The organism is Gordonia aichiensis (assembly GCF_039946255.1).
GTDB classification, from domain to species: domain Bacteria; phylum Actinomycetota; class Actinomycetes; order Mycobacteriales; family Mycobacteriaceae; genus Gordonia; species Gordonia aichiensis_A.
Window position 1 is genome coordinate 314,160 of sequence record NZ_JBCDWL010000002.1, and the last position, 56,654, is coordinate 370,813.

Sequence of the window (56,654 nt, forward strand, 5' to 3'; positions counted from 1 at the left end):
CTTGGGGTGGGCGCTTTTCAGGGGTTGTCGACCAGCCTGGAAGGTGGCGTTTCAGGGTTGTCGACCAGCCTGGAAGGTGGCGTTTCAGGGTTGTCGAGTAGCCCGGGAACGAAGTGAGCGAGCGTATCGAGACGAGGGGGTCTCGATACGTACTCGGCCAGCCTAACGGGGGTCGATCGGCTTGGCGGCGGGTGGTGCGTCGGGGGCGTCGACCTCGCGCTCGAGGGGATTGTCGAACTCCACGGTCACCACCTCGAAGCCCTTGTTGCGCTGGGCCTGCGCCGCGCGGGCGTAGGCGATCTCGTCGCCGTCGGTCAGGCGGACGTTGTCGGTGAACTCGGTCAGCAGTGCGCGCGGATACATCCGGTCGACGCGCACGACGTTAATCTCCACGCAGAGCACCAGCATCACCGCGGCCAGGTACAGGAAGGCGACCAGACCGAGGACCACCGCGAAGACGCCGGTGACGTCGCGGCTGTGGATGATGACGCGCTCCACGTAGACGCGACCGAAATGCTGCAGCCCCTGCCAGCCGACGGCGGCGAGGACCGCGCCGGGGAGCACGTCGCGAACGCTCAGGGGCCTGGCCGTGCTGAATCGGAACGCGAAGGTGAAGACGCCGACCCCGAGCAGGATCACGCCGGCCTCGGTCACGTACGAGCCGGCCGCGCCGAGGTCGACCGAGGCGACGATGATGTTGATGGCCACCATCGCGATCATCGTCAGACCCACGGTGAACAGCAGCACCGCGCCCCGCAGCCGCACCTTGATCGGGTTGGGGCGGGAGTTGCGCGGCACCGTCCACGCCACGTTCATCGCATTCTGGACGGCGACGGCCACGCCGAGACCGCCGTAGACGGCGCCGATCAGCCCGATGATCACCGTCGTCGTGCTGCCGCTGAGCCCGGCGGGATCGGCCAGCTGGCTGCCGACCACGGGGATCTGATCGAGCGTGGAGGCGATGACCTGCTCTTTGAGCTCCTGGTGGTGCTCCAACACGATCCCGAGCACGGTCGTGAACACCACCAGCAGCGGAAACAGGGAGACGAATCCGTAGTAGGCGATCAACGCCGCGAGATAGCCGCCCTGGTCGTCGAAGTATTTGTAGGCCACCCCGAGCGGATAGCCGACGACGGGGTGGCGGCGCTGGAAGCCGTCGAGGGCCGAGACGAGCGACACGGCGGCCTCCTCAGCCCAGCCCGCGCAGGAACGCGAGCATCGCCTCGTTCACCTGCGGTGCCGCCTCCATCTGGACGAAGTGCCCGGCGCCGGGCACCACGAGGGTCGAGGCCAGACCGGGGACCATCGCCGCGGTGGATTCGAGTGCGGCGGCGCCCATCATCGACAGCACCGGGTCCTGCTCGCCGGCGACGAACAGCGTCGGCACCGTGATCGGCAGGTCGTGCGACTGCGCGGTCTGCTCCCACACCAGGTCCTGTGCGCGATACCAGTTGAGGCCGCCGGTGAAACCGGTCCGGGTGAACCCGTCGAGGTAGACGTCGAACTCGGCGGCGCTCAGCCACGGCCACGGCAGCGGCGGCGCCGCCGGCAGCACGTCCAGGTAACCGTTGCCCTCCGACGGATGACCCCAGCAGCTCAGATAGTCGCCGTCGCCGCCGAGCGCATGGAAGATCTTCGCCAGGAACTCCCGCGGGCGTGCCCCCAGCTCGGCGTCGGCGACGCCGAGCTGCTGGAAGTAATGGAAGTGGACGAAGTGGCGCTGCGCCATCCGCGCGAAGGCCGCGCTCGGCGCGATCGGCTGCCGAGGCGTGCGGGGCACACTGAACTGGATCAGGGCGCGCACACGGTCGGGAGCCCAGGACGGCAGATCCCAGGTGAGGTGGGCGCCGAAGTCGTGTCCGGCGAACACCGCGTCGTCCAGGCCGAGGGCGTCGAGCAGCCCGGTCAGGTCGGCGACGGTGTGCGCCCGGTCGTAGGCGGCCACGTCGGTCGGCGCATCGGTGCGGCCGTACCCGCGCATGTCGGGCGCGATCGCGCGGTACCCGGCGTCGGCCAGCGCCGCCATCTGGTGCCGCCAGGAGTACCACAGCCCGGGGAAGCCGTGGCACAGCACCACCGGCTCTCCCTCGCCCTGCTCGGCGACGTGCATGTCGATCTCACCGACACGGACGATCCGGTGAACGATGGGCGCGGTCATCACTGGGCTCCTCTGGTCCGCCAGACACTTGACTCGCCGGACCTTACCAACGCGAATCCGGGGTTGTCTGCGCCGGAACGCCGTTCGCTCAGTCCGCGGTGGTCGAGGACGGTGCCGCGAACATGGTTCCGGGGTTCATGATGCCTGCCGGGTCGAGGGCGTTCTTGATCCGCTCGTTCAGTCTCATCGCCTCGGGGCCTAGATACTCCGGCAGCCACGAGCGCTTGAGTCGCCCGACCCCGTGCTCGCCGGAGATGGTGCCTCCCAACGAGATCGCCAGAGCCATGATGTCGTCGAAGGCGGCCTGGGCGCGGGCGTGCATGTCGGCGTCGCGCGGGTCGTAGACGACCATCGGGTGCGTGTTGCCGTCACCGGCGTGGGCGACGGTCGCGATCGTCACGTCGCGGTCGGCGGCGATCGCGTCGAAGCCCGCGATCAGGTCCGGAAGCGCGGTCAGCGGTACGCCGACGTCCTCGAGAAGCAGGCTGCCCTGTCGTTCCAGTGCGGGGAACGCGGTGCGGCGCGCGGCGGCGAAGGCCTCGCCCTCCTCGGGGTCGTCGGTGTGGAAGACCTCGGTGGCACCGTTCTGCGTGCAGATGGCGGCCATCGACTCGATCTCGCGGGCCGCCTGACTGCCCGGTGCGTCCGACCGTGCGATCAGCATCGCGGCCGCCTCCGGATCGAGCCCCATGCGCAGCCGGCTCTCCGCGGCGGCGATGGCATTGCGGTCCATGAACTCGAGCATGGACGGCCGCATGCCGGCAGTGATCGCGAGGACCGCATCCGCGGCGGCACGGGTGGTGGGGAACAACGCCACCATCGTCGAATGCGGTTCCGGTGCGGGGATCAGTCGCAGCGTCACCTCGGTGACGACGCCGAGCGTGCCCTCGCTGCCGACGAACAGTTTCGTCAGCGACAGGCCCGCCGAGTCCTTCAGCCGGGGACCGCCGAGCCGGACCACCTCGCCGTCGGGTAGCACGACCTCCAGCCCCAGGACGTAGTCGGCGGTGACACCGTATTTGACGCAGCACAGGCCGCCCGCATTGGTCGCGACGTTGCCGCCGATGGAGCAGATCTCGAACGACGACGGGTCCGGCGGATACCACAGACCGTGCTCGGCGGCGGCGGCCTTGACCGCGACGTTCAGCACGCCGGGCTGTGCCACGGCCGTCCGGGTGGCGGGATCGACGTGGAGCTCGCGCATCGCCTCGACGCTCAGCACGACGGCGCCGTCGACGGCGATGCTCCCGCCCGACAGGCCCGTTCCCGCACCGCGCGGCACTACCGGGACCCGGTGCCGACCGGCCCACCGCAGCGTGGCCTGGACGTCAGCGGTGCTGCGCGCGCGGACCACGGCCAGCGGCTCGGCGGTGCTGGGCGCGTGGGCACCGTCCTCCCGGTAGGCGGCGACGACCGCGGGGTCGGTCACGACGGTCTTCGGTGCGAGCTCGTCGATCAGCTCGGCCAGCGGTGCTCGGGCCGGCGACCGGAGCTCGTGTGCGGGCACGGCGGTGGCCATGGTTCGTTGCCTTTCTGGGGAGGTCCCGATCGGGATGCGGCGGGGGCGGGTGGAGTCACGGCAGGGTGACGGTCGGATCCTGCTGGTCGTCGGCGGCCGGTGCGACGGTCCGGGGCGGGCCGGTCACGGTCTGCGGGTTCGCGCGGGTGTTGACGTACAGCTGGAAGATGTCCGGTCGAGAATAGTGGCCCACGACGTCCAGGTCGTATTTGGCGCGGACGATCTCATCGAGGTCGATCTCGGCGGTCAGCAGTGCCTCCTCGCCGTACACGGGACCGGCGAGGACCTCGCCGAGCGGCGAGATGATGCACGAGCCGCCGTTCATCAGCACGGTGTCCGGCTCGTTCCCGAGCACGCAGTCGTAGTCGTCGGGGCAGTCCGCCCGCTCGATGTACTGGCAGGCCGAGAGCACGAACACGCGGCCCTCGTACGCGATGTGGCGCATGCTCGTGGCCCACAGCTCACGGTCGTCGAGCGTGGGGGCGCACCAGATCTGCACGCCCTGCTCGTACATGTGGTGCCGCAGCAGCGGCAGGTGGTTCTCCCAGCAGATCACCGTGCCCATCACGCCGTGCGGGGTCTCGACGACGGGCATCGTCGAGCCGTCGCCCATGCCCCAGAGCAGACGCTCGTGACCGGTGGGCATCAGCTTCCGGTGGTAGGCGATCATGCCCTGCTCGGGAGCAACGGTGGCGACCGCGCAGTACCGCGTGCCGTGCTCGCGTTCGATGATCCCGATGACGATCGTGATGCCGAACTCGGTGGCGAGGTCGGCCACCTCGGCCATCTCCGGTCCGTCGATCCGCACCGACGAGTTCCAGTACCGGAGGAAGTCGTCGCGCCCGGCCGGGGTGCGGCCGCCGACGAACGAGCCCATGTCCAGGCCCTTCGGGTACCCGCCGATGAACCCCTCGGGGAACACGACGATCTGCGCGCCGGTCTCGGCGGCACGCCCGACCCACTCGCGGACCTTCGCCATCGTGGCGGGCGTGTCGAACAGCACCGTCGCGGCCTGAACCACTGCGACCTTGGTCATCTACTCTCCATCTCTCACTGAATCGGGTTCCGGTGGCGTCACGGCGGGCGCACGCCCGCCGGTCACATCAATTCTGCGTCCGCTGCGCGGCGCCGGTCGACGATCGCGCGACGGCGTCGGCCTGATCGAACAGTTGGGCCAGATGCACGCTGGGCACGTCGCCGAGCTGGGCGAGCTGCGTCTTGCAGGAGAAGCCGTCGGCCAGCACCACCGCTTCGGGATGATCCCGGACGACGCGCAGGACGCCGTCCTCGGCGATCTTCACCGATAGTTCGTAGTGGCCCTTCTCCATCCCGAAGTTGCCGGCCAACCCGCAGCAGCCTTCGACGACGATCAGCTCGGCGCCCGCCGCGGTCAGCACTCGCCGGTCGGCGCCGTAACCGATGACGGCGTGATGGTGGCAGTGCGGCTGGGCGACCACCTGGACGCCGTCGAGCCGCGGTGGCCGCCACCCGGCACGCACCGCATCGTCGAGGACCTCGCCGATGGTTCGGGTGGCCGCCGACAGCGCGGCCGCGTCCGGGTCGTCGGGAAGCAGCTCCACCAGGTCCGAGCGCAGCGTCGCGGTGCACGAGGGTTCGATGCCGACGATCGTCTTGCCCTGGGCGACGTGCGGCGTCAGGTGCCGCGTGGTCTGCGCGAGGCGTCGTTTCGCGGCGTCGAGCTGACCGGTGGAGATCAGGGTCAGTCCGCAGCAGGCTCCGGGGGCGGCGATCTCCACCGTGTAGCCGGCGGATTCGAGCAGCCGGATGGTCGCCAGTCCCGCCTCCGGCCGGAAGTACTCGGTGAACGAGTCGGCCCACAGGACGATCGAGCCGAGGTCGCCGGCGGTGCCTTCGACGACGGTCGGGGCGAGCTTCGAGAACCGCTTGCGGGCGAAATCGGTCATGCTGCGCCGGGGATCCATTCCCGCGAGCGACATCAGGGGCCGCATCAGCGCTCGTTTGCGGGTGACTCGGTTGATCGCTCCGGCGAACGGGGAGGCCAGTCTGGCGAGAGTCGGCAGGCGCCCCAGGGAGTAGTGACTGGCCGGTCGGCGCTTGCCGCGATACTTGCGGTAGAGGGCCTCCGACTTGAGCATCGCCATGTCGATGCCGGTGGGGCATTCGCTCGCGCAGGCCTTGCAGGACAGACAGAGGTCCAGCGATTCGGCGACCTCCGGCGCGTCCCATCCCTGGACGAGACTGCCGTTCGCGAGCTCCTGCAGGACGCGGGCCCGCGCCCGGGTGGAGTCCTTCTCGTCCTTGGTCGCCTGGAAGGACGGGCACATGAAGCCGTCGTCGGCCCGGCACTTCCCGACGCCGACGCACCGGTGGACGGACTTGGACAGGTCGCCGCCGTCGTGCGCGAACGAGAAGCCGCCGATCGCCGGCAGGGGCTGTGCCGCGGGTCGTCGCAGGTTCTCATCGAACGGCTCGGGGTCGACGATGATGCCGGGGTTGCACACGTTGTACGGATCGAACAGCGCCTTGAAGCCGGCGAGTGCGGCGATCGCGTCCGGCGAGTACATGCCGGCCAGCAGCTCTCCGCGGGCGCGACCGTCACCGTGTTCGCCGGACGGCGAGCCCTCGTAGCGCTGGACGAGATCGGAAGCGGCGAGGATGAACGGACGCATCTCGTGCGGGCGCTCCTCCAGGGGCATGTTGATCCGGATGTGGACGCAGCCGTCGCCGAAGTGACCGTAGGCGAGGCCTTCCACCTCGTGCGCGGCCATCAGCGCCTCGAAGTCGCGCAGGTACTGCCCGAGGTGCTCGGGCGGCACCGCCGCGTCCTCCCAGCCCGGCCACGCCTGATCACCGGAGGGCGTCCGGCCGGCCAGACCGGCGCCGTCGGCGCGGATCTTCCACAGCGCGGTCGCCTCGGGGCCCGGCGGCAGGAGGACCGAGTCGAGGGCGGCGCTCGCGGCGATGAGCTCGCGACCGGCGGTGAGACCCTCCTCGACGGTCTCGCCGGGCATCTCGACGAACAGCCAGCCGTCGCCGGCGGGCAGCGGCGGGACGGCGTCGGGTCCGTTGGCGCGACGCACCACGTCGACCAGGCGCGAATCCATGCCCTCCATCGCCAGCGGCTGCAGGTGCAGCAGGTTGCGCACGTCGTCGCCGGCCTCGGCCATCGACCGGTAGCCGAGGACGGCCAGCGCCGGGGTGGCCGAGCGGGGGACCAGTCGGACCGTCGCTTCGAGCATCAACCCGCAGCTGCCCTCGGTGCCGACCAATGCCCGCGCCAGATGATGACCGTTCTCCGGGAGCAGGTGCTCGAGCGAGTAGCCGGAGACCTGGCGGGAGAAGCGGCCGAACTCGAGGCGGAGCGTTGCGAGGTTGGTGCGGGTGAAGGCGTCGAGGCCCGGGACGACGGTGAGGTCGTCCGCGACGGTGAAGCGGCGCCCGTCCCCGGCGAGCCAGTCCATCGAGACCACGTTGTCGGCCGCGCGACCGTACGCGAGCGCACGCGGGCCGCAGGCGTTGTTGCCGAGGGTGCCGCCGATCGTGCACCGGGTGTGCGTCGACGGATCGGGTCCGAAACGCAGCCCGTACCGGCCGGCCGCGGCGTTGAGGTCGGCGAGGATCACCCCCGGCTCGACGCGCGCGGTCCGCGCCTGCGGATCGATCTCGATGATGCGGTTCATGTGCCGACTGAAATCGATCACGACGCCCGTGCCGATCGCATTGCCCGCCACCGACGTGCCCGCACCGCGACCGATCAGCGGGACGCGATGGATCGCGCAGATCCGGCGCACGGCGACGACGTCGTCGCCGGAGCGGGGGAAGACCACGGCGGTGGGCACGACGCGGTAGTTGGAGGCATCGGTGGAGTACTCGGCGCGCCGACGGGCCGAGAAGTCGACCTCGCCGGTGACGGCCTCGCGCAGCTCGGCTTCGAACGTGTTGATGTCCATCGGTCAGATGTGCGCGACGGTCGGCGCCGGGGTCGGCGTCGTTCGGGGCAGACCGAGCGCGTCGGTCGCCGCATTCAGGCTGGTCTGGCTCTGCTGCCGGTAGAGCTCGTCCGGATCGGCGATGGGGCGCCCGATCAGCGTCGACAGGCGCGCCAGGTCGTAGCCGGCGCCGTCGTGCTCGCCGTTCTTCGCACCGGCCTCGACGAGGTTGGAGCTGAAGATCCCGGCGGCGGAGCGGGGCAGGAAGTCTTCGTAGACGATCGGCTCGGCGACCAGCCAGCCGCCCGACAGCAGCTCTTCGACGTCGGCGGCGGCGGGCGGCTCGGCGCCGGGGCGGTCGGCGGGGACGGCATAGGTGAAGTAGGCCAGACCGTCGCGGTGCAGACCCTGCTCGGAGTCCGGGAAGTACTCGCGCCAGACGGCGGCTGCGGCGTCGTTGCGCGCATCCATCGTCCCGTCGGTGCGGGCGGCCTCGATCCGGGCGATGGCCTCCTCGTAGCGTCGGCGGCCCTCGGGCGTGGGGGCGATGCCTCGCGCCTCGACCTCACCGAAGCGGACGCGCAGGGAGCCCTCGGAGATCTCGCCGTCGGCGTCGATGAAGCGGCGACGTTCCTCGAGCGCACGGAACGAGGTCTGACGGAGCAGGAGATCGGGGCCCTCCCAGCGCGGCGGGCCCTGGATCGCGTCGATCATCGTGATGCCGGAGGCCGACATGACGCGGTAGAGCTCGTCGATGTCGCGGACCCGGGGCGTCAGATGGTTGATGTGCGTGCTGGTGACGCCGCCGATGTCGGCTGCGACCGCCGAGATCTGCTCGAGTTCGCGGTACCACTCCTTCGGCACGGGTTCGCTCGAGATCTCGAAGGCGGCGACGGCCTCGGTGAGGAACTCCTCGGCTTCGCTCTCCGACAAGCCGGTGGCCTCGCACTTGTCGGCCAGCTCCAGCAGGCGGTCGCCGAAGATGCGGCGCGCGCCCAGGAACTCCTCCAGGCGAGCCTGCATGGAGGCGTCGAAGAATCGTCGGTCCTCGGGGACCAGCATGGAGCAGAAGACCCGGAAGGGGTTGCGATCCAGCTCGGCCGCGTCGATCGGGCGGCAGGCCGTCGACACCACGGGGATCGAGCTGTCGGCGGTGTCGCGCAGGTCGTAGAACCCGACCGGATGCATGCCGAAGGCGCCCAGGATGCGGGCGACCTGGTTGAGTTCCTCCGGGGTCCCGACGCGGATCGCACCGTGCCGTTCCGCGGTGACGCGGTCGACGGAGCCGAGTCGCTCGGCTTGGACTCCCTCGTTCATCATGACCTGGCGGTTGACCGCCGACGACGCCTCGACGAGGCGTGTGTAGGCGGGAACCTCCCGGCCGTACACCTCGGACAGCCGTTCTGCGAACTGTGCTCGTAGAACCGCGACTTCCACTGGCGACACGAATCGTCTCCTCTCTGTTGGACCGAACCGGCGTCAATGTTGGCAGGATCACGATCTTTAGGCCTAGCGAAGGATTATGAACAATTAAGTTTAAGAAACCTAAAACCTCGGTAAGGTGGGCCTCATGAATTGGACGACGCAGCAGCTCCGTGCGCTGGTCGCCGTGGCGGACTTCGGATCGATGACCGCGGCGGCGACCTTCCTGTCCTATACGACCGGGGCGATCTCGCAGCAGATCTCCGCTCTCGAGGCGGCCGTCGGCCAGGACCTGCTCATCCGTCTGGGGCGAGGGGTGCGGCTCACCGATGCCGGGCACGTGATGGTCGGCCATGCGCGCGAGATCATCGCCGCCAACGAGGCCGCCGCGAATGCGCTGCAACGCGCCGACGACGATCGGCCCGTCACCGTCAATCTCGGGATCTTCACCTCCGCCGCGGTCGCATACCTGCCCGAGCTGCTGGCGCTGCTCGCTCGGACCAGCCCGCAGATCACCGTCAATGCACACGAGATCTCGCTGACCACGGTGCACGAACGTCTGGCGCAGGGGCGTCTGGACGTGGCGCTGGGCGTGGACTACCCGAACTACCCGGTCATGGACTACCAGGCGTTGACGGTGGTGCGGATGCAGAGCGAGCCCTTCCACCTGCTCTCCTCGGATCCGGAGCCGCTGACGATCGCCCGGCTCAACGAGGTCGACTGGGTGATGCCGCCCTACGAGAGTCACTTCGGCGCGTCGATACGGCTGGCCCTGCACGCGGTCGGAGTGACGCCGCGGGTACGGCACGTGCTGTCGAACCACGTCGCGGCGATAGCATTGGCCGAAGCCGGGTTGGGCGTCACGCCGGCCACCGAGACCACCTCCCGGCTGCGGGCTCATCACTGCCACGAGCACCGCTTCCCCGGTGATCCCGAGCGGCTCCTGGTCGCGCTCGCGCAGCCGGCGAGTCTGGAGCGACGCAGTGTCCGCCAGGTGATCGACGGCTTGCGGTGTTGCCTGCCGCAGTGAACCTGCTATTGTTGCCTGCGACACATTTCATGCCGTGACCGAACCAGGCATCCGTGTCGTTCGCCCGAGCGCCGCATTCGCCGAATGCGATCCAGCGCTGTTCGCGTGCCTCGCTGCGATGACTCCTCCCGGGACGTATCGCACCACCTGAACTCTCCGGGCCCGCCGATCCCATTCGGATGCCGCCTCAGAACATTCGCCGCCCCGCTCCACCCGCGGGGCTCGGCTGCCGCGGCCGCGAAGGCCGCCCGGACCCTCCCCGCCCAGGGACGGCCTCCGGTCGCATCCGCTGTACCAAGAGGAGAATCGACATGTCCCGACTGCCTGCTGCCGCGCCGGGCGGCGTGAGTGCGCCGGACCCGACGAGCATGCGCAAGGTAGTCATCGGCACCTTCGTCGGCACCGCGCTCGAGTGGTACGACTACTACATCTACGGCACCGCCGCCGCACTGGTCTTCGGCTCGCTGTTCTTCAGCGGGTTGAGTCCGGTGGTGGCGACGATCGCGGCGTTCGGCACGTTCGCCGTCGGCTTCGTCGCCCGCCCGATCGGCGGAGTCATCTTCGGCTACGTCGGCGACCGGTACGGGCGGCGCATCGCGCTGATCTGGTCGCTGGTGATCATGGGCGCCATCACCGGCATGATCGGTCTGCTGCCGCCGACCGCGTCGATCGGCGTCATCGCGCCGATCGCCTTGACGACCTTCCGCTTCATCCAGGGGCTCGCGGTGGGCGGTGAGTGGTCCGGTGCCATGACAATGATCCTCGAGCACGCGCCCGAGAAGAAGCGCGGCTTCTACGGGGTCCTGCCCCAGATCGGTGCGCCGGTCGGCACCCTGATGTCCTCGGGCGCCTTCGCCCTGGTCACCGTGCTCAGCGGCGACGGTTTCGACAGCTGGGCTGGCGCATCCCGTTCCTGCTGGCCTTCCCGCTGCTCGCCATCGCGATGTACGTCCGGCAGAAGGTCGAGGAGTCTCCGGAGTTCCTCGCCATGGTCGCTGAGGCGGAGGCCGAGGCCGCAGACGGCGATCGGCCCGAGAAGAAGTCGTTCCCGCTGCTCGTCGTGCTGCGGGAGAACGGTGCCGAACTGCTCGCCGGGACCCTGGCGTCGTTCCTGGGCATCGGCCTGTTCTACGTCGTGACCACCTTCATGATCAGCTACGCCAAGAACCAGCTCGGGATGGCGGCGTCGACCGTGCTGGCCGCTTCCCTCACCGCCGCTGCGATTCAGATCGGCTGGCTGCTGCTGCTCAGCCGCGTGGCCGACCGGATCAGCGCGGCGCGGCTGACGATGATCGGCGGCGTGGCCACGGTGGCGCTGGCCCTCCCCCTGATGGGCGTGGCGTCGATGGCGACCTACTTCGGTCTGGTGGTCGGCATCTTCATCGGACTGGCCTGCCTCTCGCTCGCCTACGCGGTCAACGGCAAGCTGCTGCTGGAACTGTTCTCGGCGGAGACCCGCTACACGGCGATGGGACTGTGCTACAACCTCTCCGCGGTGCTCAGCGGCTTCATTCCGATGATCGCCTCCGCGCTGCTCCTGTGGTCCGACGGTGCGGGCTGGTCGGTGTCGCTGCTGGTGGTGGTGATCGGTGTGCTGGGCGGCCTCGGCGGATACCTCACGCAGACGATCCATCGGCGCCGGCTGCGTGAGACCGCCGTCGACCTCCCGGAGCCGCCGGTGGCGACTGCGCGTGATCGCGGTGTCACCGAGCCCGTCTGAACACGCTGACCGAACGGCACGATCGGGTGCCGACCGGCCGCCCCGCTCCACCGGGTCCGTGTGGGGCGGGGCGGCCCCGTTCCGTCACCGTCCGGTCTCGTCGTTGCTCTGCCACGGAAGATTGGCGCGACGGCTCGCATGCACGGGGCAGTAGTGGATCGGGTTGTCGCGCTCGGCGCCCGAGGGCAGGTTGCGGGCCGGGCTCTCCAGCAGCGGCGCGTCGGGAGCGACGCGGCCGGTGAGACGGTCGTCGGCGTCGCGGGCCCGGGGATGGCGGCGGTAGCGTCGCGGCAACAGTCGCATCCCGGTGTCGACGGCCTTGCCGAACAACTCGAAACGGCGTTGGTCGGCGTCGGTCCACCTCAGCCCCATCATCTCGCGGACGGGTTCGTCGTACAGACCGGTGGTGATCCACATGAAGAGGCGTTGCACCACGCCGATCTGCTTGCGCCACAACCAGTCCGGCACCAGTGAAGGCATCCACGGCGGTGGCGGCAGGGTGGTGATGTCCAGGACGGTGCGGACCGCGGCGTGATCGCGCAGGACGTGGCGGCACATGTGGTCCCAGTACTCGAGGAAGTCCTCGTAGGTGTCCGGGCACGGCCGCATACTGACGCCGTATTGGGCGTACCAGGCGCGGGACTCCTCGAACAGGCGGCGCTTGTCGGCCTCGGAGATCGGCGGCCCGAAGGCCTCGGCGCAGCGGATGTTGCCGTACCAGAAGGTGGCGTGCGCCCAGTAGAAGACGTCGGGGTCGAGCGCGTGGTAGCGCTCTCCGGTGTCCATCGTGCCCTTGATCGTCAGGTGATAGTCGCGCACGGCATGGCCGGTCTCCGGGGTGCGGTCGAAGACGACGCCGCTGATCGGGTACAGCGAACGCAGCAGGCGTTCCCAGCGTTCGCCGAAGAAGTCGGAGTGATCCCACACCCCGGCGGCGAGCTTCGGATGCATGTTCTGCATCGACCCCGACCACAGGCCCATGAGCATGCCGCGCCAGTCGCCGAAGTACTTCCAGGTGACCGAGTCCGGTCCGGGCGAGGCGATGGCGTCGGCGGAGCGTGCTCCGGTGGATCGGTCCGCGTCTTCGAATCCGCCGCTGGTGGGAACGGCCTCTGCCTGCGTCATGAGACGAACGTATCGATACGTCTCAGTGGTGTCAATCACTCTTCAGGATCTCGCCGCCGCCCGCCGTCATCGAAAAGTCAGCCGAACGACGTCGCCGGCCACCAGCTGGGCGGCCCGCCACCGGGATTCGGGCGTCAAGACGGCGGCCACCGGATAGCCGCCGGTGACCGGGTGATCGGTCAGGAAGATCACCGGGTGCCCGTTGGGCGGGATCTGGATTCCGCCCAACGGGACGCCCTCGCTGCGCATCTCGCCGAGGTCGGCGCGGTGCTCCGGATACGGTTCGGACCCGGTGCGCACCAGCCGAACCCCGACGCGGTTGCTCGCGGGCGCCACCGTCCACCGGCCTGCGGTCAGCACGGCGGCGTCCTCGAGCCGGTCATCGCGCGGGCCGCGGTCGGCGAACAGTTCGACGACGCCGTCGGCGCCCGCCGTCGGCGCGAAGTCGACGGCGGGCCACGCCTGCGCCGCGTCGTCGACCGGTAGCGCATCCCCGGGGCGCAGCGGCGGCGGCCCCAGCGCCGACAGCACATCGCCGGCCCGGGAACCCAGTTCGGGGGCGGCATCGAAACCGCCCCGGATCGCCACGTAGTTGCGGCAGCCGCGAGGCGGTGTCGCCACCGCGATGACGGCGCCGTCGGGGAGAGTGAGGGCGCAGTGGCTGCCGACCGGGACGCCGTCGACCCGGACGTCGACGGCCGGACCGGTGACCGCGACCAGTTGGCGACCGACCGCGCGGGCGGACCATCCGCCCAGCGTGACCTCGACGGCTGCGGCGTGCTCGGCGTTGCCGACCAGCCGATTGGCCTGGGTGAGGGCGAACTGGTCGGCGGCGCCCGACCGGGGGACCCCCAGGTGTGCCAGACCCGGGCGACCCAGGTCCTGGAGGGTCGCCAGCGGGCCGGTGCTCACCACGATCAGACCGGCGTGCGTCCGGCTCGCCTCGGGCGCCGGTGTCAGTGCGGGGCGGCGCGCGTGGTGAGCGTCGTCGGCACGGGCGGGGACGAAGCGCACCTGCCGGCCCGCGTGCAGGGCGGCAGGCGGGTTCGCGGCACTGTTCCACAGCGGAATATCGGTGTGCCCCAACAGGAACCACCCGCCTGGGCTGGTTCGCGGATACACCGCGCTGTAGCCGGCCGCGATGGCCACCGAGCCGGCCGGGACCGACGGCCGCGACTGCGCGCGCCGCGTGATGCGGGCCAGGATCGCGGTGTCGTCGGCGTCGGCGTCGGGGTGGGGGACCAGGTAGCCGAAACCGGGTGCGAAACCCATGAATTGGACGGTCCAGACGACGCGGCTGTGGGCCCGGATCAGCCGATCTGTGGAAACTCCGGCGAGGTCGGCCGCCGACGCGAGATCGGCGCCGTCGTAGACCGTCGGAACAGTCAGGGGCGAGGCGGCCGAATCGGTCGCCGGATCGGTTCCCGGGGCGTGCGCGCGGGCGTCACGGGCGATTCTCAGAATCGACAGCCGATCCAGTCCTGCGCCCGGCAGCGCCTCGACCAAGACTGTGTCGGCGCCCACAACCACATCGCACATCGGCAGGCGCCCGTCGTCGACCGCCGCGCGCAGGGCGCGGGCCACGCGCACCGCCGTCGCCTCGGGAAACGGCTCGGCATGCAGGTCAAGCAGGGTGGCGTCGCTGCCCGCGGGGAGCTCTCGCATTCCATCACGGTACCGACTTATGCGTAAGCTGAGCACGCGACAAGAGTCGTGGATGCTGAACGTGGGACCCTCGTGCGGCGTCCGAGTCGAACCACGACTAGGTTGTTACCCAGCAACTGCTCACCCGCGAGTTATAAGGGGTTTGTGTGTCCGTTGACAATGACGTGACCGAACAGGCGACAGGGAAGTTCACCTACCCGGGTGGCGAGATCGATCTGCCGATCCTGCGCGCCACCGAGGGCAGCGATTCGGTCGCGCTGGGCACCTTCCTCGCCCAGACCGGACTGACGACCTTCGACGGAGGCTTCGTCAACACCGCGTCGACGAAGTCGTCGATCACCTACATCGACGGCGACGCGGGCATCCTGCGTTACCGCGGTTACCCGATCGACCAGCTCGCCGAGAAGTCGACCTTCATCGAGGTCAGCTACCTGCTGATCTACGGTGAGCTGCCGACGCCGACGCAGTTGGAGGAGTTCACCACCCGCATCCAGCGGCACACCCTCCTGCACGAGGACCTGAAGCGGTTCTTCGACGGCTTCCCGCGCAACGCGCACCCGATGCCGGTGGTCTCGAGCGCGGTCAACGCTCTCAGCGCGTACTACCAGGACTCGCTCGATCCCAAGGATCCCGAGCAGGTCGAGCTGGCGACCATCCGCCTGCTGGCCAAGCTGCCGACCATCGCGGCCTACGCCTACAAGAAGTCACAGGGTCAGCCCTTCCTGTACCCGGACAACTCGCTCAACCTGGTCGAGAACTTCCTCCGGATGACCTTCGGCTTCCCGGCCGAGCCCTACGAGGTGGACCCCGAGGTCGCCAAGGCGCTCGACATGCTTTTCATCCTGCACGCCGATCACGAGCAGAACTGCTCGACGTCGACCGTGCGCCTGGTCGGCTCGTCGCAGGCCAACCTGTTCACCTCGATCTCGGGCGGCATCAACGCGCTCTGGGGCCCGCTGCACGGCGGCGCCAACCAGGCCGTCCTCGAGATGCTCGAAGAGATCCGCGCTTCCGGCGGCGACACCAAGGCCTTCATGACCAAGGTGAAGAACAAGGAAGACGGCGTGAAGCTCATGGGCTTCGGTCACCGCGTCTACAAGAACTACGACCCGCGTGCGGCGATCGTGAAGAAGACCGCCGACCAGATCCTCAGCGCACTCGGCGTCCAGGACGAGCTCCTCGACATCGCGAAGGGCCTGGAAGAGGTCGCACTGCACGACGACTACTTCGTCGAGCGCAGGCTGTACCCGAACGTCGACTTCTACACCGGCGTCATCTACCGGGCGATGGGCTTCCCGACCCGCATGTTCACCGTGCTGTTCGCCCTCGGCCGACTGCCCGGCTGGATCGCGCACTGGCGCGAGATGCACAACGATCCGACCACCAAGATCGGTCGTCCGCGCCAGCTGTACACCGGCTACACCGAGCGCGATTTCGTCGAGATGGGGGACCGCTGACATGAGCAAGCCCGAAGTCGAGTTCCCCGAGGGCCCGGCGCCCGCCTCCCTCGAAGTCACCGACCTGGTGATCGGTGAGGGCGCCGAGGCGCAGCACGGCGGCACCGTCGACGTTCACTACGTCGGCGTCGAGTTCGATTCCGGTGAGGAGTTCGACTCGTCGTGGGACCGCGGCCAGTCCGCACGCTTCCCGCTCGACGCGCTGATCCCCGGCTGGCAGGAGGGCATCCCGGGCATGAAGGTCGGCGGTCGTCGTCGCCTGGTGGTCCCGCCGGAGCTGGCCTACGGTCCGGCAGGCGCCGGCCACCGGTTGTCGGGCAAGACGCTGATCTTCGTGATCGATCTGCTCGGAGTCTGAGCCGAGTCCGACGAAAAGAACCGCATCGCACCTGCGATGCGGTTCTTCTCGTCTCTGGAAGTAACCTCGAGACCGACACCCCACCCCCAGGCCCGTCCGTCGACGACGGCCGGCCCGACAGTCGAGGAGCAGCACATGACATTCACCGCGATGGTCGCACGCGAGGCCGACGGTGCCATCACGCTGGCGCGCGAGAGCGTCGACGAGAGCTTTCTGCCCGACGGCGATGTGACGATCCGCGTCGAGTACTCCAGCGTCAACTACAAGGATGCGCTGGCGGTGACCCCGCGCGGCGGTGTGGTGCGCAACTACCCGATCATCCCGGGGATCGACATCGCGGGCGTGGTGACCGAGTCGGCGTCGGACCTGTTCGCCCCCGGCGACGCGGTGGTCGCACACGGGCACGACATCGGCACCGCGCAGCACGGCGGATACGCCGAGTACGCGCGCGTCTCGAGCGAGTGGGTGTACAAGCTGGAGAAGCTGTCGACGCGCGAGGCCGCCGCGGTCGGCACCGCGGGGTTCACCGGGGCGATGAGCGTGCAGGCCCTGCTGAACCGGGGACTCAAGCCGTCTGACGGCCCGGTGCTGGTGACCGGTGCCAGCGGCGGCGTCGGCTCGGTCAGCGTCGACCTGTTGGCACAGCTGGGATTCGAGGTGGTGGCGTCCTCGGGGAAGGAGTCGGCCGGCGAACTGCTGCGGGAGCTGGGTGCGGCGCAGGTGATCGGGCGCCTCCCGGAGGACCCGGATGCCAAGATCCGCCCCCTCGACAAGCAGCGGTGGGCCTCCGCGGTGGACTGCGTCGGTGGTCGGACCCTCGCCTACGTGCTGTCGACGACCTCGTACGGCGGCGCGGTCGCCGCGAGCGGACTGACCGGCGGCGCGGGTCTGGAGACGACGGTGATGCCCTTCATCCTGCGCGGAGTGGCGTTGGAGGGCATCGACTCGGTGCTGGCGAGCAGCAGGGTGCGGCGGGCCCTGTGGGCGCGGATCGAATCCGATCTGCAGCCGCGTCACCTGGACCGGTTGATCGACGAGATCGGCCTCGAGGAGCTGCCTGCGGCCCTGGATCGGATCCGGGCGGGCGGCGCGACCGGGCGGGGCGTCGTCAAGATCGCCTGACGGCGGTGGATCCTGTGACATCTGGAACCCTCCCGGTTCCAGATGTCACAGGATCGCGCCTCACTTGCGTGCGGTGACCATCCCCGCCACCTCGCGCCAACGGATCCGGCTGCCCGTGCGCAGAATCGAGTGCCGGTAGATCCGGGAGGCGACCCACACGGCGATCAGACAGGCCACGATCATCAGCCCGAAGGTTCCCGCGACCTGCGCCGGATCGGTGTCACCGGTCGCGATGCGGATCGGCATGAGGACCGCGCTGAACGGCGGAATCCAACTGAGGGTCTCGATGAACGGTGAATCGAGGGCCTGAATCCCGAAGGTGCCCGAGTACAGGACCGCCATCACCAGCACGGTCAGCGGCGCCGAACTGGAGTTCAGCTCCTCCTGGCGGCTGACCATCGCGCCGGTGGCCGCGTACAGGGCGGCGAAGAACAGGAAGCCGAGCAGGAACCAGGCGATCACCGCGGCGAAGACGGTGGCCGCGGTGCCGGTCAGAGTGAGCAGGCCGGTGACCTTTCCCGCGACCATCGCGGTGGCACCGATCAGGACGATCTGACCCAGCGAGATGGCGCCGATCCCCAGGATCTTGCCCCACAGCAGGTGCAGCGGTCGGACCGTCGACAACAGCAGTTCGACGATGCGGGAGGACTTCTCCTCGACGACTCCGACGGCGACCATCAGGCCGCCCATCATGATCGCCATGATGAGCAGGACCGAGCCGATCAGGGCGACGGTGACGCGCTGGGCCTCGTCGGGCTTGGTGACCTGGGTCCGGTCCGTCTCGAAGCGGGGCTCGGGGAGGGTGGCGGCGTCGACTCCCTTGGCCTCGAGTGCGGTCGACAGTGCGCGCTGCGAGGAGACGCCCCGGAGGATGCCCTCGACGGTCGGGTTCATGGCGTTCTTGCTGATCGCGGTGTACGCGCCGTCGCTGCCGACGACGAGGGCCGCGTCCAGGTCGCCGTCGGCCACCTGGGCGCGCGCGGCGCTCGCATCCGGCACCGCGACCGCCGAGATGCGCTGGCCGGCCGCGGCCCCGGTGGCCTCGATCGTCTGCGCGAGGCTCCGGTCGCCGCCGACCACGCCCACTCGGTCGACGCTCTCGCCGCCCGACAGGCTCGACCAGACGACGGCGCCGATGATGATCACGGCCATCAGCAGGCCGGTGCTGATCACGAACGACTTCTCGCGAGCGCGGGTGCCGATCTCGCGACCGGCCACCAGAAGGATGTTCTGGATCGATGAATTCATCTGCGTCACACCAGCTCTCGGAAGAGTTCGGTCAGGGAGGGCGCGGTCATCGCGAATCGATGGACCGGGCCGGCGGCCAGTGCCGCCTGGAGGATCTGCTGGTCGTCGGCGCCGTCCACGTGCAGGACCGCGGAGTCGTCGCCGTAATCGACAGCGGTCACGCCGGGGAGGCCGTCGGCCCAGCGGGCCGCCGAATCGGGGCCCGCCACCTGCAGGCGCAGACCGTCGCGGGCGCGGAGCTCGTCGACCGTGCCGAGGGCCTTCATCACGCCGCCGGAGATGACGCCGACGGTGTCGCACAGGCGCTCCACCAGGTCGAGCTGGTGCGACGAGAAGATCACCGGGATGCCCTGGGCGGCCTTGTCGGTGAGCACCTCGCTCATCACGTCGACGGCGACCGGATCCAGGCCGGAGAAGGGCTCGTCGAGAACCAGGACGTCCGGATCGTGCACCAGGGCCGCGGCGAGCTGGACCCGCTGCTGATTGCCGAGCGACAGGTCGTTGACGTTGTCGCCGATCCGCTCGTGGATGCCGAGGCGGCGGGTCCACTGCTCGGTGGCGTCGACGGCCTCGGCCTTCGACAGGCCGTGCAGGCGCGCGAGGTAGGTCAACTGGTCGCCGACCTTCATCTTGGGGTACAGGCCGCGTTCCTCGGGCATGTAGCCGATCCGCTTGCGACCCTCGAAGTCGATCGGCGATCCGCCGAGCAGGACCTGCCCCGAGTCGGCGGCCAGCACGCCGAGGATGATGCGCATGGTGGTGGACTTGCCCGCGCCGTTGCTGCCGACGAAGCCGAAGATCTCACCGGGCGCCACCTGGAAGGTGACATCGGTCAGGGCTTTGACCCGCCCGTAGCTCTTCGCCAGGTGGTTAACGGTCAATGCTTGTGGCACAAGAGTTCTCCTATGTCGTCATCAGGTGAGCAGTCGTTCGGCGCAGCAGTCGCCTGCTGGATGGTCATCGACTGGGCGGTCGTCAGTCGGACGGGTCGTCGAGCGGGAAGTCGTCGGGTTCTGGGTCGGCCATCCACCAGGAGATGAGCACGTCGGGCAGGCACGAGGCCGAGTAGACGAGGGCGATCAGCAGCCAGGCGGCGGCCACCAGCGAGTCGCCGCTGACGGTTTCGCGCATCGAGAGTCCGATGAGGATCGCGTAGACCACGAGCATCATCGGAATCACCAGGTTGTAGCAGATCGCCCGTGCGGCGTTGCGCTGGGCGAGTTGGATCTCGTCGAGGGCGTCGGCGGGTGCGCCGCCGACCGAGCCGGTCACGATGCGCAGCATCATCAGCGCGGTCAACGACACGACCAGCCCCGCGGCCAGCGGGATCGACGCCCAGCCGATGCTCCAGAAGGAGATGACGGCAGCGATGAGGACGACGTCCAGGGAGATGACGACGGTCGCGGCCAGGGTCCGACGTCCGCGACGATTACGCATGCCGGGCAACAGGTTGCGGGTCAGGTGAACGAAGCGGTCATGTCGGCGCGCCGCGCCCGCGGTGTAGCGGCGCGCCCACTGGGGGACGGCATCGTCGGGAAAGACGGAGTTGGAGTCAATCATCTGTCGGACCATTCGTCGTCGGTTGCGTCGTCGTCGGTTGCGGGGGATCGGGTGGGCCGTAGAGCTGGGTCGACATGGCGGTGAACTCGGTGCGGCTGAAGACGGCCTCCACCGGCAGCCCGAAGACCTCGCAGATGCGGAAGGCGAGGTCGAGGCTGGGGTAGTTGTCGCCGCGCTCCAGTGCCCCCACGGACTGGACGTTGATGTCCACCGCGTCGGCCAGCTCGGCGCGTGACATCTTCCGCTCGGCGCGTAGGACGGCGATGCGGTTGTGGATGGGGAGCCGAGGGCCCCTCCTGACCGGACTCACCTAATCGAGTGTTGTGAAAACACAACGAAATGTCAACCGTTGACCCTATTGACGGCGATGTCGGTGGTACTCGATAGCATGCCCGCATGATTGAGAGCAGCACCGACGGGACCGTCACGACCATCGAACTGGCTCGCGAAGACAAGCGGAATGCCCTCGACGAGGGGATGGTCGCAGGACTGTCGACGGCCTTCGCCGAGGCGGTCGACGGTGGTGCGCGCGTCATCGTTCTCACCGGTCGGGGCAAGGCGTTCAGCGCGGGCGCCGATCTGTCGGGTCCGGTGTACAACCGGTCCTTCATCGACGCTCTGGTTGCGTTGATGGAGCAGATCGAGACGACCCCGGTCCCGGTGATCGCGGCGCTCAATGGCCCGGCGCTCGGCGCCGGACTGCAACTGGCGATGGCTGCCGACCTGCGAGTCCTCGCACCGTCTGCGTTCGTGGGGATTCCGGCGGCCAAGATCGGTGTCGCCGTGGACGAGTGGACGATCCGGCGGCTCGTCTCGCTGGTCGGCGCCGGGCACGCGCGCGGCATGCTCTTCGGCTGCGACCTGCTGACCGCCGACCAGGCGCTGGGCCTCGGCTTCGCGAACCGGCTCGGCAGCCTGGCCGACGCCCAGCGGTGGTCCGCCGAGATCGCACAGTTCGCGCCGCTGACGCTGCGGCACTACAAGTCGGTGTTCACCGGCGACGGCGCCCGCGACGAGGCCCCCGCTGACCGCGTGGCGGCCATGCACGCCGCCTGGCTCAGCGACGACGTGCAGGAGGCGCGGGCCGCCCGCGAGGAGAAGCGGGCGCCGGTCTTCCGCGGACGGTAGATCCCGGGGCTCGCCGCCCGCTCAGCCGGCGGGCGCAGACCTACTCGCCCAGGGTGTGGGTGAGGTAGGGGTTCGCGAAGGTGCGGTTCGGGTCGAAGCGGTCGCGGACGGCGAGGAAGTCGTCGAAGCGGGGGTAGACGCTGCGCAGGTAGTCGGCGTCCCGAGTGTGCATCTTTCCCCAGTGCGGGCGACCGCCGTGCGCGGTCATGATGTCCTCGACGTCGCGGAAGTACGCCTGCGCCGACCGCGAGTCGTCGCGGTGGTAGCGGTGCACGGCGATGTAGCCGGAGGCCCGTCCGCTCGCGGTCGAGAGCATCAGGTCGTCGGCTGCGGCCGCGCGGACCTCGATCGGGAAGCTGACCCGGTGCCTGCGTCGGTTGATGGTCGCGCGCAATTCGCGCAGCACCTCCGGGACCGCGGCGAGGTCGATCGCGTACTCCATCTCCCGGAACCGGACGTCGCGGTTCGAGATGAAGATCTTGTCGGAGCGGTCGGTGTAGGTTCGGGCCGACAACGCCCGGCCCGACAGCTGGTTGATCGCCGGAACGACGGCCGGTGCCGTGGCGCTGAGCGTGCACAGCACCCGGAACAGTCCGTTCGACAGCAGCTCGTCGTCGATGTAGCGGCGCACCCGGCCCGGCCCGCTCGCCGGTGTGCCCGCGGGCAGGCGGGTGTTGGTCTTGGTCAGCGCGCAGGTGGTGTGCGGGAACCAGTAGAACTCGTAGTGATCGACGGTCGCGACCCGCTCCAGGAATCCGTCGATGGTCTCGTCGGCGTCGGCGGGCGCCTCCACCGCCTCGATCGCGAAGGCGTCGACCAACTGAAGGGTCACCTCGGTGAGGACGCCGAGCGCGCCGAGCCCCAGGGCGACGGCCTTGAGGTCGGGATCGTCCTCGCCGAGGGTGCGGACGCGGCCGTCGCCGTCGACGAGGGTCGCGCCGCAGATCTGGGTCGAGATGCCGCCGAAACGGCCGCCGGTGCCGTGCGTGCCGGTGGACGTGGCGCCCGAGATGGTCTGGCGGTCGATGTCGCCGAGATTGGTCATCGCCAAGCCGAGCGGATCGAGCAGACCGGGAAGCTGATGCAGGTGCGTGCCCGCGCCGAGGGTCACCCGTCGGCGGTCGACGTCGACGCTGCGCAGGCCCTGGAAACCGGACATGCTCACCTGGACGCCCGGTGCCACCGCGATCTCGGAGAAGCTGTGCCCGGCGCCGACCGGCTTGACGGTCTCACCGCGTTCGGCGGCGGCGTGGACGTCGGCGGCCAGCTCGTCGACGCTCTGCGGCATGAGGAGCCGACTCGGCGCGCAGTGCGCGGTCCCGCCCCAGTTGCTCCACGTCGCCGAGGCGGTGCCCGATCCGCGTGCGCTCACAAGAAACACTTCCCTTCTCCACGATAGGTCGGGACGACGTCGACGACCTCTGCCGTGCCGTCGGCGGTGCGCTGCACCAGCGCGACCGACTCCGAACGCTCACACCCCTCACCGGATTTGGTGTGCCGGAACCACACCCGATCGCCGATCCGCAGAGCGGCCGCGGCCTTCCCGCGCAGCGGCGTCTGGACCTCGCCGGCCGCCTCGGTGCCGATGTACTGCAGTCCCGCAGGCCACACCGGCTTCGGCAGGCGGTCGGTGCCGGGCGGACCCGATGCCACCCAGCCGCCGCCCCCGCACGTGACGATCTCGCGGTCGGGCCGGCGCAGCACGTCGAGCCCGAAGGCGAGTGCGGGCGCGGGTCGGAAATGCTTGTAGGTGTCGAACAGGTGCCCGCCGAAGAAGCCGCTGCCCGCGGCGATGTCGGTGACGGCGTCGTCCTTGGCGGTCTCTTCGAGCGAACCGGTGCCGCCGGCGTTCACGAACTCCAGGTCGGCCACTTCGCGCAGTGCGGCGATCGCCCGCCCTCGACGGTGTCGGAGCTCGAGCATCGAGACCGACTGCATGGCCTGCACCGCGGTGTTCATCAGCGCCTTGCCCGCGACCTCGTTGCCGACGCCGGCCACCTGCGCCTCGTACGACATCGCGCCGACCAGCCGGAAACCCTTCCGGGCGGTGATGGTGTGCGCCAGCTCGCGCGCCTGTCCGACGCTGTGGACCGGTGATCGCCGCACTCCGACGTGCACGTGCCCGGCCGCCGCGCGCAGCGACGCATCCAGATCGATCGCCACCCGAACCGTGGGCCGTCGGTCGGGCGGGCACACCGCGTCGACGATGTCGAGCTGCGCCGCGGCGTCGACCAGCAGGGTCACGCGCTCGCACGCCGTCTCATCGCTCAGCAGGGCGGCCAGGGCTCCGCGCTTGACGCTCGGATAGCCCAGCAGCACGTCGGTGACGCCCGACTCGGTGGCCAGCCAATGCGCTTCGGCGACGTCGTAGGCCAGGACCCCGGCGAAACCGTCGCGGCCCAGGATGTCGTCGATCACGGATCGGACCCGCAACGACTTGCTGGCGACCCGGATCGGGACCCCGCCGGCTCGCCGTCGCAGGTCGGCGATGTTGTGTTCGAGGGCTCCCAGATCGAGGGTGAGGACCGGGGAGTCGAGCCCGGCTCGCGCCACCGCGTCGTCGATCCCGCCCCAGTACTGCTCCGGATCGGTGACGTACGGCAGATCGGTGGACGACATCGCGGCGCCTCCTTCAGTGAATCCGAGTGGCTTGATACCGATTACGCTAGACAAGCGTGAGGTCTCTGGGAAACACGGTCACCGCATCGATGCAGGCGACGATGGCGAAGAGGGCACGGATTTTGTCCCCTGTCAACGCCCTGGGAGCGAGTCGAGAACAGATCGCGCCGCTGACCGCGTCGTCGCTGTTCGCGCGCGACGGCGTCTTCGCCAACCGGGAACCGGCGTCGCCGGGACCCGGCCCCGATGCGGCGACGATGGTCGACATGGTGCGACGCCCCGGCCGCCCGCGAGCCCAGATCCCGGTCCTGCGGCCGGAGTTCAGTCCGACCCCCGCCGACCTCAGCGCGGCGTGGCTGGGGCACGCGAGCGCGGTCGTCGACGTCGACGGCGTCCGCGTCGTCACCGACCCGGTGCTGTCGGCGCGCTGCTCGCCGTCGCAGACCGTCGGACCGCGGCGGATGCACCGGGCGCCGCTGGCCGCGCGCAACCTCCCGCCGCTCGACGTCGTCCTGATCAGCCACGATCATTACGACCACCTCGACACCGCGACCGTCCTCACGATCGCCCGGACCCAGCCGGAGGCGATCTTCGTCGTCCCGGTCGGGGTGGCCGCGCATCTGCACGCGTGGGGAGTGGACCCGACGCGCATCCGGCAGGCCGACTGGTTCGAACGGGTCGCGCTCACCGTCCGCGGCACCACCATCGGCTTCCACGCCGTGCCCGCACGGCACTTCTCCGGCCGCGGCCTGTCCCGCAACCTCACCCAGTGGGTCAGCTGGGCGGTCCTCGGGCCCAGGCACCGCTTCTTCTTCTCCGGCGACACCGGCTTCACCGAGTCGTACGAGCAGACCGGCGCCGACTTCGGGCCCTTCGACCTGAGCTTGATCGCCGTCGGCGCGTACGACCCGGCGTGGCCCGACATCCATCTGAACCCGGAGGAAGCCGTCACCGTCCACCGGCTGCTCAACGGCGGTGAGCGCGGCGCGCTGATGGTGCCGATCCACTGGGGTACGTTCAATCTTGCGCGGCATCCGTGGGCCGATCCGATGATTCGGCTCATGGGGCAGGCCCAGCGCCTCGGCGTCGATGTCTGCGTGCCCCGGCCGGGGACCACCGTGGATCCCGACCGCCGCGCCGGAACCGCCTTTTTCGACCCGACCTGGTGGGAGCGATGCGCATGACGACCTCGACGACGACCGGACGCGACCCCGGCCTGACGGCCGCGCAGGTCGCCGAACAGATCGCCGCCGGCCACGCCAATGTGACCCCCGGCAAGTCGGGCCGATCGGTCGCCGACATCGTCAAGGCCAACGTCTTCACCCGAATCAACGCGATCCTCGGCGTGCTCTTCCTGATCGTCGCGTCCACCGGCTCGTTCATCAACGGCCTGTTCGGGCTGCTGATCATCGCCAACAGCGGCATCGGCATCATCCAGGAGATCCGCGCCAAACGGACGCTCGACCGCCTGGCGATCGTCGGCCAGACCCGGCCGATGGTCCGGCGCGACGGCGTCGCGACCGAGATCGCCTCCGACGAAGTGGTCCTCGGCGACATCATCGAACTCGGCCCGGGCGACCAGGTGATCGTCGACGGTGTGACCGTCGAATCCGAGTCGCTCGACATGGACGAGTCGCTGCTGACCGGTGAGGCCGACGCCGTCGACAAGTCGCTCGGCGACCAGATCATGTCGGGCAGCTTCGTCGTCTCCGGGTCCGGTGCCTACCGGGCGACGAAGGTCGGCGCCGACTCGTACGCCAACAAGCTCGCCGCCGAGGCGTCCAAGTTCACGCTGGTGTCCTCGGAGCTGCGGTCGGGAATCGACCAGATCCTCAAGGTGATCACCTGGCTGCTGATCCCCGCGGGCGTGCTGACCATCGTCAACCAGCTGTTCATCAGCCAGAACGGCCTGCGGACGGCGCTGCTCGGGATGGTCGCCGCACTGGTTCCGATGGTGCCCGAGGGCCTGGTCTTGATGACCTCGATCGCCTTCGCCGTCGGCGTCGTCCGCCTCGGTCAGCGCCAATGCCTGGTCAACGAGCTGCCCGCCATCGAAGGTCTGGCCCGCGTCGACATCGTCTGCACCGACAAGACCGGCACTCTCACCGAGAACGGCATGCGGCTGGCGGAGGTGCGGATCGTCGACGACGCCGTCACCCGCGACCGGGTGCAGGCGGCGCTCGCGTCGATCGCCGCCCATGATCCGCGGCCGAACGCCAGCATCCAGGCCGTTCAGGAGGCCTTCCCCGACGCGCCCGACTGGACCACCTCGGCGGTGCTGCCGTTCAGCTCGGCCAACAAGTTCTCAGGCATGTCGCTGCGTGACGCCGCCGGCGCCTCGCAGGGCAACTGGCTGATCGGCGCACCCGACGTCCTGCTCGATCCGGCGTCCGACACCGCCCGGCTGGCCTCCGACCTCGGGGCGACCGGCCTGCGGATTCTGCTGGTGGCCACCACCGACGTCCCCGTCGACACCCCGGCGACCGGCGACACCGCCGTCCCCGGCACCCTTGCGCCCACCGCGCTCGTCGTCCTCGAACAGCGCGTGCGGCCCGACGCCGCCGACACCATCAAGTACTTCGAGTCGCAGAACGTCGAGGTCAAGATCATCTCCGGCGACAACGCGCGCTCGGTCGGCGCGGTCGGACAGTCGCTGGGGCTCGGCTCACCCGACACCGCCGTCGACGCGCGGTCGCTGCCCACCGACGACGACGCCCTCGCCGACGTGATCGCCGGCGCGGACGCCTTCGGCCGGGTGCGGCCCGACCAGAAGCGCGCGATGGTCAAGGCCCTGCAGTCGCGCGAGCACACGGTCGCGATGACCGGCGACGGCGTCAACGACGTCCTGGCCCTCAAGGACGCCGACATCGGCGTGGCGATGGGCGCCGGTTCGTCGGCGGCACGATCGGTCGCTCAGATCGTGCTGCTCGACAACAAGTTCGCCACCCTGCCGTATGTGGTCGGCGAGGGCCGCCGCGTCATCGGCAACATCGAGCGGGTCTCGAACCTGTTCTTGACCAAGACCGTGTACGCGGTGCTGTTGGCCCTGCTCATCGGCGGTGCGGGTCTGCTCGCGAAAGCGATGGGATGGGCGTCGATCAGCTACCCGTTCCAGCCGATCCACGTGACCATCTCGGCGTGGTTCACGATCGGTGTGCCCGCCTTCATCCTGTCGCTGGCGCCGAACAACGAGCGCGCCAAGACCGGCTTCGTACGGCGCGTGCTGGTGCAGGCCATCCCCAACGGCATCATCGTCGGCGTCGCGACCTTCGTGTGCTTCCTGATCGTCAACGGCGATCACTCCACCGCGCTCGGCGCGTACGTGGGCCATCTCGCAGTCGATCCGGCCGATACGGCCGCCTCGGTCGCCAATGCCGCGCTGACGGTCGGCGCGATCCAGACGCAGGCCGCCACCGCGGCCTTGGCGACGATGATCGCGATCGCCGTGTACGTCCTGGTGGTGGTCGCGCGCCCGTACAACTGGTGGAAGATCGTGCTGCTGGCCGTCTCGGCGGGCATGTACGTGCTGATCTTCCTGCTGCCCCTGAGCCAGCGGCTGTTCCACCTGGATTCGTCCAACGGCGCCATGATGTCGGTCGCGGCGGTCTGCGCGATCGTCGGTATCGTCGCCGTGGAGATCAGCACGCGGGTGCTGAACGGTTATCTCGCTCGCCGCAATCGGGTCCGGGAGCAGCGGGTGCACGTCTGACCCGGGTCGCCCGAGTAGACACCCGCGGTTGTCGGACTGCGGACGTACCATCGGGACATGGATCTCAAAGGACTCGTAGACAAGGCCAAGGACGCACTGAAGTCGAACCCCGATCTCATCGAGAAGGGTGGCGACATGCTCGACAAGGCCACCGGAAACAAGTACGCCTCGCAGGTCGACAAAGCGCAGGAGGCTGCGCGCAAGGCCGTCGGCGCCGATGAGCCCAAGCGGCAGCAGACGCCGCCGGAGGGTGAACAGCAGACGCCCACCGGCGAACAGCAGCCGCCGGAGGGCGAACAGCAGGGTCGGTAGGCGACTCGCCCCGCGAGCCGGCCCGCCGATTCAGGCAGGCTCGGCTCGCGGGTGCCGTCGATACGGCGAGACCGAGGGGTCGTCGGTGATCCAGAAGCGCCAGGGGCGGTCGGCCGCCAAGCGGACGCCGACGCGCGGCCCGGCCGAGATGCTCCTCGGCGCGGCGATCAACCCCGATCCCTCCGACCCTGACTCCGACGGTCCTGACCCCGACGGCCCTGACTCCAGCGTCCCTGCGTCGCGCAGGTGCACGCCGGTCTCGTCGAGCAGATCGGTGTCGAGGTCGGCCTTGGTGATGCCGAGTGCGCGTGTCAGATTGCCGGGGCCGCGGGCCAGCCGCTGATCGGGGACGTCGCCGCGGCGGGCGCGTGCGGTCTCGAGACCGTCGACGATGCGCGCCGCCCGGAGCAGCACCGCCGCCCCCTGACCCAGCGGACTGGTCACGACGTTGGCGCAGTGGTGGGTGTGGATCTGATAGACGTACAGCCGGTACGGCGGGCCGTACATGATCTCCGACCGTTTGGTGCGCTTGAATGCGTGCGAGGCGGGATCGTCGGGGCCGTTGTACGCCTCGACCTCCGTGATCGCAGCGGCGACGCCGTGTCCGACGATGATCCGGCCCAGCAGGGCGCGCGCGGCACCCAGTACCGCGGGCTCGTCCGACGGGTCTGCGCAGCCCCGATCTACCTGTGACGGCCGGTTCCGGTTAGGGTCTGTAGCCATGGCAAAGACCAGTGACTCCATTCATGTTGCGCTCTCCCCGGAGGATACCTTCGCGTGTGCCGCCGACCTGTCGCGGTACGACGACTGGCTCATCCTCCACGACGGCTGGCGCAGCCCGCTCCCCGCAGCCGACGAGCTGGCGAAGGGATCGAAGGTCTCGTCGGTGGTGTCGGTCAAGGGCGCGCGTGTCCGCTTCGCCTGGGAGATCGAGAAGTTCGACAAGCCGCACGAGGTGGTGCTCAAGGGCAACGGCAAGGGCGGCGTCAAAGCCAAGATCAACCTGCTGGTGGAGCCCGACGGTGACGGTTCCAAGGTCACGTTCCTCATCGATCTCGGCGGCCTGCCGCTGATCGGTCCCGCGGGCAAGGCGGCCGCGATCGCCGTGAAGGGCGACATCAGCAAGTCGCTGGCACGCTTCACCGAGATCTTCGGTTAGCCCGACGGCCGTCGTCCGGCCGCGTCAGTCTGCGGGTTTGAAGCCGCCGGCGGTCGCGGTCGGCGCGGTGGCGAACCACAGGTCCGGCCGCACCGTCGCATACGACGGGTGGTCGGGCCGGTAGAAGAGTCCGGCGGCGACGTCGGCCTTGATCGGGTACCCGTCCGGCGCGCGCATCGCATCGGTTGACAGCGGCCGCGAGGCGCCGATCGGCAGCGGGACCGCGCCGCCCTCGGACGGCACCCGGGCCCCCGGGCGCACCGGGATCGCCGCAGCGGCGGCGGCCGCGTCGGCCCTGGCGATCGCGAGGGCCGCGCTCGACTCCGTGCCGGCCGCGAGGGCCGACAGTCGTGCGGCGCGGTCGGCGGTGACCGGCGGGAAGCCGGGCCCGGTCGCGGCCTTGAAGGTCGTGTAGTCGTAGCTGTGACGTCCGCGCAGCCACGCCAGGATCATGCCGAGCAGCGGAAGCAGCAGGAGCAGCATCCACCACCAGGCGGAGATGCCGCCGGTCTCGCGCTCTGCCGAGGTCGACGCGTGAGCCGACGCGGGGACCAGCAGTACGGCGATCGCCGCCACTGCCAGTCCGAGGATGAGGGCGCTCAGACGCGTCTTCAACACTTGCTGGTCCTCCTGGGATGAATCGCACGGACAGTGCTTCGCCCATGACTCTAGACACCGGAGGGCGACGGTTGGCACGCTACCGGCACACCTGTGCGGGCGATCGGGGGTCGGGCGGGCCCGCAATCCGCGATGCCGTGGCATCCGCGCAGGCAGACGACGGTCGGCACCGAGTGTCGCCGATGACGTGTTGTGCTCCCGGCAGGATTCGAACCTGCGACACCCGCTTTAGGAGAGCGGTGCTCTATCCCCTGAGCTACGAGAGCGGGGACCGGCGGTGGCCGGTCGATCGGCCGGCGCAGAAGGGGATCAAGGCGCCGACGGGAGAAGTCTACGTGAGGGGTCGCGGACGGATCATGGCGACTCAGTATGCCGAGACCGTGATGGTTCCCGAGTAGGTGCAGGCGGAGGCGCCGTCGGGGTAGGCGACGGTCAGCAGCGGTGTCCAGGTAGCCGTCTCGACGAGGCCGTTGGAACCGGAGCCGTTGCTGGTCAGCACCGTCCGCTGGGTGTCGAGGGTCTGCGAACCCGTCGATCCGCCGCCGCGGAGCAGGCCGGCGACCGCGGAGGCGCGATAGGTGACCTGCGAGCGGGGGATGGTGACGCCGCCGGGGCAGGTGAAGTCGGTCGACGACGCCGACGCCGACCACGCCTGACCCTGCCAGGTGGTCACCGAGACCAACGGCAGGGAACCGCCGGCCGAGGTGGCGCCCGGAACGATGGTGCCGACCGAGCCCACGGTCACCGAGAGGTCCGTCGCGGCGAGCGGAGCGAGGGCGGCCCGCTGCCGGGGCGCCGACGTCGTCGGCCGACTGCTCGACGTCGTCGGCGCATCGGAGCCGGTGCTCGTGCGTGTCGTCGTCGAAGGCGGTGGGGTCTCGGGGCGCGTTGTGCCGCCGGGCGATGTGGTCGTCACGGTCGTCGATGCGGTCGACGTGGTCGGCCCAGCGGTGGTCGATGCAGAGCTCGGCGGCGTGTCCGTCGTGGTCTCCGCGGGCATCGTCTCCTCAGTCGCGGCGGGCGAGGCGGTCTCGGACGGCGTTGCGAGGGCGGGGGAGCCGATGAGCAGGAGTCCGGTGACGGCGAGCGCCGTGGCGCAGACTGCGCGAGACCCTCGAACGGTCATCGCCCACCGTCCGCCGTGGAGCGCTTCCGGCGCCACAACCAGGCGGCGACGGCGGCCGCGATGGCGAGCAGTACACCGACGATGGTCCAGATCAGGGCCGTGTTCGATGACGAGCTCGTGCTGCGGACCTCGGTCGACGCGGTGAAGGTGACGGGCCCGGCGGCCTCGTGCGTGTGCACCCCGCTCTCGAGCTTCACCTTCGCCTGCCACGGACCGTCCGGAAGCGCGGCGCTGTCGGGAACGGTGAAGACGACGTCGGCCGACTGCCCGGGCGAGATGGTCGCGCCCTGGGCACCGACGGTCTTGGCCGAGAGTCCGCCGGGCCCGTCGGTGAGATCCAGATCGCCGGTGACGTCGACGGCGCGCTTGCCGGTGTTCGTCACCGCAGCGGTGACGATGGCGCTGCCGTCGGCGCTGCGGCCGCCGGTGAGGCTGCCGATGGAGAAGTCTGCGGGCGGCCCGTTGCCCGGTCCCACCGACAGGTACACGCGCACCCCGACGCGGCTGGCCATCGCGATGCCGCCTGCGGTCGGCGCGGCGGGTGCGGTGGAGGCCCAGATGACCCCGTACTGCTCCATTTCGGGGGCGTCCTTCGGGACGGCGATCGTCGCGGTCACCTTGGCCTTCTCGCCGGGCTTGAGATCCAACTCGGTCTTGTCGAGGGAGATCCACGAGGTCAGCATGTTCTTGGTGCCGGGCTCGCCCGGCGTGAAGTTGCCGTCGACGACCTGCGCGGGACCGGCGTACATGGAGAGCTTAGTCCGCATGTTCGTCTTGTTCGTCACCTGCACGCGACGCTTGATGGTGCGTCCGGGCGGCAGATTGTCGACGATGTACAGCTGCGCGCGCGGATCGTCTTTCAGCTTCACCGGGACATCGAGCAGACGGATGCCGATGGACCCCTCGCGTTCTCCGGCGTCGGCCGGAGCCGCGCCGGCCGAGGTCGGGAAGGCCGCGGTTGTAATGCCGAGGACGAGGAGGGAGACGATCGCGGTCAGAACGGTACGGAGCAGGAGGGCGGGGCGCATGCGGGGGAACTTTCGTCGATGCACGCCGGGGTGCGCTCAGTGCGCACCCCGGACAGCGGGCGGGAATCCGCCCGGAGATGTGTGCTTCAGATCAGGCGACTGAAACGGTGATGGTGCCGGAGTACGTCCCGATCGCTGCGCCGCCCGGGTAGTTGACGGTGAGCGAGGGGGTCCACGTGATGAGTTCGGTCGGCATGTTGAGACCCGTGCGGGTCACCACGTTCTTCGCTGCCGAGAGCGACTGCGTCCCGGTGGCGGCGACCGATCCGCCGCCGACCTTGCCCGCGATCGCAGTGGCGGTGTAGTCGACGTTCCCGTTCGGGATCGTCTGGTCGGTGCTGGTGAAGGGGGTGCTCGACGCGGTCGTCGTCCAGTTGCGGGGGGAGCCGTTGCGGCTGTCGGTGACGGTGACGGTGGGAAGTGTCCCGGTGGCGCTCTGCCCGGTGATCGCAGGCACGATGGTTCCGAGCGGGCCCGCGGTGATGGACAGGTCACCGTCCAGTCCGGCGATCACGAAGGTCACGTCGGTGTTCGCGGAGGGGGCGGCCGAGGCGATGCCCGCCGGGGTGAGCGCGGCGGTCGCGGCGATGGCCACGCCAGCCGCGGCGAGATGGATTCTGCGCATGGTGAGTTGCTCCAGTGGTCGGTCCGATCGGATATCGGCCCTCGATGCGGTGATCGGAACGGCAGGACGTCGAGGGTGCCGGCGGGTGCAGGCAACACTGGTGTTTCCAGCTCGCGGAAATCTAACAACACGTGCGCTGATCAGGTATGCCCGTCGTCTGCATTAGATTCTTCAGGGGATCGATGGTGTGTCGAATCGTACGGGTCGCGGCACGAATCCGATCTTCCGTGCTCACGGAAGGCAAGCGCATCGCGTGAGCCGCGTGCGACGGCCACCTGCGCGGTGACGGCGGCCGCCGCCGACTACCGTGGTCACCATGACCAAATCGATCACCGGGCAGCGGACTGTGCTGGTCACCGGGGCAAGCAGTGGCATCGGGGAGGCCGTCGCGCGGCAGTTCGTGGCGCTGGGGCACAAGGTGTACGGCACCAGCCGCAACCCGGACACGGTGCGCAATCCGATCCCGGGCGTCACCTACGTGCGGCTCGACAACGAGGACTACGAGTCGGCGCGGGCGTGTGCCGAGGCCGTCGGCGACCTCGACATCCTGATCAACAATGCGGGCGAGAGTGCCGCCGGGGCCTTCGAGGACACCCCGATGGATGCCGTCGAGCATCTGTTCAAGGTCAACGTCTTCGGGCCGGTCGCGCTGACGAAGGCCGTGCTGCCGCGCATGCGCCGTCGTCGTACCGGCACCATCGTGATGGTCGGCTCCATGCTGTCGAGCTTCCCGGTCGCCTTCCGCACCAACTACGCGGCGACCAAGTCGGCGCTCAAGGGGTACGCGATGGCGTTGCGGCGGGAGGTCGCGCCGTACGGGATCCGCGTCACCACCGTCGAACCCGGCACCATCGCCACCGGCATCGGTGACCGTCGGACCATCCACATCGAACCCGACTCGGTGTACCGCGAGGAGTACGAGACCCTGGCCGCGGCGACCCGCCGCAACGAGGGCAGAGGCATCTCGGCGGCCGCGATGGCCGAGACGATCGTCGAAGCCGCGCTCGCCGTCGACCCCAAACCCCTGTATGCGCGCGGCAATCGGGCGCCGGTGGTGTTCGCCCTACGGCGGCTGGTTCCGCGGCAGGTGGTCCTGGACCTGACCGCGCGCATCCACGGTCTGACGAAGGTGCGGCCCTGAGTGCCGCGCTGCTGCGGGTGATCGGGATCGGGCCCGGATCGCCGAAGCAGATCACCCTGGAAGCGGTCGACGCCATCGCCGCGACCGACGTCTTCTTCCTGCTCGACAAGGGTTCGCGCACCAGCGAGCTGACCGACCTGCGCACGCAGATGCTGGCGGCGCACGCCTCGCCCGATCATCGAGTCGTGGTCGTTCCCGACCCGCCGCGCGACCGGCACCCCGACGACTACGAGGCGGAGGTCCGACGCTGGCACGCCGCGCGCGTGGACGCGCTGCAGGAGGCCATCGCGATCCACCTGCGGCCGGGGCAGTCCGGCGGCTTCCTGGTGTGGGGCGACCCCGCGCTCTACGATTCGACGCTCCGCATCCTCGCGCAGCTCGCCGAGCGCGACGGCGTCGACGTGGAGGTTCAGGTGATCGCCGGCGTGACGAGCGCGTCCGCGCTGACCGCCGCGCACGGCATCGTCGCGCACGGCATCGGGGAACCGATCCTCACCACCACCGGACGACGGCTGTCGGGCACACCGGCGGGCGCCGACGCGAACCAGATCGTCATGCTCGACTCGGACCTCGCCTTCCGCGAGACGGCCGAGCCCGACGACCTCGTCTACTGGGGTGCGTATCTGGGCACCGAACATCAGATCCTGGTCAGTGGCAGGGTCGGTGACGTGACCGCGGAGATCGAAGCCAAACGCGCGCAGGCACGCGCCGAGTTGGGCTGGATCATGGACATCTACCTGCTGCAGAGGCGCGCTGGGGTTCGATGAGCTTGTCGGTCGCGGGGTCTCGATACGCCGCCTCGCTTCGCTCGGTGGCTACTCGACCAGCCTGGGTGGCGTTCGTGGGTTGTCGAGTGGGGCGCGGGTAGCCTGTGTGGCGTTCCTTTAGGGTTGTCGAGTGGGCCTCGGCCAGCCTGTGTGGCGTTCCTTTAGGGTTGTCGAGTAGGCCGAGGCGCTAGCCGAGGGCGTATCGAGACGATGCGGGTGTCGGTACGCTTGCTCTCTTCGTTTCGCGGGCTTGTGTGGCGTTGTCGCGGGGTCTCGATACGCCGCCTCGCTTCGCTCGGCGGCTACTCGACCAGCCTGTGTGGCGTTCATGGGTTGTCGAGTGTGCCTCGACCAGCTTGTGTGGCGTTCCTTTAGGGTTGTCGAGTAGGCCGAGGCGCTAGCCGAGGGCGTATCGAGACGATGGCGGAGTTACCGAATAAGCCGAGGCGGACCGACTCACCAGGGGGAGGCGACGGCGTCGAGGATCGCTTCCGAGATCTCGGGGCGGCAGATGATGAAGTCGGGCATGTAGGGCTGGGGATTGTTGTAGACGATCGGGCGGCCGTCGAGGCGGCTGCAGTGCAGCCCGGCCGCCAGCGCCACACCGACCGGCGCGCAGTTGTCCCACTCGAACTGCCCGCCGGAGTGGACGTACGCGTCGGCGTCGCCGCGGACGACCGCCATCGCCTTGGCGCCGGCCGAACCGATCCGGACCGTGTCCATGCCGAGCCGGTCGGCGACCGCCGCCGAATGGTACGAGTGCCCGAATCGCGAGACCGCGAGTCGGCCGGTCAGCGGGCCGTCGGCGACCGGCACCTCGTCGCTGCGGAAGACCTCGCCCTTGGCGGGCAGGGAGACCGCGGCGGCGATCGGCTCCCCGTCGACGGTCAACGCGACGTGGACCGCCCAGTCGGAGGTGCCCATCGAGTACTCGCTGGTCCCGTCGAGCGGGTCGATGATCCAGACACGATCGGCGACCGACCGATCGCCGACGTCCTCGGCCTCTTCCGACAGCACCGCGTCGCGGCTGCGATGGCGCCGGAGCACCGTCGAGATCCAGGCCTGTGCCATCGCGTCGCCGACATCGCCCACCAGGTGCCCGGTCAGCAGATCCCGGTGCCGGATGCCGAGCAGGATCTCGCCGGCCCCTTCGGCGATGGCGGCGGCGAGATCGGCATCGGACATCGGCGAGGACTGGTGCATCGTTCAACTAGATCACACGCCGGTTCGCCGGCGGGATGAGAATGTCGGGGGTGTGGCGCACACTGGATGAATGCCGGAGCTTCCCGAAGTGACCGCCATCGCCACGTTCCTGGACTCGCGCGCCGCGGGTCTGCCGATCCGCCGCGTCGACGTCGCCTCACTGTCCGTGCTGAAGACCGCCGACCCGCCCTACACCGCGCTGACCGGCCGCACCGTGTCGACGGTCGACCGGATCGGCAAGTACCTGGTGATCCGCACGGTGCCCGGGCCCGACAGCCCGCCTGGCGCCGACGCCGAGGTGGATCTGGTGATCCACCTGTCGCGGGCGGGTTGGGTCCGGTGGAGCGAGTCGTTGTCGCCGACGCCGCCCCGGCCCGGCGGTAAGAGTCCGATCGCGCTGCGGGTGCACTGCGGGCTGCCCGGCGAGGGATTCGACGTCACCGAGGCGGGAACCCAGAAGCGGCTGGCGGCGTGGATCGTGCGCGACCCCGGCGACGTCGACCGCATCGCCACACTCGGTCCCGACGTGCTCGAGCTCAGTCGAGACCAGTTCGCCCGCATCCTCGCGGGCAGCGGAGGTCGGATCAAGAACCTGCTCACCGATCAGCGGGTGATCGCGGGAGTCGGCAACGCCTATTCCGACGAGATCCTGCACACCGCCCGACTGTCGCCCTTCGCGACCGCCAGGACGCTCGACGACGACCAGATCGATCGCCTGCACGCCGCGGTGCGGTCGGTGCTCCTGGGCGCCGTCGAACGACTCGAGGGGCGGGAGGTGGCCCGGATGAAGTCGGAGAAGCGGACCGGGCTGCGAGTGCACGCCCGCACGGGCATGCCGTGCCCGGTCTGCGGCGACACCGTCCGGGAGGTCTCCTTCACCGACCGGTCGTTCCAGTACTGCCCGACCTGTCAGACCGGCGGCAAGGTGCTCGCCGATCGACGTCTGTCGCGGCTGCTGAAGTGATCGTCAGCGGCGCAGCGCGGTGCGGACCAGCAGGACGTTGTAGTCGTCCCACCGGCTCGCATTGAAGTACAGTTCCGGGCCGGTGCCGCGCAGCGCCGGCGACGTCGGCAGCATCATCGGCGCATACAGTTCCAGACTTGCCGGCGCGACCCGTCGCGGCGGACTCCACGGCCCCTCGGGGCGCGCCGCGGTGCGCAGCAGGACGCCGCGCGGGCTGTCGAGCATCACGTACCGCTGCAGATACGGACTCCACGACACCGACAGTTCGGTCACCGGGCCGCGCACGACGGGGCGAGCGGCGTCGGGCGAGGCGGCCCACCTGCTCCCGGTCCAGTACTGATAGCGGTCGAGGTCCAGGATGTCGCCGGCGCGGAACCGGGCCAGGTAGGCGGACCCGAACCGGCCGTTGGGGGTGCCGTACTGGTACACCCAGCCGGCGTCCGGACCGGCTCCCTTCACGTACGCGCTCTGCTGGAAGTTCGCGTCGCCCGCGCGCATCGACGGCCATCCGGCGGGCAGCGGTGCCGTGACGCCCGCGTTGATCCGGATGGTGCGTTGCGGGGTGAACCAGGTGCGGCCGTTGTCGGACGAGACGGCGGTGGCGGAGTAGTTGGTGTACCACACGCTCGGCGGGCCCCAGGCGCGCACCGACATGTAGTTGACGTACTGCACGCCGCCGAGCGCGATGCCCGCGGTGGGGATCGTCGTCTTCTCGATGCCGTCGAAGCCGAGGGCGCCGAACATCTGCCCGACGTAACCGGCCCCCGACAGACGCAGCCCGTCGCTCAACTGGGAGTCGGTCGACCGCAGCAGGGCGTTGTGGCGCCACTGCTGGTCGCCGGTCAGGCAGTTGCCGAAGGTGTCGCCGAACGCCAGCAGGGTCTCGCCGCGCCCGTTGTCCCACGCCACACCGAGGTCGGTGCCCGTGATGCCGAAGCGCCCGAAAGTGCGGTTGGGGCTGCGGGGGCCGGTGACCCAGACGACCGTCTTGGTGCCGCCGCTGTCGTAGGCGGGCAACGGCTTCTGGGGGCCGGACGGTGAACCGCCGCGCGGCAGGAACGGCCCGACGACCGGGATGTCGACGATCGGTCCACTGTTGCTGCAGGCGCGCGCGTCGACGCTGCCGACGCCGGCGGTGAGTGCCGACGCGGACATGACGGCGCAGGTCAGGACGGCAAAGGCGGTACGGGAGCGAAGCGGCCGAAGTCGCGACAACTGCTGGATGTGACGTCGCATCGAACTCAATCTGTGGCGGGTGTGGCTGCTGTTGTCCATCCTTCGTACCAATGTCGAAGACGGTTCACACGGCACTCGGATCACGATCGGGACTCGAAATGTCGGAGGCGACCGGTACATTCGGCCGCATGCTGAGAGAGAAGATCATCATCACCGGAGCCAGCTCCGGGCTCGGCGAGGGCATGGCTCGGGAGTTCGCGGCCCGCGGTCGCAGCCTCGGGCTGGCGGCGCGTCGAGTGGACCGACTCCAGGAACTGGCCGACGACCTGCGCCCACAGGCCGCGCGGGTGGCAGTCGCCGCATTGGACGTGACCGACGTCGGTGCGGTCCCCGTCGTCTTCGACGCGCTCGCCGACGAGCTGGGCGGCGTGGACCGGGTCATCGTCAACGCCGGGCTGGGCAAGGGGGCGGCGATCGGCACCGGGCACGCCGCCGCCAACATCGAGACCGTGCAGACCAACCTGGTCGGGGCATTGGCGCAGATCGAGGCGGCGATGACGATCTTCCGGGCACAGGGCCGAGGTCATCTGGTCCTGGTCAGTTCGATGAGCGCGGTCCGCGGGCTGCCGAAGGCACAGGCGGCCTACTCGGCGTCCAAAGCCGGACTGTCGGCGCTGGGACAGGGCCTGCAGGCAGAGCTGGCGGGCACCGACATCAAGGTGACGGTGCTGCTGCCCGGCTACATCGAGACCGACATCAACCGCGGGGTGAAGACCGCGATGATGACCGACCGTCGGACCGGCGTGCAGGCGATGGTCGCGGCGATCGAAGCCGAACGTCGACGTGCCGCGGTGCCGTCGTGGCCGTGGACCCCGATCTCCTGGGCGCTGCGGCTGCTGCCCGATGCGGTGACGGCCAAACTGATCTAGTCGGCCACAGCCGCGAACCCGATCGAACGCATAGGGTGGCAACCATGATGACGAACCTGCGCGGACGGCTCGATGGAGGCGATGACTTCGACATCACCTCGACCGTCTCCTGGCACGCGTTGGCCGCTCACCAACAACACATGTACTCCCTCCACCTGCGAGAACTGTTCGCCATGGACCCCGATCGGGGCCGCGAACTGGTGGTCGACGCGGCCGATCTGCACATCGACTTCTCCAAGAACCTCATCACCCGCGAGACCATTGAACTGCTCACCGCCCTGGCCCGCGAGGCCGGCGTCGAAGACCTGCGCGATGCCATGTTCGCCGGCGCGCACCTGAACACCTCCGAGGATCGGGCCGCGCTGCACACTGCGCTCCGACTGCCACGCGAGGCGCGGCTCGAGGTCGACGGCCACGACGTCGTCCCGGACGTGCACGAGGTGCTCGACGCGATGGGCGTGTTCACCGATCGAGTCCGCAGCGGAGAGTGGACCGGGCACACCGGCCGAGCGATCACCGACGTGGTCAACATCGGGATCGGCGGCAGCGACCTCGGCCCGGAGATGGCCTACGAGGCGCTGCGTCACTACCGGCATCCGCGGCTCACCGGGCACTTCGTCGCCAACAGCGACCCGTCCGATCTGGCGGCGGTCCTGGCCGGGCTGACTGCCGAGACGACGTTGTTCATCGTCTCGTCGAAGACCTTCACCACCCTGGAGACCATCACCAACGCGACCGCGGCCAAGCGGTGGCTGCTGGCGGAGCTGGGGGCGGACGCCGACCGGTCCGATGCGGTCGCCAAGCACTTCGTCGCGGTCAGCACCAACGCCGACGAGGTCGCGGGATTCGGCATCGATCCGGCCAACATGTTCGGTTTCTGGAACTGGGTCGGCGGGAGGTACTCGATCGACTCGGCCATCGGGCTGTCGTTGATGGCCATGATCGGCCGCGACCTGTTCGACGAGTTCCTCGCCGGCTTCCACGCCGTCGACGAGCACTTCCGCACGGCGCCGCTGGAGGAGAACGGGCCGGTCCTGCTCGCGCTGGTCGGACTGTGGTACTCGAACTTCTGGGATGCCCAGTCTCAGGCGGTGCTGCCGTACGCCAACGATCTGGATCGCTTCCCCGCCTACCTGCAGCAGTTGACGATGGAGTCGAACGGCAAGTCGGTCACCCGCACCGGTCGCCACGTCACCATGCCGACCGGCTCGATCTACTGGGGCGAGCCCGGCACCAACGGGCAGCACGCCTTCTACCAGCTCCTGCACCAGGGCACCTGGCTGATCCCCGCGGACTTCATCGGTTTCGCCGAGCCGCTCGACGACATCGAGGCCGCCGACGGACGCTCGATGCACGACATCCTGATGAGCAACTTCTTCGCGCAGACGCAGGTCCTGGCGTTCGGGAAGACCGCCGACGACATCGCCGCCGAAGGAGTGCCGCCGAAACTGGTGGCGCACAAGGTGATGCCGGGGAACCGGCCCTCGACGTCGATCCTCGCACCCAAGCTGACGCCGTCGGTGCTCGGCCAGCTGGTGGCGCTCTACGAGCACGAGACCTTCGTCAAGGCGATGGTCTGGGGGATCAATCCCTTCGACCAGTGGGGCGTGGAGCTCGGCAAGAAGCAGGCCGCCGACCTGGTGGGCGTGATCAGCGACGAGATCGCGCCCCCGGCCGGGCGTGATTCGTCGACCGATTCGCTGGTGCGCTGGTATCGACAGCGGCGCGGCCGCGCCGTGTGACCGACGGGCGGCTACCGGCCCAGCGGGCCGCGCCCGAGACGCAGCAGCAGCATCGCGAGCGTGTGTCCCTCGGAGCCGAGGGCGGAGAACCGATCCAGAACCTTCATCTCGCGACTGTGCACCAGACGGGGGCCGCCGTGGGCCATGCGGTGCGCGCCGATCTTCTTCGACACCGCGCTGCGGCGCTGGATGGCGGCGAGGATGATCGCGTCCATCCGGTCGATCTCCGGCCGCAGCTCGTCGATGTCGTCGGGGAGCGCGGTGACGTCCGCGCTCAGGTTCAGCGCCTCGAGGTCCAACGCGTAGGGCAGGGCTCCGTCGCCGACGTCGGTTCCGTTGTCGATGCTGTCCCCGTGCTGCTGTTCATCCTGGCCACTCACGGCTTCTGATTTTGCCACGCGCGGTTCGCGACCGGCACGGCGCGTGGTGAACAATGCAGGGATGACCGCTGCCGGATCCACCACTGCCGGGACCTCCGCCGAGGCGACGATCGCCAGACGGATCGGGGCTGTCGCGTTGGCACTGATCGCCGCCCAGCTGGTCGTCCGGACGGTGCTGGTGGCCGCCGGCGACTTCTACTGGGACGACCTGATCCTGATCGGGCGCGCGTCGTCGCACTCGATCCTGTCGTGGGACTACCTCGGCTACAGCCACGACGGGCACTTCATGCCTGCGGCGTTCCTCGTCGCCGGGGTCAGCACCCTCATCGCGCCGGTGCAATGGTGGCTGCCGGCCGCGACGCTGGTGGTCCTGCAGGCGCTGGCCTCGCTGGCCGTGTGGCGGATGATCCGGATCATCGCGCCGAAGGCCCGCGGCGCGGCGCTTGCGACGTTGGCCTTCTACCTGTTCGTGCCGATGACGGTCGCCGCGTACATCTGGTGGTCGGCCGGCCTCAACACCCTCCCGATGCAGGCAGCCATGGCCTTCATCGTCGGCAACGTCGTCCTGCTGGTGCGCGGCCGGCTCGACGAGGCCCGCCGTCGACGACTGGTCGTCGCCTCGGTGGCGGCCTTCGTGGTGGCGCTGCTGTTCTTCGAGAAGTCGTTGTTCATCGTGCCGGTGGCGTTCGTCGCCGCGGTGCTGGCGCTGCGTCCGACCCTCGCCGCGGGGCACGACGGCGACGACTACCGGAACTCGCCGCTGACCCAGGCGTTCAATCGCGCCCGATCGCTGTGGTTCGCGCTCGGTGCGATCTTCGTGGCCTGGACCGCCCTGTTCCTGGCGACGTCGACGGCGACCGCCGGCGTGCATTCGGCCTCGCAGACCGCTCACCTGGTGTGGCGCAGCATCAACGATGCGATCGTTCCGTCGCTGGTCGGCGGACCGTGGGTTTGGGAGCGGTGGACGCCGTCGCCGCCGATGGGATTTCCGAGCGTCGGGCTGATCGTGGCCGGATGGCTCGTCCTGGTCGCACTGATCGTGCTGACCTGTCGGGCCCGGCGCGGGGTGGCCCCGATCTGGTTCTTCGCGCTGCTGTACGCGGTGGTCGCACAGATCCCGGTGATGTGGAACCGGTCGAGCGCCAACACCGCGCTCGAGCTGGCGCAGACCATGCGCTACCTGCCTGATACCGCACTCGTGCTCACGATCGCCTTCGCGCTGATCGCGGGGTCGCCGCGCAACGCCGGCGCCCACGCCCCGGTCCCGGCCACCGACCGACGGCTCGTCGCCGCCGGTGCTGCGGCCGGCGTCGCCTTCGTCGTCTCGGCGATGGTCGCGACCATGTCGTACGGCCAGTCCTGGCGGGACGACCCGACGGGCGCCTACCTCACCACCGCGCGCGCATCGCTTGCCGAGATGTCCGGGAAGACGATGTTCGATCAGCCGGTGCCTCTGGAGGTCCTGCTGCCGGTGGCCCACCCGAACAACATGATCAGCCACGTCTTCGGGCGATTGTCGGAGCGTCCCGACTTCGGCCAGGTCACCGATCAACTGAAGGTGCTGAATCCGCAGGGTCGGCTGGTGGCCGGCGCCGTCACACCGCAGCGAACGTTCGAACCGAGTCGCGGCAGCTGCGCCAGACCGGGCATCGACGAGCCGACGAAGCTGCCGTTGAGCGGACCGCTCATCGACTGGCGATGGACGGTCGGCTTCAGCTACTGCGCCGATCGCGCGGGGACCGTCGAAGTCCGGCTGACCGGCGGCGATCCGGTCGAGGTCCCGGTCCGGGCGGGCCTTCACTCGGCCTACCTCCAGCTCGACGGCCGCGGCACCGACCTGCTGATCCGTCCGGTGACTCCGGGGCTGAGCCTGCACACCGGCGACGGTCGGGTCGGTGCGCCGGTCATGGCCGAGTACGCGCCCTGACGGGGCGGCGTCTGTCCGGCCGTGCCTCGGTCGTACTGTCCACCGGGGATGTCGGTGCCCGCGGGTAGCCTGGACAGGCCATGAACACTTCACTTGCCTCCTCCGCGACCAGCCCAGCCGATCCCGCGATGAGCGATCGCGGACGCGAACTGCTCGATGGGCTGAACCCGCAGCAGCGGGCCGCCGTGCTGCACACGGGGTCGCCCCTGCTGATCGTTGCGGGCGCGGGGTCGGGCAAGACGGCGGTGCTGACCCGGCGGATCGCCTTCCTGCTCGCCGAACGAGGAGTGACGCCGGGGCAGATCCTGGCGATCACGTTCACGAACAAGGCGGCCGCCGAGATGCGGGAGCGGGTCATCGATCTGGTCGGACCGCGCGCGAGCTACATGTGGGTCTCCACGTTCCACTCGACCTGCGTGCGAATCCTGCGGGCGCAGTCGGCGCTGCTCGGCAACCGGAACTCCAACTTCTCGATCTACGACGCCGACGACTCGCGCCGACTGCTCGGAATGGTGGTGCGCGACCTCGATCTCGACCCCAAGAAGTTCAGTCCTCGCGGCGTCGGCACCAAGATCTCCAACTTCAAGAACGAGTTGAAGGACCCCGACGAGGCCCTGGCTGAAGCGGGAGCCGACGACCAGCCCGACGTCACCGCCCGGACGGTCGCGCAGATCTACGCCGAATACCAGCGTCGTCTGGCCGCCGCCAACGCCTTCGACTTCGACGACCTGATCGGCGAGACGGTCTCGTTGCTGCAACGCCACCCGAACGTCGCCGAGTACTATCGCCGTCGGTTCCGGCACGTGCTCATCGACGAGTATCAGGACACCAACCACGCGCAGTACGTGCTGGTGCGCGAACTCGTCGGCGAGCAGGTGACAGCCGACGGACTGACCCCGTCGGAGCTGTGCGTGGTCGGTGACGCCGACCAGTCGATCTACGCATTCCGCGGCGCGACCATCCGCAACATCGAAGAGTTCGAGCGCGACTACTCCGACGCCGAGACCATCCTGCTGGAACAGAACTACCGGTCCACCCAGACCATCCTGTCGGCGGCCAACGCGGTGATCGCCCGCAACCCCAATCGGCGAGAGAAGAAGCTGTGGACCGCCTCCGGGGAGGGCGATCAGATCGTCGGGTACGTCGCCGACTCCGACCGCGACGAGGCGGCGTTCATCGCCAAGGAGATCGAAGAGCTCGTCGACTACTCGATCGGCGGTTCGACCAGCAGTACGTACGCCGACGTGGCCGTGTTCTATCGGACCAACACCGGATCGCGGTCGCTGGAAGAGGTCTTCGTCCGGCACGGCATCCCGTACAAGGTGGTCGGCGGCACCAAGTTCTATGAGCGCAAGGAGGTCCGCGACATCGTCGCCTACCTGCGCGTGGTCGCCAATCCCGACGATTCGGTGAGTCTGCGGCGAATCCTCAACACGCCCCGTCGCGGGATCGGCGATCGGGCCGAGGCGTGCGTCGCCGTGCATTCGGAGAACCTGGGCATCAGCTTCTATCAAGCACTCGTCGAGGCGACGGAGAACCGGGTGCCGCTGCTGAACACACGCGCGGTCAAGCAGATCACCGCATTCGTCGACCTCATCGAGGGATTGCGGACCGACTTCCTGCTCGCCTTCGGCGCGGTCGGCGGCGACTCCGCCGACGACGCTGTCGCCGACGCCACGGCGGAGGGAGCCGACGTCGGCGAACTCGTGGAGGCGATCGTCGAACGCAGCGGCTATCGGGCCGAGCTCGAAGGTTCCAACGACCCGCAGGACGCGGCGCGGATGGACAACCTCAACGAGCTGATCGCCGTGGCCCGCGACTTCAGCAATGAGGCGGCGGGCGCGGTCGATGCCGACGACGAGCCGGGCGCCGCCGACGACGACGGCACCGGGGACGGTGTCATCGGAGGCGTCGAGGACGGGGAACCGGAACCGGGGTCGCTGGCGGCCTTCCTGGAGAAGGTCGCCTTGGTCGCCGACGCCGATCAGGTGCCCGACGAGGGCGAGGGCGTCGTCACGATGATGACTCTGCACACCGCCAAGGGCCTGGAGTTCCCGGTCGTCTTCGTCACCGGATGGGAGGACGGGCACTTCCCGCACATGCGGGCGCTCGGCGATCCGCACGAGCTCAGCGAGGAACGACGACTGGCGTACGTCGGCATCACGCGCGCCCGGCAGAAGCTGTATCTGACCCGGGCGATGTCGCGTGCGTCGTGGGGACAGCCGGTCGCCAATCCGGAATCCCGCTTTCTGGGCGAGATCCCCGAAGAGCTGATGGACTGGCGTCGCCGCGAACCGAAGCCGGCACCGCGAGAGGCCGGTTCGCGCGGCGGGGCCTTCGGATTCGGTTCGGCGAAGGGGTCGTCGTTCGGGTCGGGGTCCGGGTTTGGGGCGCCGACGCGAGGACGCAACAAGAACGTGCACTACGACATCGGCGACCGCATGAATCACCCCCAGTACGGCATGGGCAAGGCGGTCGCGAAGGAGGGGAACGGCGTCACCGAACGCATCACCTTCGACTTCGGCGGCAACGTCGGCCGAATCACCCTGATGACCGCGGGCGGCCTTCCGGGCGAGAAGCTGTAAGGCGTCGAGACGTGCCCGGCAGGGTTGTCGAGTAAGCGGACGCCGGGTTTCCCACACGGTTGTCGAGTAAGCAGATGCCGGGTGGCCTGCAGGGTTGTCGAGTAGTCGGACGCCGGGTGCCCTACATGGTTGTCGAGTAAGCGGAGGAGCGGAGCGGGGGAGCGCATCGAGACGATGGTGCGTGGAGTGCTGTCGGGAGCAGTAGCGTCACGGGGTGTCTCCGGCAATGTGCCGGCGGAGATCGGTGTGGGTACTGGTTGCGGGAGCGGGGATCTCGATACGCTCGCTCACTTCGTTCGCGGGCTACTCGATCAGCCTAGGGGTGTCGCGGCGACGCCGGGTGGCCTGCAGGGTTGTCGAGTAGTCGGACGCCGGGTGGCCTGCAGGGTTGTCGAGTAAGTGGAGGAGCGGAGCGGGGGAGCGCATCGAGACGATGGTGCGTGGAGTGCTGTCGGGAGCAGTAGCCTCACGGACGGTCTCCGGCAATGTGCCGGCGGTGGTCGGTGGGGGTGCTGGTTGCGGGGATCTCGATACGTTCGCTCACTTCGTTCGCGGGCTACTCGATCAGCCTAGGGGGTCGCGCGGCGATGCCGGGTGGCCTGCAGGGTTGTCGAGAGGCGTATGCCGGGTGCCCTGCAGGGTTGTCGAGAAGGCGTATGTCGGGTGCCCCGCAGGGTTGTCGAGAAGGCGGACGTCGGGTGGCCTGCAGGGTTGTCGAGTAAGCGGAGGAGCGGAGCGGGGGAGCGCATCGAGACGATGGTGCGTGGAGTGCTGTCGGGAGCAGTAGCCTCACGGACGGTCTCCGGCGGTGGTCGGTGCGGGGATCTCGATACGCTCGCTCACTTCGTTCGCGGGCTACTCGATCAGCCTAGGGGTGTCGCGCGGCGATGCCGGGTGGCCTGCAGGGTTGTCGAGAGGCGTATGCCGGGTGCCCTGCAGGGTTGTCGAGAAGGCGTATGTCGGGTGCCCCGCAGGGTTGTCGAGAAGGCGGACGCCGGGCGGCCTGCAGGGTTGTCGAGTAAGCGGAGGAGCGGAGCGGGGGAGCGCATCGAGACGATGGTGCGTGGCGTGCTGTCGGGAGCAGTAGCCTCACGGGCGGTCTCCGGCGGTGGTCGGTGCGGGGATCTCGATACGCTCGCTCACTTCGTTCGCGGGCTACTCGATCAGCCTAGGGGCGTCGCGCGGCGATGCCGGACGCCCTGCAGGGGTGTTGGGGCTCGCGATCCGCTCGATCAGCCTGCGGCTGGGCGGCGCGACTAGCCGACCAGGGTCGACAGGCGGACGCCCTGCTTGGCGAGCCAGATGGCGGGGTCGACCTTGACCATCGAGCCGCCCTTGGGGATCCAGTGCTCGAAGTGCAGGTGCGGGCCGGTGGAGAAACCCTCGGAGCCGACCAGGCCGATGACGTCACCCGCGGTGACCTTCTGGCCCTTCTGAACCAGAACTCCGGAGGAGGCCATGTGGCCGTACATGGTCATGGTGCCGTCGGCGGCCTTGATCTGAATCCAGTGACCGTAGCCGGAGGCCGGGCCGGCCGCGACCACGACGCCGTCGGTGGCGGCATGGATCGGCGTGCCGAGCGGAGCGGCCATGTCGATGCCGCCGTGGAAGGTGCCCCACCGGGGCGCGAAAGCTGAGGTGAGCTGGTAGATGCCGAGCTTGATCGGGCTCACGACCAGCGGCTTCTGTGCCGCTGCGATCGCGGCCGCCTGCTCCTTGGCGATCTTCACACCCTGCTGGAGCTGGGCGCCGAAGTCGGACATGTCGGCCTGCGGTGCGGAATCGACCACGCCGGGTCCGGTGTCCGAGACATTGGCCACCGGCGTCACGGCGTTGCCGTCGACGGGTGCCGGATCGGCAGGCGCGGCGGCGACCGGACTCGGCTGACCGTCGGCGCCCGATCCGGTGACCGCGATGGCGGTGGCTCCGGCTGCGATGGCGAACAGTGCGGTACGCGCCTTCAGCGCCGACGAGGGCGCCTGCAGGCGGTGCTTCGGCTTGGTGCGGACCGGAGCGGCACTCGGCTCGTCGTCGTAATCGACGTCCGAGCTGGTGACCATGATCTCGGTGGTGCTGGCGTTGGCGTTGAGAGCGGCATCGTCCGACACCGGAGTGCGGGTCGCACCATCGCCCAGGCCGAGGCGGAAGTCGCGGGAGAGCTGCGGGAAGTCACGAGTGGCGGGGGTGTCGAGCGAGGGGGAGGGGGCTTGGCGGGCGTTCGTGCCGTCACGGTCGAGCAGGCTCCGTGCTGCCAAGTCGTTCACCTCAAATCCGTTCGCGCAAACACCCGAAAGCAGTGCGCATGTCGTGACCTAGTCGTTACCAACCTCACTGAGGGTAGCCAGGTGCACGCATGAAGTCCACCGGTTGGTTTCGTGACGTCTTCATTCTGGCTGCTCAGCGACCGGATCTTGCATGGATATGGGGTTACTGACCAGTAGCGGGTGATATGTCGCACAAGCTTGGGGCCGCGTGCGAATGCGGCAGGTGCGGGGCACTAGAGTCGCCTATGGCCCGCGTTACACCGAAGCGGGCGGAACATTACTTCAGATGGTGAGCTGAATGGATCTCTTCGAATACCAGGCGAAGGAACTGTTCGCCAAGCATGGGGTACCCACCACACCCGGTCGGGTGACCGATACTGCCGCTGATGCGCGCGCGATTGCCGAGGAAATCGGCAAGCCCGTGATGATCAAGGCGCAGGTCAAGGTCGGCGGCCGCGGCAAGGCGGGTGGCGTCAAGTACGCCGCGACCCCTGATGACGCACAGACGCACGCCGAAAACATCCTCGGGCTCGATATCAAGGGCCACGTCGTGAAGCGACTGCTCGTTGCAGAAGCCAGCGACATCGCCGAGGAGTACTACATCTCCTTCCTGCTCGATCGCGCCAACCGCACCTACCTGGCCATGTGCTCGGTCGAGGGCGGCATGGAGATCGAGGAAGTGGCCGCGACCAAGCCGGAGCGGCTGGCCAAGATCGCCGTCGACGCCGTCAAGGGCGTCGACCTGGCGTTCGCGCGTGAGATCGCCGAGAAGGGCCACCTGCCCGCCGAGGTGCTCGACGCCGCGGCAGTGACCATCCAGAAGCTCTGGGAGGTCTTCGTCGCCGAAGACGCCCTGCTGGTCGAGGTCAATCCGCTCGTGCGCACCCCCGACGACCAGATCCTGGCCCTCGACGGCAAGGTCACCCTGGACGGCAACGCCGACTTCCGTCAGGCCGACCACGCCGCGTTCCAGGACAAGGACGCGACCGATCCCCTCGAGCTCAAGGCTCAGGAGAACGACCTCAACTACGTCAAGCTCGACGGACAGGTCGGTGTCATCGGCAACGGTGCGGGCCTGGTCATGTCGACCCTGGACGTCGTCGCCTACGCGGGCGAGAACCACGGCGGCGTCAAGCCCGCCAACTTCCTGGACATCGGCGGCGGCGCCTCGGCCGACGTCATGGCTGCGGGCCTGGACGTCATCCTCGGTGACGAGCAGGTCAAGAGCGTCTTCGTGAACGTCTTCGGCGGCATCACCGCCTGTGACGCGGTCGCCAACGGCATCATCGGCGCGCTCGCCAAGCTGGGCGACACCGCCAGCAAGCCGCTGGTCGTCCGTCTCGACGGCAACAAGGTCGAAGAGGGTCGCAAGATCCTCGCTGAGGCCAACCACCCGCTGGTGACCGTGGCCGAGACCATGGACGCCGGCGCCGACAAGGCCGCCGAGCTGGCGAACAAGTAGGAGACGAAGCAGACTCATGTCGATCTACCTGAACAAGAACAACAAGGTCATCGTCCAGGGCATCACCGGCGGCGAGGGCACCAAGCACACCGCACTGATGCTGAAGGCCGGCACCAACGTCGTCGGCGGCGTCAACGCCCGCAAGGCCGGCACCACCGTCTCGCACGTCGACGCCGACGGCAACGCCGTCGAGCTGCCGGTGTTCGCGACCGTCGCCGAGGCCATGGAGAAGACCGGGGCCGACACCTCGATCGCCTTCGTGCCCCCCGCCTTCTCGAAGGACGCCATCATCGAGGCCATCGACGCGGAGATCCCGCTGCTCGTGGTCATCACCGAGGGCATCCCGGTGCAGGACTCGGCGTACGCCTGGGCCTACAACGTCGACAAGGGCGAGAAGACCCGCATCATCGGCCCGAACTGCCCCGGCATCATCACGCCGGGCGAGGCCCTGGTCGGCATCACCCCGAACAACATCACCGGCAAGGGCCCGATCGGCCTCGTGTCGAAGTCGGGCACCCTGACCTACCAGATGATGTACGAGCTGCGCGACCTCGGCTTCTCGAGCGCCATCGGCATCGGTGGCGACCCGGTCATCGGCACCACCCACATCGACGCGATCGAGGCCTTCGAGAAGGACCCGGAGACCAAGCTCATCGTCATGATCGGCGAGATCGGCGGCGACGCCGAGGAGCGTGCGGCCGAGTACATCAAGGCCAACGTCACCAAGCCGGTCGTCGGCTACGTCGCGGGCTTCACCGCTCCCGAGGGCAAGACCATGGGCCACGCCGGCGCCATCGTGTCGGGCAGCTCCGGCACCGCGCAGGCCAAGAAGGAGGCCCTCGAGGCCGCAGGCGTCAAGGTCGGCAAGACCCCGAGCGAGACCGCCGCTCTGGCGCGCGAGCTCTTCGACGCACTCTGATCTGACTCCGGCTTCGGCTGGATCGACCGGATGAACGCCCCGGTGCGGCAGTCCTGCCGCACCGGGGCGTTCTGTCATCGGCCATAATCAGTCGGTGATAACAGATCTGGTCGCGGGAGCGGTCAACCGCGTCGCGGACCTTCCCCGCGCGATCATCCGCGGAGTGCTCTCGGAGGCGATCGACTTCCTCACCGAAGACGTCGATCTCACCGAGGTGCTCCTCGCGGCCGTCGATCTCAATCGCGTGCTCGCCGCGATCGACCTGCAGCCCGTGGTGGAGCGGATCGACCTGAATGCACTGCTCGCGCGCATCGACCTCGACGGTCTGCTCCAGACCGTCGATCTGAACCCGATCCTGGCGCGACTGGATCTGAACCCGGTGCTCACCGGGGTGGACGTGGAAGCGATCATCGCCCGCATCGACCTCGACGAGGTCATCGGCTCCGTCGACCTCGACGCCGTCCTGGCGAACATCGACCTGGTCGTCGTCGGGAATCGCGTTATCGACGGCGTCGACCTGTCGTCGATCGTCCGCGACGCCGGCTCCACCGTGACCACGGAGATGATCTCCGACGTCCGCACCGGCAGTGAACGCGCCGACGACGTCGTCGAAGGCTTCGTCAACCGGGTGCTGCGCCGCAAGTCCGACGACGATGAGTGACGAGCGCTCCGCGGGCATCGTCAGCCGGGCGATCGCGGCGGTCATCGACGCCGTCGTGGTCGTGACGGTCCTCGGCGTCGGCTACCTGGCGACCTCGTTCATCATCTTCACCAGAGACGTGACCGACTTCGTCTTTCCCCAGATCGGTCTGTGGTTCACGACCACGGGCTTCCTGGTGACCTCGGTGCTGTATCTGATGGTGTGCTGGTCGATGTCCGGCCGCACCGTCGGCAACGTGCTGATGGGACTGCGGGTGATCCGCGCCAACGGCGAGCCGCTGCATTTCGCGCAGATCGGGCCGCGCGCGGTGCTGTGCGTGGTGTTCCCGGTCGGACTGTTCTGGGTGGCGTTGTCGTCCAAGCGATTGTCGTTGCAGGACGCGCTCCTGCGCACCCGGGTGGTCTATGCGCGGGAGTGACGTCGTGGACTGAGGCATCATCGGGGCATGCGAGCTGACCGACCTGATGCCCGGGCCGTCGTCGAATCGGTGGCCGACCCGACCACCTGGGAGCCGTGGACTCCGGCCGCGCAACCGGAGTCCGTGGTGACCGGCTGCGCCCGGATCCACGGTCGCCCGGTGGCTCTGGTGGTCAGCGAGTTCGGCGTCGCCGGCGGGTCCATCGGGGCGACGGCGGGCGCGCGCATCGTCGACGCCGTGCGCACCGCGACCGCGCGCCGACTGCCGCTGCTCGCTCTGCCCGCCTCGGGCGGCACGCGGATGCAGGAGGGGACGCCTGCGTTCCTGCAGATGGCGGCGATCACCGCGGCGGTCACCGAGCATCGCGAGGCGGGACTGCCCTACCTGGTGTACCTCCGCCATCCGACCACCGGCGGCGTCTTCGCGTCGTGGGGGTCGCTGGGCGACCTCACCTGGGCGCAGCCGGGTGCGCTGACCGGCTTCCTCGGCCCCAAGGTGTACGAGGGAATCTACGGCGAACCGTTCCCGCCCGGTGTGCAGCAGTCGGACAATCTGCATCGGCTCGGCTTGATCGACGACGTCTTCGACGTCGCCGATGTGCGTGGCCGCGTCGACCGCGTGCTCGAGGCGATCGACCCGGCCGGCCGGTCGGTCCGACAGCCGGGGCGGTCGACGCGGCGAGCGACCCCGGCGTCCGATGCGTGGGCGGCGGTCGTCGCGACGCGCGCGGCCGGCCGGCACGGGCTCGCCGAACTCGAATCGCTGCTGGGCGCGGTGACGGTCGCCGGCGACGGCCCGGTGCGGGTGTGCCTGGCGCGCTTCGGCGGGCGACCGACGGTCATGGTGGGGCAGGATCGGCGGATCCAGGACGACGGCCGGTTGATCGACGCCGCCGCCTTGCGGGTGGCGCGCCGGGCGATCGCCCTCGCGGTCGGCTGGCGTCTGCCGCTGGTGAGCGTGGTCGACACCAGCGGCGGCGAGCTGTCGCGGGCGGCGGAGGAGGCGGGCCTGGCCCGGCAGATCGCCCACTGCACGGCCGAACTGCTCGCCGCGCCGACTCCCACTGTGTCGGTGCTGCTGGGACAGGGGACCGGCGGCGCGGCGCTGGCGATGTTCCCCGCCGACCGAGTCTTCGGCGTCGCCGACGCCTGGCTGGCGCCGCTGCCGCCCGAGGGTGCGGGCATCATCATGCACGGCGACGTCGGGCGCGCCGCAGAGATGGCGCGAAGCCAGCACATCTGGGTGCGTGATCTGCACCGACTGGGGATCGTCGACGAGGTCGTCGAGGATCTGCCCGGGGTCGTGGACGCGATCGATGCGTGGATCGCGGGCGGCGTGCGAGCCGATCGGGCCGGTCGGGTGCGGGTCGGGCAGTAGAGTGGGGCCCGACATGAGTCCCGACACCGCCCCGTCTCCGCGCCCCGCCACTCGCCGTGAACTGGCGAAGGCCGAGCGGCGCATCGAGATCCTGGAGGCCGCGGCGAGTCAGTTCGCCCAGCGCGGATACAACGGCGTCCGGCTCGAGGACATCGGCGCCGCCGTCGGGATCAGCGGTCCGGCGATGTACCGCCACTTCGAGTCGAAGTCCGAGCTGCTCGACACCATCCTCGTCGACGTCAGCGAACGGCTCTACGAGGGCGGTGCGGCGGCCGCCGCGGAGGGCGGGACCCCGGAGGAGATCCTGCAGCGCCTCATCGTCTTCCACATCGAGGTGCTGGTCACCCGGCCCGACCTGATCAGCGTGCAGGACCGCGACCTGTGGTCGTTGTCCGACGCCGCGCGGCACCGGGTGCGCTCGTTGCAGCGGAGATACGTCGAGGTGTGGGTTCGGGTCCTGCGAGAACACGCCGACGGTCGGGGCATCGAGTTGGAGACCATCGAAGCGCGGGTCCGGGTTCACGCGACCTTCGGCCTGCTGAACTCGTCGCCGCGTCTGCCCGCCTTCTCCCGAGACCGGCTGCACGAGCTGCTCGTCCGGATGGCGATGGGCGCGCTCGACGCCTGACGCGGCCCGTCGCCCGCTCACCGGACGACGAGCCGCGCACCGGTGTCGGTGCCCGGTGCAGGGTCAGTGCAGGACGAACTCGTGGCGCTTCCGGTCGAACACCACCGGGTCGACGCCGTCGCGGATCCGGGCGGCGAGGTCGGGGTTGGCCAGGTGCAGGCGGCCGATCGCGACCAGATCGAACTCGCCCGAGGCGACGCATTCGGCGGCGCCGACGATCGAGTGGTCGGGGACGGCGGCCGCGGCGGCGTCGGCGCTGGTCCGCGCGACCGTCGCCAGCGCGGTCGGCATGGTGCCCGCGGGCATTCCGACGCTGCCGACGGCCATCGCGGCCTTCCCGGTCAGCTTCTTGGCCCAGCCCGCCAGGCTCAGGTCGCTGCCCGCGAACGCCGGGGCGGTGAAGTAGCGGATGCTCGCGTCGAAGACGTCGACGCCGGCGTCGGCCAGGGCGCCGAGCAGGACGCCGAGCTCGTCCGGGTTCTCGGCGATGCGGGCGGTGTAGTCCTGCTGCTTGTGCTGGGAGAAGCGGTAGATGATCGGCAGATCGTCGCCGATCTCGGCGCGGATCGCGGCCACCACCGCGGCGGGGAAGGCGGCGCGCCGGGCGAGGTCGCCGCCCCAGCGATCGTCGCGCCGGTTGGTGTCGGCCCACATGAAGGCGTCGAGCAGATAGCCGTGTCCGCCGTGGATCGCGATGCCGTCGAAGCCCAGTTCGGCGGCGTTGCGGGCGCTGGTCGCGTATCCGGCGATGACGGCGTCGATGTCGTCATCGGTCATCGGGTGGGTGATCGGCGTCGACCGGTCGACGTACTCCGCGGAGTAGCCGGTGCGTCCGGGGGTGCCCCACCGGCCGGACGGTCGCATCGGCTCGATCGCCGGATCGACCTCCGACATCGCGCCCCACAGCGGGCCGACGTGCCACAGCTGCGGAATGATCAGCCCGCCCTCGGCGTGCACGGTGTCGACGACGGCGCGCCAGCCGGCCAGGGCCTCGTCGCCGTGCAGGCGGGGGACGGCGGGGCTGTCGACGGCACTCGGATGGTCGATCGCGACGCCCTCGGTGATGATCAGCCCGGTGCCGCCGGCCGCGCGTTTGCGGTAGTACTCGGCGACGTCGGCGCCGGGCACCCCGTTCGGCGAATGCTGCCGGGTCATCGGCGACATCACGAGGCGGTTGGGGACGGTGAGTCCGCGGACGGTGAGCGGGGTCAGCAGGGAGGTCACAGTTTTCCGATCAGGTCGAAGAATCCGGGGGTCTTGTCTTCACGAATGCGCACCAGCGTCCGGTAGCTGATGAGCCAGCGCTCACCGACCTTGCGGTACTCCTCGTGGTAGTGGCCGTAGCCGTGCAGGTGTTCCTCGTGGTCGCCGTTGGTCCACCAGAGCTTGTCCTCCATGGCCCACGTGCCGCGCGCGGTGGTGTCGGAGGTCAGCTCGATCTGCGGGGTGTGGGCGTGATGCACCGAGGTCACCTTCACCGGGCCGTCGAGCAGCGCGGAGATGGCCTTGGTCAGCGGACCGGTGCCGACGATGCGATTCGCGACGCCGTCGGTGTCGGGCTGCTTGTCCTTCGGCAGCCCGCCCCAGGTCTCCGACACGACGTCGTCGGTGTGCAGTGCGGGGTAGCGGTCCCATTCCTTGCGATCCATGCACCGCAGCCGCTCGGCGAAAGTGTTCTTGATGCACTCGATCGCCCAGAGCTGCTCGGGGATCGACAGCGTGATCTCAGCAGATGCCATGCCCGCACGGTAACGGGTGTGTGCGCGGACGCGGGGTGCGTGCCCACTCATCGGGAACAGGGGTGCGGTCTGGCGGAGTCTCGGCGGATCCGAATCGGTCTGCGCGAGCACTGGCGAATGTGCGCGCGATCACCTATCCTTAGTTTCAGTTAATCGAAACTAACCGAAAGGGAGCGGGCATGACGACCACGACTTCTTCCGACGCGCACCGCGCCAACGTCGATGTGCTCCGAACTCGGCTGGTGGCCGCGGCGCGCGGCGGCGGCGACAAGGCGCGCGAACGCCACCTGTCCCGCGGCAAGCTGCTCCCGCGCGACCGCGTCGACGCACTCATCGACGCCGGATCGCCCTTCCTGGAAGTGGCGCCGCTGGCCGCCCACGACATGTACGACGGCAAGGCGCCGGCCGCCGGCGTCGTCGCGGGCATCGGCCGCATCCACGGCCGCGAGTGCATGATCGTCGCCAACGACGCCACGGTTTCCGGCGGTACCTACTACCCGGTGACGGTCAAGAAGCATCTGCGCGCGCAGGAGATCGCCGCCCAGAACCGGCTGCCCTGCATCTACCTGGTCGACTCCGGCGGCGCCATGCTGCTCAACCAGGACGACGTCTTCCCCGACCGCGAGCACTTCGGCCGCATCTTCTACAACCAGGCCACCATGAGCGCGGCGGGCATCCCGCAGATCTCCGCGGTGCTGGGCTCGTCGACCGCGGGCGGCGCCTACGTGCCGGCGATGAGCGACGAGAACGTCATCGTCCGCAACCAGGGCACCATCTTCCTGGCCGGCCCGCCCCTGGTGAAGGCCGCCACCGGTGAGGACGTGACCGCCGAGGACCTCGGCGGCGGCACCATGCACTCCACCGTCTCCGGCGTCACCGACCACCTCGTCGACAACGACGAGCAGGCCCTGCTGAAGGTCCGCGAGATCATCGCCACCCTGGGCCCGCGCGAGCCCGCCCAGTGGGACACCGCGACCACCGTCGCGCCGCAGCGGAGCCAGACCGACCTCTACGACGTGGTCCCCACCGATCCGCGTATCCCGTACGACGTCCGCGAGGTCATCGAGATCGTCTGCGACGGCGGCGAGTACACCGAGTTCAAGGCCGGCTACGGCACCACCCTGGTGACCGCGTTCGCCAAGATCCACGGGCACCCGGTCGGCATCGTCGCCAACAACGGCGTGCTGTTCAGCGAGGCCGCACTCAAGGGCGCGCACTTCATCGAACTGTGCGACCAACGCCGCATCCCGCTGATCTTCCTGCAGAACATCACCGGCTTCATGGTCGGCCGCCAATACGAGGAGGGCGGCATCGCCAAGAGCGGCGCCAAGATGGTCAACGCCGTCGCCTGCGCGCGCGTGCCGAAGCTGACCGTCATGATCGGCGGCTCCTTCGGTGCAGGCAACTACTCCATGTGCGGGCGGGCTTACTCGCCGCGATTCCTGTGGATGTGGCCAAACGCGCGGATCTCGGTGATGGGCGGACCGCAGGCGGCCGACACCCTCGCGACCGTGCGCCGCGGCGGCGTCGAACGGTCGGGCGGCACCTGGTCGGCCGACGAGGAAGAGGCGTTCAAGCAGCCCATCCGCGACCAGTTCGAGCGTCAGTCCGACGCCTACTACTCCACCGCACGGCTGTGGGACGACGGGATCATCGACCCCGCCGACACCCGCACGGTCCTCGGCCTGGCCCTGGAGGCCTGCCGGTACGCGCCGCTGCCCGACCCCGCCTATGGCGTCTTCCGGATGTGAGG

The 56,654-nt window shown here is 69.3% G+C and carries 49 protein-coding genes, 1 tRNA gene and 1 pseudogene; 25 read left to right on the top strand and 26 right to left on the bottom strand.

From position 1 onward, the window contains the following. Positions 1-162: 162 nt before the first annotated feature. The 6 genes from AAFO60_RS04335 to hglS form a co-directional block, all read right to left on the bottom strand. Positions 163-1,179: a YihY/virulence factor BrkB family protein gene (locus AAFO60_RS04335; RefSeq protein ID WP_347954933.1), complete on the bottom strand. Its 1,017-nt coding sequence runs from the start codon at positions 1,177-1,179 to the stop codon at positions 163-165. Between the two features lie 10 nt (positions 1,180-1,189). Beyond that, positions 1,190-2,161, bottom strand: a complete 972-nt coding sequence (locus tag AAFO60_RS04340) for an alpha/beta fold hydrolase (protein ID WP_432211689.1) — start codon at positions 2,159-2,161, stop codon at positions 1,190-1,192. 85 nt (positions 2,162-2,246) lie between these two features. Further along, complete coding sequence (locus tag AAFO60_RS04345; protein ID WP_347954935.1) at positions 2,247-3,677, bottom strand: FAD-binding oxidoreductase; 1,431 nt, start codon at positions 3,675-3,677, stop codon at positions 2,247-2,249. 55 nt (positions 3,678-3,732) lie between these two features. After that, positions 3,733-4,713, bottom strand: coding sequence for a carbon-nitrogen hydrolase family protein (locus AAFO60_RS04350; RefSeq protein ID WP_347954936.1), 981 nt, complete (start codon positions 4,711-4,713; stop codon positions 3,733-3,735). A 67-nt stretch (positions 4,714-4,780) separates the two neighbouring features. Beyond that, positions 4,781-7,609 (bottom strand): FAD-binding and (Fe-S)-binding domain-containing protein, encoded by a 2,829-nt coding sequence (locus tag AAFO60_RS04355; RefSeq protein WP_347954937.1) that lies wholly within the window; start codon positions 7,607-7,609, stop codon positions 4,781-4,783. Between the two features lie 3 nt (positions 7,610-7,612). Continuing rightward, positions 7,613-9,034 carry a 2-oxoadipate dioxygenase/decarboxylase gene (gene hglS, locus AAFO60_RS04360; protein WP_347954938.1) on the bottom strand — a complete coding sequence of 474 codons (1,422 nt, stop codon included), beginning with the start codon at positions 9,032-9,034 and terminating at the stop codon, positions 7,613-7,615. 124 nt (positions 9,035-9,158) lie between these two features. Here hglS and AAFO60_RS04365 point away from each other — a divergent pair, with 124 nt between their 5' ends. From AAFO60_RS04365 to AAFO60_RS04380, 3 genes and pseudogenes are all read left to right on the top strand, one after another. Next, complete coding sequence (locus AAFO60_RS04365; protein ID WP_347954939.1) at positions 9,159-10,040, top strand: LysR family transcriptional regulator; 882 nt, start codon at positions 9,159-9,161, stop codon at positions 10,038-10,040. Positions 10,041-10,408: 368 nt separating this feature from the next. Next, positions 10,409-10,849, top strand: a pseudogene (locus AAFO60_RS20970) (MFS transporter); the annotation flags it as partial. Beyond that, positions 10,777-11,760: an MFS transporter gene (locus AAFO60_RS04380; protein WP_347954942.1), complete on the top strand. Its 984-nt coding sequence runs from the start codon at positions 10,777-10,779 to the stop codon at positions 11,758-11,760. The pseudogene AAFO60_RS20970 and the gene AAFO60_RS04380, both read left to right, overlap by 73 nt. Positions 11,761-11,844: 84 nt before the next feature. Here AAFO60_RS04380 and AAFO60_RS04385 read toward each other — a convergent pair whose 3' ends face one another. Together AAFO60_RS04385 and AAFO60_RS04390 are read right to left on the bottom strand one after the other, a co-directional pair. Then, positions 11,845-12,885 (bottom strand): oxygenase MpaB family protein, encoded by a 1,041-nt coding sequence (locus AAFO60_RS04385; protein WP_347954943.1) that lies wholly within the window; start codon positions 12,883-12,885, stop codon positions 11,845-11,847. A 66-nt stretch (positions 12,886-12,951) separates the two neighbouring features. Continuing rightward, a complete protein-coding gene (locus tag AAFO60_RS04390) occupies positions 12,952-14,550 on the bottom strand; it encodes a carboxyltransferase domain-containing protein (RefSeq protein ID WP_347954944.1) in 1,599 nt (532 codons plus the stop codon). A gap of 146 nt (positions 14,551-14,696) precedes the next feature. Between AAFO60_RS04390 and AAFO60_RS04395 the strand changes: the two genes are divergently transcribed. From AAFO60_RS04395 to AAFO60_RS04405, 3 genes are all read left to right on the top strand, one after another. After that, a complete protein-coding gene (locus AAFO60_RS04395; protein ID WP_347954945.1) occupies positions 14,697-16,007 on the top strand; it encodes a citrate synthase in 1,311 nt (436 codons plus the stop codon). Position 16,008: 1 nt separating this feature from the next. Next, positions 16,009-16,365 carry an FKBP-type peptidyl-prolyl cis-trans isomerase gene (locus tag AAFO60_RS04400; protein ID WP_347954946.1) on the top strand — a complete coding sequence of 119 codons (357 nt, stop codon included), beginning with the start codon at positions 16,009-16,011 and terminating at the stop codon, positions 16,363-16,365. A gap of 135 nt (positions 16,366-16,500) precedes the next feature. Beyond that, positions 16,501-17,487: an oxidoreductase gene (locus AAFO60_RS04405; protein ID WP_347954947.1), complete on the top strand. Its 987-nt coding sequence runs from the start codon at positions 16,501-16,503 to the stop codon at positions 17,485-17,487. A gap of 60 nt (positions 17,488-17,547) precedes the next feature. Here the strand turns inward: AAFO60_RS04405 and AAFO60_RS04410 are convergent, their stop codons facing one another. The 4 genes from AAFO60_RS04410 to AAFO60_RS04425 all read right to left on the bottom strand — a co-directional run bounded on the left by AAFO60_RS04410 (position 17,548) and on the right by AAFO60_RS04425 (position 20,605). Beyond that, entirely contained in the window at positions 17,548-18,735 is a 1,188-nt protein-coding gene (locus AAFO60_RS04410; RefSeq protein ID WP_347954948.1) for an ABC transporter permease, read from the bottom strand. A gap of 5 nt (positions 18,736-18,740) precedes the next feature. After that, positions 18,741-19,628, bottom strand: a complete 888-nt coding sequence (locus AAFO60_RS04415; RefSeq protein WP_347954949.1) for an ABC transporter ATP-binding protein — start codon at positions 19,626-19,628, stop codon at positions 18,741-18,743. 82 nt (positions 19,629-19,710) lie between these two features. Then, positions 19,711-20,295: a hypothetical protein gene (locus AAFO60_RS04420; protein WP_347954950.1), complete on the bottom strand. Its 585-nt coding sequence runs from the start codon at positions 20,293-20,295 to the stop codon at positions 19,711-19,713. Then, positions 20,288-20,605: a helix-turn-helix transcriptional regulator gene (locus tag AAFO60_RS04425; protein ID WP_347954951.1), complete on the bottom strand. Its 318-nt coding sequence runs from the start codon at positions 20,603-20,605 to the stop codon at positions 20,288-20,290. The genes AAFO60_RS04420 and AAFO60_RS04425 overlap by 8 nt, the downstream gene beginning before the upstream one ends. A gap of 86 nt (positions 20,606-20,691) precedes the next feature. On the opposite strand from AAFO60_RS04425, the gene AAFO60_RS04430 reads away from it, so the two are divergent. Beyond that, positions 20,692-21,423 carry an enoyl-CoA hydratase gene (locus AAFO60_RS04430; protein WP_347954952.1) on the top strand — a complete coding sequence of 244 codons (732 nt, stop codon included), beginning with the start codon at positions 20,692-20,694 and terminating at the stop codon, positions 21,421-21,423. A gap of 40 nt (positions 21,424-21,463) precedes the next feature. On the opposite strand, the gene AAFO60_RS04435 is transcribed toward AAFO60_RS04430, so the two are convergent. Continuing rightward, positions 21,464-22,795, bottom strand: coding sequence for a D-arabinono-1,4-lactone oxidase (locus AAFO60_RS04435; RefSeq protein WP_347954953.1), 1,332 nt, complete (start codon positions 22,793-22,795; stop codon positions 21,464-21,466). Continuing rightward, positions 22,792-24,042 (bottom strand): amino acid deaminase/aldolase, encoded by a 1,251-nt coding sequence (locus tag AAFO60_RS04440; RefSeq protein WP_347954954.1) that lies wholly within the window; start codon positions 24,040-24,042, stop codon positions 22,792-22,794. Before AAFO60_RS04440 ends, AAFO60_RS04435 begins: the two co-directional genes overlap by 4 nt. 89 nt (positions 24,043-24,131) lie before the next feature. Between AAFO60_RS04440 and AAFO60_RS04445 the strand changes: the two genes are divergently transcribed. Genes AAFO60_RS04445 through AAFO60_RS04455 form a run of 3 tightly spaced genes read left to right on the top strand, consistent with a single transcriptional unit; the run spans position 24,132 to position 28,063 of the window. Beyond that, on the top strand, positions 24,132-25,226 hold the full coding sequence (locus AAFO60_RS04445; protein ID WP_424311041.1) for an MBL fold metallo-hydrolase: 1,095 nt from the start codon (positions 24,132-24,134) through the stop codon (positions 25,224-25,226). Continuing rightward, entirely contained in the window at positions 25,223-27,751 is a 2,529-nt protein-coding gene (locus AAFO60_RS04450; RefSeq protein ID WP_347954955.1) for an HAD-IC family P-type ATPase, read from the top strand. The genes AAFO60_RS04445 and AAFO60_RS04450 overlap by 4 nt, the downstream gene beginning before the upstream one ends. Positions 27,752-27,808: 57 nt before the next feature. Then, on the top strand, positions 27,809-28,063 hold the full coding sequence (locus tag AAFO60_RS04455) for an antitoxin (RefSeq protein WP_347954956.1): 255 nt from the start codon (positions 27,809-27,811) through the stop codon (positions 28,061-28,063). Between the two features lie 30 nt (positions 28,064-28,093). Here the strand turns inward: AAFO60_RS04455 and AAFO60_RS04460 are convergent, their stop codons facing one another. After that, complete coding sequence (locus AAFO60_RS04460) at positions 28,094-28,807, bottom strand: DNA-3-methyladenine glycosylase (protein WP_347954957.1); 714 nt, start codon at positions 28,805-28,807, stop codon at positions 28,094-28,096. Between AAFO60_RS04460 and AAFO60_RS04465 the strand changes: the two genes are divergently transcribed. Further along, the gene (locus tag AAFO60_RS04465) at positions 28,785-29,222 is read left to right on the top strand and encodes a type II toxin-antitoxin system Rv0910 family toxin (protein ID WP_347954958.1); all 438 of its coding nucleotides are present in this window, start codon (positions 28,785-28,787) and stop codon (positions 29,220-29,222) included. The genes AAFO60_RS04460 and AAFO60_RS04465 overlap by 23 nt on opposite strands. A 24-nt stretch (positions 29,223-29,246) precedes the next feature. Here the strand turns inward: AAFO60_RS04465 and AAFO60_RS04470 are convergent, their stop codons facing one another. From AAFO60_RS04470 to AAFO60_RS04490, 5 genes are all read right to left on the bottom strand, one after another. Continuing rightward, positions 29,247-29,840, bottom strand: coding sequence for a hypothetical protein (locus AAFO60_RS04470; protein WP_347954959.1), 594 nt, complete (start codon positions 29,838-29,840; stop codon positions 29,247-29,249). A gap of 193 nt (positions 29,841-30,033) precedes the next feature. Next, positions 30,034-30,106, bottom strand: a tRNA-Arg gene (locus tag AAFO60_RS04475). Between the two features lie 98 nt (positions 30,107-30,204). Continuing rightward, positions 30,205-30,966, bottom strand: coding sequence for a hypothetical protein (locus AAFO60_RS04480; RefSeq protein WP_347954960.1), 762 nt, complete (start codon positions 30,964-30,966; stop codon positions 30,205-30,207). Continuing rightward, positions 30,963-31,994 carry a hypothetical protein gene (locus AAFO60_RS04485; RefSeq protein WP_347954961.1) on the bottom strand — a complete coding sequence of 344 codons (1,032 nt, stop codon included), beginning with the start codon at positions 31,992-31,994 and terminating at the stop codon, positions 30,963-30,965. Before AAFO60_RS04485 ends, AAFO60_RS04480 begins: the two co-directional genes overlap by 4 nt. Positions 31,995-32,085: 91 nt before the next feature. Further along, positions 32,086-32,619, bottom strand: a complete 534-nt coding sequence (locus tag AAFO60_RS04490) for a hypothetical protein (protein WP_347954962.1) — start codon at positions 32,617-32,619, stop codon at positions 32,086-32,088. A gap of 316 nt (positions 32,620-32,935) precedes the next feature. Here AAFO60_RS04490 and AAFO60_RS04495 point away from each other — a divergent pair, with 316 nt between their 5' ends. Both AAFO60_RS04495 and cobF read left to right on the top strand, forming a co-directional pair. Then, positions 32,936-33,760, top strand: coding sequence for an SDR family oxidoreductase (locus tag AAFO60_RS04495; RefSeq protein ID WP_347954963.1), 825 nt, complete (start codon positions 32,936-32,938; stop codon positions 33,758-33,760). A 17-nt stretch (positions 33,761-33,777) separates the two neighbouring features. After that, positions 33,778-34,527, top strand: coding sequence for a precorrin-6A synthase (deacetylating) (gene cobF / locus AAFO60_RS04500; RefSeq protein ID WP_347954964.1), 750 nt, complete (start codon positions 33,778-33,780; stop codon positions 34,525-34,527). Between the two features lie 456 nt (positions 34,528-34,983). Here the strand turns inward: cobF and AAFO60_RS04505 are convergent, their stop codons facing one another. Then, a complete protein-coding gene (locus AAFO60_RS04505; RefSeq protein WP_347954965.1) occupies positions 34,984-35,730 on the bottom strand; it encodes a 3'(2'),5'-bisphosphate nucleotidase CysQ in 747 nt (248 codons plus the stop codon). A 70-nt stretch (positions 35,731-35,800) separates the two neighbouring features. Between AAFO60_RS04505 and AAFO60_RS04510 the strand changes: the two genes are divergently transcribed. Next, positions 35,801-36,694, top strand: a complete 894-nt coding sequence (locus tag AAFO60_RS04510) for an Fpg/Nei family DNA glycosylase (RefSeq protein ID WP_347954966.1) — start codon at positions 35,801-35,803, stop codon at positions 36,692-36,694. A 3-nt stretch (positions 36,695-36,697) separates the two neighbouring features. Here the strand turns inward: AAFO60_RS04510 and AAFO60_RS04515 are convergent, their stop codons facing one another. Beyond that, the gene (locus AAFO60_RS04515) at positions 36,698-37,849 is read right to left on the bottom strand and encodes a DUF4185 domain-containing protein (RefSeq protein WP_347954967.1); all 1,152 of its coding nucleotides are present in this window, start codon (positions 37,847-37,849) and stop codon (positions 36,698-36,700) included. A gap of 209 nt (positions 37,850-38,058) precedes the next feature. Between AAFO60_RS04515 and AAFO60_RS04520 the strand changes: the two genes are divergently transcribed. Together AAFO60_RS04520 and pgi are read left to right on the top strand one after the other, a co-directional pair. Continuing rightward, a complete protein-coding gene (locus tag AAFO60_RS04520) occupies positions 38,059-38,799 on the top strand; it encodes an SDR family oxidoreductase (RefSeq protein ID WP_347954968.1) in 741 nt (246 codons plus the stop codon). A 44-nt stretch (positions 38,800-38,843) separates the two neighbouring features. Beyond that, positions 38,844-40,541 carry a glucose-6-phosphate isomerase gene (gene pgi / locus AAFO60_RS04525; RefSeq protein WP_424310797.1) on the top strand — a complete coding sequence of 566 codons (1,698 nt, stop codon included), beginning with the start codon at positions 38,844-38,846 and terminating at the stop codon, positions 40,539-40,541. Positions 40,542-40,552: 11 nt separating this feature from the next. On the opposite strand, the gene AAFO60_RS04530 is transcribed toward pgi, so the two are convergent. After that, the gene (locus AAFO60_RS04530; RefSeq protein ID WP_424310806.1) at positions 40,553-40,852 is read right to left on the bottom strand and encodes a chorismate mutase; all 300 of its coding nucleotides are present in this window, start codon (positions 40,850-40,852) and stop codon (positions 40,553-40,555) included. Between the two features lie 130 nt (positions 40,853-40,982). Between AAFO60_RS04530 and AAFO60_RS04535 the strand changes: the two genes are divergently transcribed. Together AAFO60_RS04535 and AAFO60_RS04540 are read left to right on the top strand one after the other, a co-directional pair. After that, the gene (locus AAFO60_RS04535; protein ID WP_347954969.1) at positions 40,983-42,848 is read left to right on the top strand and encodes a hypothetical protein; all 1,866 of its coding nucleotides are present in this window, start codon (positions 40,983-40,985) and stop codon (positions 42,846-42,848) included. A gap of 80 nt (positions 42,849-42,928) precedes the next feature. Beyond that, positions 42,929-45,433, top strand: a complete 2,505-nt coding sequence (locus AAFO60_RS04540) for a UvrD-helicase domain-containing protein (protein ID WP_424310800.1) — start codon at positions 42,929-42,931, stop codon at positions 45,431-45,433. A gap of 1,256 nt (positions 45,434-46,689) precedes the next feature. On the opposite strand, the gene AAFO60_RS04545 is transcribed toward AAFO60_RS04540, so the two are convergent. Further along, positions 46,690-47,688, bottom strand: coding sequence for a M23 family metallopeptidase (locus tag AAFO60_RS04545; protein ID WP_424309941.1), 999 nt, complete (start codon positions 47,686-47,688; stop codon positions 46,690-46,692). Positions 47,689-47,995: 307 nt separating this feature from the next. Between AAFO60_RS04545 and sucC the strand changes: the two genes are divergently transcribed. The 6 genes from sucC (at position 47,996) to AAFO60_RS04575 (ending at position 53,162) form a co-directional block, all read left to right on the top strand. Further along, positions 47,996-49,159: an ADP-forming succinate--CoA ligase subunit beta gene (gene sucC / locus AAFO60_RS04550; protein WP_347954971.1), complete on the top strand. Its 1,164-nt coding sequence runs from the start codon at positions 47,996-47,998 to the stop codon at positions 49,157-49,159. A 16-nt stretch (positions 49,160-49,175) separates the two neighbouring features. Further along, on the top strand, positions 49,176-50,078 hold the full coding sequence (gene sucD / locus AAFO60_RS04555; protein WP_347954972.1) for a succinate--CoA ligase subunit alpha: 903 nt from the start codon (positions 49,176-49,178) through the stop codon (positions 50,076-50,078). Positions 50,079-50,172: 94 nt separating this feature from the next. Continuing rightward, entirely contained in the window at positions 50,173-50,739 is a 567-nt protein-coding gene (locus AAFO60_RS04560; RefSeq protein ID WP_347954973.1) for a hypothetical protein, read from the top strand. Beyond that, the gene (locus tag AAFO60_RS04565) at positions 50,732-51,157 is read left to right on the top strand and encodes an RDD family protein (RefSeq protein WP_347954974.1); all 426 of its coding nucleotides are present in this window, start codon (positions 50,732-50,734) and stop codon (positions 51,155-51,157) included. The genes AAFO60_RS04560 and AAFO60_RS04565 overlap by 8 nt, the downstream gene beginning before the upstream one ends. 27 nt (positions 51,158-51,184) lie before the next feature. Continuing rightward, on the top strand, positions 51,185-52,534 hold the full coding sequence (locus tag AAFO60_RS04570) for a carboxyl transferase domain-containing protein (protein WP_347954975.1): 1,350 nt from the start codon (positions 51,185-51,187) through the stop codon (positions 52,532-52,534). A 13-nt stretch (positions 52,535-52,547) separates the two neighbouring features. After that, positions 52,548-53,162 carry a TetR/AcrR family transcriptional regulator gene (locus tag AAFO60_RS04575; RefSeq protein WP_347954976.1) on the top strand — a complete coding sequence of 205 codons (615 nt, stop codon included), beginning with the start codon at positions 52,548-52,550 and terminating at the stop codon, positions 53,160-53,162. Positions 53,163-53,225: 63 nt separating this feature from the next. Here AAFO60_RS04575 and AAFO60_RS04580 read toward each other — a convergent pair whose 3' ends face one another. Together AAFO60_RS04580 and AAFO60_RS04585 are read right to left on the bottom strand one after the other, a co-directional pair. Then, a complete protein-coding gene (locus AAFO60_RS04580; RefSeq protein ID WP_347954977.1) occupies positions 53,226-54,386 on the bottom strand; it encodes a 12-oxophytodienoate reductase in 1,161 nt (386 codons plus the stop codon). Further along, positions 54,383-54,901, bottom strand: coding sequence for a nuclear transport factor 2 family protein (locus tag AAFO60_RS04585; RefSeq protein ID WP_347954978.1), 519 nt, complete (start codon positions 54,899-54,901; stop codon positions 54,383-54,385). Before AAFO60_RS04585 ends, AAFO60_RS04580 begins: the two co-directional genes overlap by 4 nt. A gap of 179 nt (positions 54,902-55,080) precedes the next feature. On the opposite strand from AAFO60_RS04585, the gene AAFO60_RS04590 reads away from it, so the two are divergent. Further along, the gene (locus AAFO60_RS04590; protein ID WP_347954979.1) at positions 55,081-56,652 is read left to right on the top strand and encodes a carboxyl transferase domain-containing protein; all 1,572 of its coding nucleotides are present in this window, start codon (positions 55,081-55,083) and stop codon (positions 56,650-56,652) included. Positions 56,653-56,654: the final 2 nt, after the last annotated feature.

What these genes read in the sequence shown, in the direction of transcription:
- AAFO60_RS04490 (WP_347954962.1), bottom strand. Translation starts at nt 32,619, where the DNA reads ATGCGCAGAATCCATCTCGCCGCGGCTGGCGTGGCCATCGCCGCGACC.
- AAFO60_RS04495 (WP_347954963.1), top strand. Translation starts at nt 32,936, where the DNA reads ATGACCAAATCGATCACCGGGCAGCGGACTGTGCTGGTCACCGGGGCA.
- AAFO60_RS04390 (WP_347954944.1), bottom strand. Translation starts at nt 14,550, where the DNA reads ATGCGAGAGCTCCCCGCGGGCAGCGACGCCACCCTGCTTGACCTGCAT.
- AAFO60_RS04460 (WP_347954957.1), bottom strand. Translation starts at nt 28,807, where the DNA reads ATGGAGTCACTGGTCTTTGCCATGGCTACAGACCCTAACCGGAACCGG.
- AAFO60_RS04535 (WP_347954969.1), top strand. Translation starts at nt 40,983, where the DNA reads ATGACCGCTGCCGGATCCACCACTGCCGGGACCTCCGCCGAGGCGACG.
- sucC (WP_347954971.1), top strand. Translation starts at nt 47,996, where the DNA reads ATGGATCTCTTCGAATACCAGGCGAAGGAACTGTTCGCCAAGCATGGG.
- AAFO60_RS04515 (WP_347954967.1), bottom strand. Translation starts at nt 37,849, where the DNA reads ATGTCCGCGTCGGCACTCACCGCCGGCGTCGGCAGCGTCGACGCGCGC.
- AAFO60_RS04450 (WP_347954955.1), top strand. Translation starts at nt 25,223, where the DNA reads ATGACGACCTCGACGACGACCGGACGCGACCCCGGCCTGACGGCCGCG.
- AAFO60_RS04510 (WP_347954966.1), top strand. Translation starts at nt 35,801, where the DNA reads ATGCCGGAGCTTCCCGAAGTGACCGCCATCGCCACGTTCCTGGACTCG.
- AAFO60_RS04585 (WP_347954978.1), bottom strand. Translation starts at nt 54,901, where the DNA reads ATGGCATCTGCTGAGATCACGCTGTCGATCCCCGAGCAGCTCTGGGCG.
- AAFO60_RS04565 (WP_347954974.1), top strand. Translation starts at nt 50,732, where the DNA reads ATGAGTGACGAGCGCTCCGCGGGCATCGTCAGCCGGGCGATCGCGGCG.
- AAFO60_RS04410 (WP_347954948.1), bottom strand. Translation starts at nt 18,735, where the DNA reads ATGAATTCATCGATCCAGAACATCCTTCTGGTGGCCGGTCGCGAGATC.
- AAFO60_RS04350 (WP_347954936.1), bottom strand. Translation starts at nt 4,713, where the DNA reads ATGACCAAGGTCGCAGTGGTTCAGGCCGCGACGGTGCTGTTCGACACG.
- AAFO60_RS04455 (WP_347954956.1), top strand. Translation starts at nt 27,809, where the DNA reads ATGGATCTCAAAGGACTCGTAGACAAGGCCAAGGACGCACTGAAGTCG.
- AAFO60_RS04430 (WP_347954952.1), top strand. Translation starts at nt 20,692, where the DNA reads ATGATTGAGAGCAGCACCGACGGGACCGTCACGACCATCGAACTGGCT.
- AAFO60_RS04385 (WP_347954943.1), bottom strand. Translation starts at nt 12,885, where the DNA reads ATGACGCAGGCAGAGGCCGTTCCCACCAGCGGCGGATTCGAAGACGCG.
- AAFO60_RS04445 (WP_424311041.1), top strand. Translation starts at nt 24,132, where the DNA reads ATGCAGGCGACGATGGCGAAGAGGGCACGGATTTTGTCCCCTGTCAAC.
- AAFO60_RS04365 (WP_347954939.1), top strand. Translation starts at nt 9,159, where the DNA reads ATGAATTGGACGACGCAGCAGCTCCGTGCGCTGGTCGCCGTGGCGGAC.
- AAFO60_RS04480 (WP_347954960.1), bottom strand. Translation starts at nt 30,966, where the DNA reads ATGACCGTTCGAGGGTCTCGCGCAGTCTGCGCCACGGCGCTCGCCGTC.
- AAFO60_RS04505 (WP_347954965.1), bottom strand. Translation starts at nt 35,730, where the DNA reads ATGCACCAGTCCTCGCCGATGTCCGATGCCGATCTCGCCGCCGCCATC.
- AAFO60_RS04540 (WP_424310800.1), top strand. Translation starts at nt 42,929, where the DNA reads ATGAACACTTCACTTGCCTCCTCCGCGACCAGCCCAGCCGATCCCGCG.
- AAFO60_RS04485 (WP_347954961.1), bottom strand. Translation starts at nt 31,994, where the DNA reads ATGCGCCCCGCCCTCCTGCTCCGTACCGTTCTGACCGCGATCGTCTCC.
- AAFO60_RS04520 (WP_347954968.1), top strand. Translation starts at nt 38,059, where the DNA reads ATGCTGAGAGAGAAGATCATCATCACCGGAGCCAGCTCCGGGCTCGGC.
- AAFO60_RS04405 (WP_347954947.1), top strand. Translation starts at nt 16,501, where the DNA reads ATGACATTCACCGCGATGGTCGCACGCGAGGCCGACGGTGCCATCACG.
- AAFO60_RS04575 (WP_347954976.1), top strand. Translation starts at nt 52,548, where the DNA reads ATGAGTCCCGACACCGCCCCGTCTCCGCGCCCCGCCACTCGCCGTGAA.
- sucD (WP_347954972.1), top strand. Translation starts at nt 49,176, where the DNA reads ATGTCGATCTACCTGAACAAGAACAACAAGGTCATCGTCCAGGGCATC.
- pgi (WP_424310797.1), top strand. Translation starts at nt 38,844, where the DNA reads ATGATGACGAACCTGCGCGGACGGCTCGATGGAGGCGATGACTTCGAC.
- AAFO60_RS04420 (WP_347954950.1), bottom strand. Translation starts at nt 20,295, where the DNA reads ATGATTGACTCCAACTCCGTCTTTCCCGACGATGCCGTCCCCCAGTGG.
- AAFO60_RS04590 (WP_347954979.1), top strand. Translation starts at nt 55,081, where the DNA reads ATGACGACCACGACTTCTTCCGACGCGCACCGCGCCAACGTCGATGTG.
- AAFO60_RS04440 (WP_347954954.1), bottom strand. Translation starts at nt 24,042, where the DNA reads ATGTCGTCCACCGATCTGCCGTACGTCACCGATCCGGAGCAGTACTGG.
- AAFO60_RS04465 (WP_347954958.1), top strand. Translation starts at nt 28,785, where the DNA reads ATGGCAAAGACCAGTGACTCCATTCATGTTGCGCTCTCCCCGGAGGAT.
- AAFO60_RS04345 (WP_347954935.1), bottom strand. Translation starts at nt 3,677, where the DNA reads ATGGCCACCGCCGTGCCCGCACACGAGCTCCGGTCGCCGGCCCGAGCA.
- AAFO60_RS04400 (WP_347954946.1), top strand. Translation starts at nt 16,009, where the DNA reads ATGAGCAAGCCCGAAGTCGAGTTCCCCGAGGGCCCGGCGCCCGCCTCC.
- AAFO60_RS04355 (WP_347954937.1), bottom strand. Translation starts at nt 7,609, where the DNA reads ATGGACATCAACACGTTCGAAGCCGAGCTGCGCGAGGCCGTCACCGGC.
- AAFO60_RS04570 (WP_347954975.1), top strand. Translation starts at nt 51,185, where the DNA reads ATGCGAGCTGACCGACCTGATGCCCGGGCCGTCGTCGAATCGGTGGCC.